This is a genomic window from Flavobacterium sp. FlaQc-30 (assembly GCF_044005885.1).
Lineage (GTDB): Bacteria > Bacteroidota > Bacteroidia > Flavobacteriales > Flavobacteriaceae > Flavobacterium.
The window spans coordinates 749,730-807,400 of the sequence record NZ_JBIPCO010000001.1 but is presented as its reverse complement, the minus strand read 5'-3'; the positions used below and the strand labels follow the sequence as shown (position 1 = coordinate 807,400).

53 protein-coding genes (1 of these 53 only partly in view) are annotated in these 57,671 nt (G+C 34.1%); 25 read left to right on the top strand and 28 right to left on the bottom strand.

Going from position 1 to position 57,671, the window contains the following annotated elements:
- Positions 1-4: 4 nt before the first annotated feature.
- The 7 genes from ACHRV0_RS03500 to ACHRV0_RS03470 form a co-directional block, all read right to left on the bottom strand.
- Positions 5-2,311: a penicillin-binding protein 1A gene (locus ACHRV0_RS03500; RefSeq protein ID WP_129022665.1), complete on the bottom strand. Its 2,307-nt coding sequence runs from the start codon at positions 2,309-2,311 to the stop codon at positions 5-7.
- Between the two features lie 9 nt (positions 2,312-2,320).
- Entirely contained in the window at positions 2,321-2,800 is a 480-nt protein-coding gene (locus tag ACHRV0_RS03495) for a gliding motility lipoprotein GldH (RefSeq protein WP_395439917.1), read from the bottom strand.
- On the bottom strand, positions 2,784-4,148 hold the full coding sequence (locus tag ACHRV0_RS03490) for a regulatory iron-sulfur-containing complex subunit RicT (protein ID WP_129022667.1): 1,365 nt from the start codon (positions 4,146-4,148) through the stop codon (positions 2,784-2,786). The genes ACHRV0_RS03495 and ACHRV0_RS03490 overlap by 17 nt, the downstream gene beginning before the upstream one ends.
- Before the next feature lie 177 nt (positions 4,149-4,325).
- A complete protein-coding gene (locus tag ACHRV0_RS03485; protein ID WP_129022668.1) occupies positions 4,326-4,556 on the bottom strand; it encodes a ferredoxin in 231 nt (76 codons plus the stop codon).
- Entirely contained in the window at positions 4,556-5,797 is a 1,242-nt protein-coding gene (locus ACHRV0_RS03480) for a peptidase U32 family protein (protein WP_395439916.1), read from the bottom strand. The genes ACHRV0_RS03485 and ACHRV0_RS03480 overlap by 1 nt, the downstream gene beginning before the upstream one ends.
- A gap of 700 nt (positions 5,798-6,497) precedes the next feature.
- Positions 6,498-6,929: an IS200/IS605 family transposase gene (gene tnpA, locus ACHRV0_RS03475; protein WP_395439915.1), complete on the bottom strand. Its 432-nt coding sequence runs from the start codon at positions 6,927-6,929 to the stop codon at positions 6,498-6,500.
- Positions 6,930-6,954: 25 nt separating this feature from the next.
- Positions 6,955-8,313 carry a rhodanese-related sulfurtransferase gene (locus tag ACHRV0_RS03470; protein ID WP_395439914.1) on the bottom strand — a complete coding sequence of 453 codons (1,359 nt, stop codon included), beginning with the start codon at positions 8,311-8,313 and terminating at the stop codon, positions 6,955-6,957.
- 319 nt (positions 8,314-8,632) lie between these two features.
- Between ACHRV0_RS03470 and ACHRV0_RS03465 the strand changes: the two genes are divergently transcribed.
- Genes ACHRV0_RS03465 through ACHRV0_RS03455 form a run of 3 tightly spaced genes read left to right on the top strand, consistent with a single transcriptional unit; the run spans position 8,633 to position 14,330 of the window.
- Positions 8,633-9,778 (top strand): efflux RND transporter periplasmic adaptor subunit, encoded by a 1,146-nt coding sequence (locus ACHRV0_RS03465; RefSeq protein WP_395439913.1) that lies wholly within the window; start codon positions 8,633-8,635, stop codon positions 9,776-9,778.
- Between the two features lie 18 nt (positions 9,779-9,796).
- Entirely contained in the window at positions 9,797-12,970 is a 3,174-nt protein-coding gene (locus tag ACHRV0_RS03460; protein WP_395439912.1) for an efflux RND transporter permease subunit, read from the top strand.
- Entirely contained in the window at positions 12,963-14,330 is a 1,368-nt protein-coding gene (locus tag ACHRV0_RS03455) for an efflux transporter outer membrane subunit (protein WP_395439911.1), read from the top strand. Before ACHRV0_RS03460 ends, ACHRV0_RS03455 begins: the two co-directional genes overlap by 8 nt.
- Before the next feature lie 133 nt (positions 14,331-14,463).
- Here the strand turns inward: ACHRV0_RS03455 and ACHRV0_RS03450 are convergent, their stop codons facing one another.
- The 7 genes from ACHRV0_RS03450 to ACHRV0_RS03420 all read right to left on the bottom strand — a co-directional run bounded on the left by ACHRV0_RS03450 (position 14,464) and on the right by ACHRV0_RS03420 (position 21,619).
- Positions 14,464-14,874 (bottom strand): BrxA/BrxB family bacilliredoxin, encoded by a 411-nt coding sequence (locus ACHRV0_RS03450; RefSeq protein WP_089053444.1) that lies wholly within the window; start codon positions 14,872-14,874, stop codon positions 14,464-14,466.
- A 204-nt stretch (positions 14,875-15,078) separates the two neighbouring features.
- Complete coding sequence (locus ACHRV0_RS03445) at positions 15,079-15,876, bottom strand: tetratricopeptide repeat protein (protein WP_395439910.1); 798 nt, start codon at positions 15,874-15,876, stop codon at positions 15,079-15,081.
- Positions 15,877-15,879: 3 nt separating this feature from the next.
- Entirely contained in the window at positions 15,880-17,064 is a 1,185-nt protein-coding gene (locus ACHRV0_RS03440; protein WP_395439909.1) for a lycopene cyclase family protein, read from the bottom strand.
- An 18-nt stretch (positions 17,065-17,082) separates the two neighbouring features.
- Positions 17,083-17,547: a thioredoxin family protein gene (locus tag ACHRV0_RS03435; RefSeq protein WP_395439908.1), complete on the bottom strand. Its 465-nt coding sequence runs from the start codon at positions 17,545-17,547 to the stop codon at positions 17,083-17,085.
- 214 nt (positions 17,548-17,761) lie between these two features.
- Entirely contained in the window at positions 17,762-20,023 is a 2,262-nt protein-coding gene (locus ACHRV0_RS03430) for a TonB-dependent receptor domain-containing protein (protein ID WP_395439907.1), read from the bottom strand.
- Between the two features lie 324 nt (positions 20,024-20,347).
- On the bottom strand, positions 20,348-21,253 hold the full coding sequence (locus ACHRV0_RS03425; RefSeq protein ID WP_395439906.1) for an NAD(P)/FAD-dependent oxidoreductase: 906 nt from the start codon (positions 21,251-21,253) through the stop codon (positions 20,348-20,350).
- 12 nt (positions 21,254-21,265) lie between these two features.
- On the bottom strand, positions 21,266-21,619 hold the full coding sequence (locus tag ACHRV0_RS03420) for a MerC domain-containing protein (protein ID WP_129022678.1): 354 nt from the start codon (positions 21,617-21,619) through the stop codon (positions 21,266-21,268).
- Between the two features lie 94 nt (positions 21,620-21,713).
- Between ACHRV0_RS03420 and ACHRV0_RS03415 the strand changes: the two genes are divergently transcribed.
- From ACHRV0_RS03415 to ACHRV0_RS03405, 3 genes are all read left to right on the top strand, one after another.
- The gene (locus tag ACHRV0_RS03415) at positions 21,714-22,106 is read left to right on the top strand and encodes a Fur family transcriptional regulator (RefSeq protein ID WP_395439905.1); all 393 of its coding nucleotides are present in this window, start codon (positions 21,714-21,716) and stop codon (positions 22,104-22,106) included.
- A 74-nt stretch (positions 22,107-22,180) separates the two neighbouring features.
- Positions 22,181-24,049 (top strand): Nramp family divalent metal transporter, encoded by a 1,869-nt coding sequence (locus tag ACHRV0_RS03410; RefSeq protein ID WP_129022680.1) that lies wholly within the window; start codon positions 22,181-22,183, stop codon positions 24,047-24,049.
- 100 nt (positions 24,050-24,149) lie between these two features.
- The gene (locus ACHRV0_RS03405; RefSeq protein ID WP_395410395.1) at positions 24,150-24,803 is read left to right on the top strand and encodes a metal-dependent transcriptional regulator; all 654 of its coding nucleotides are present in this window, start codon (positions 24,150-24,152) and stop codon (positions 24,801-24,803) included.
- A 12-nt stretch (positions 24,804-24,815) separates the two neighbouring features.
- Here ACHRV0_RS03405 and ACHRV0_RS03400 read toward each other — a convergent pair whose 3' ends face one another.
- From ACHRV0_RS03400 to ACHRV0_RS03370, 7 genes are all read right to left on the bottom strand, one after another.
- On the bottom strand, positions 24,816-25,277 hold the full coding sequence (locus tag ACHRV0_RS03400) for a hypothetical protein (protein WP_129022681.1): 462 nt from the start codon (positions 25,275-25,277) through the stop codon (positions 24,816-24,818).
- An 84-nt stretch (positions 25,278-25,361) separates the two neighbouring features.
- Positions 25,362-25,760 (bottom strand): hypothetical protein, encoded by a 399-nt coding sequence (locus ACHRV0_RS03395; protein WP_129022682.1) that lies wholly within the window; start codon positions 25,758-25,760, stop codon positions 25,362-25,364.
- Positions 25,761-25,890: 130 nt separating this feature from the next.
- A complete protein-coding gene (locus ACHRV0_RS03390) occupies positions 25,891-26,673 on the bottom strand; it encodes an enoyl-CoA hydratase/isomerase family protein (protein WP_395439904.1) in 783 nt (260 codons plus the stop codon).
- 10 nt (positions 26,674-26,683) lie between these two features.
- On the bottom strand, positions 26,684-28,099 hold the full coding sequence (locus ACHRV0_RS03385) for a PAS domain-containing sensor histidine kinase (RefSeq protein WP_089053456.1): 1,416 nt from the start codon (positions 28,097-28,099) through the stop codon (positions 26,684-26,686).
- 237 nt (positions 28,100-28,336) lie between these two features.
- Entirely contained in the window at positions 28,337-28,885 is a 549-nt protein-coding gene (locus ACHRV0_RS03380) for a CopD family protein (RefSeq protein ID WP_395439903.1), read from the bottom strand.
- Positions 28,886-28,918: 33 nt separating this feature from the next.
- Positions 28,919-29,932 carry a ferrochelatase gene (gene hemH / locus ACHRV0_RS03375; RefSeq protein ID WP_395439902.1) on the bottom strand — a complete coding sequence of 338 codons (1,014 nt, stop codon included), beginning with the start codon at positions 29,930-29,932 and terminating at the stop codon, positions 28,919-28,921.
- A gap of 212 nt (positions 29,933-30,144) precedes the next feature.
- On the bottom strand, positions 30,145-31,017 hold the full coding sequence (locus ACHRV0_RS03370) for an AraC family transcriptional regulator (RefSeq protein WP_089053460.1): 873 nt from the start codon (positions 31,015-31,017) through the stop codon (positions 30,145-30,147).
- A 227-nt stretch (positions 31,018-31,244) separates the two neighbouring features.
- Between ACHRV0_RS03370 and hemA the strand changes: the two genes are divergently transcribed.
- The 9 genes from hemA to ACHRV0_RS03325 all read left to right on the top strand — a co-directional run bounded on the left by hemA (position 31,245) and on the right by ACHRV0_RS03325 (position 39,276).
- Positions 31,245-32,495: a glutamyl-tRNA reductase gene (gene hemA, locus ACHRV0_RS03365; protein WP_395439901.1), complete on the top strand. Its 1,251-nt coding sequence runs from the start codon at positions 31,245-31,247 to the stop codon at positions 32,493-32,495.
- 104 nt (positions 32,496-32,599) lie between these two features.
- Positions 32,600-33,523 (top strand): hydroxymethylbilane synthase, encoded by a 924-nt coding sequence (hemC, locus tag ACHRV0_RS03360; RefSeq protein ID WP_395439900.1) that lies wholly within the window; start codon positions 32,600-32,602, stop codon positions 33,521-33,523.
- On the top strand, positions 33,523-34,188 hold the full coding sequence (locus tag ACHRV0_RS03355) for a uroporphyrinogen-III synthase (RefSeq protein ID WP_395439899.1): 666 nt from the start codon (positions 33,523-33,525) through the stop codon (positions 34,186-34,188). The genes hemC and ACHRV0_RS03355 overlap by 1 nt, the downstream gene beginning before the upstream one ends.
- Before the next feature lie 96 nt (positions 34,189-34,284).
- A complete protein-coding gene (gene hemE / locus ACHRV0_RS03350) occupies positions 34,285-35,310 on the top strand; it encodes a uroporphyrinogen decarboxylase (RefSeq protein ID WP_395439898.1) in 1,026 nt (341 codons plus the stop codon).
- Positions 35,311-35,388: 78 nt separating this feature from the next.
- Positions 35,389-35,766, top strand: a complete 378-nt coding sequence (locus ACHRV0_RS03345; protein ID WP_395439897.1) for a hypothetical protein — start codon at positions 35,389-35,391, stop codon at positions 35,764-35,766.
- 2 nt (positions 35,767-35,768) lie between these two features.
- Positions 35,769-36,320 carry a GNAT family N-acetyltransferase gene (locus ACHRV0_RS03340; protein WP_395439896.1) on the top strand — a complete coding sequence of 184 codons (552 nt, stop codon included), beginning with the start codon at positions 35,769-35,771 and terminating at the stop codon, positions 36,318-36,320.
- The gene (hemF, locus tag ACHRV0_RS03335; RefSeq protein ID WP_395439895.1) at positions 36,310-37,212 is read left to right on the top strand and encodes an oxygen-dependent coproporphyrinogen oxidase; all 903 of its coding nucleotides are present in this window, start codon (positions 36,310-36,312) and stop codon (positions 37,210-37,212) included. Before ACHRV0_RS03340 ends, hemF begins: the two co-directional genes overlap by 11 nt.
- Before the next feature lie 156 nt (positions 37,213-37,368).
- Positions 37,369-38,307, top strand: coding sequence for a DUF4421 family protein (locus ACHRV0_RS03330; protein ID WP_395439894.1), 939 nt, complete (start codon positions 37,369-37,371; stop codon positions 38,305-38,307).
- A gap of 81 nt (positions 38,308-38,388) precedes the next feature.
- Positions 38,389-39,276, top strand: a complete 888-nt coding sequence (locus ACHRV0_RS03325) for a fructose bisphosphate aldolase (RefSeq protein WP_395440132.1) — start codon at positions 38,389-38,391, stop codon at positions 39,274-39,276.
- A gap of 68 nt (positions 39,277-39,344) precedes the next feature.
- On the opposite strand, the gene ACHRV0_RS03320 is transcribed toward ACHRV0_RS03325, so the two are convergent.
- Complete coding sequence (locus tag ACHRV0_RS03320; RefSeq protein WP_395439893.1) at positions 39,345-41,165, bottom strand: hypothetical protein; 1,821 nt, start codon at positions 41,163-41,165, stop codon at positions 39,345-39,347.
- Positions 41,166-41,168: 3 nt separating this feature from the next.
- Positions 41,169-41,801 (bottom strand): hypothetical protein, encoded by a 633-nt coding sequence (locus tag ACHRV0_RS03315; protein WP_129022695.1) that lies wholly within the window; start codon positions 41,799-41,801, stop codon positions 41,169-41,171.
- Positions 41,802-42,083: 282 nt separating this feature from the next.
- On the opposite strand from ACHRV0_RS03315, the gene hemB reads away from it, so the two are divergent.
- The 3 genes from hemB (at position 42,084) to ACHRV0_RS03300 (ending at position 44,000) form a co-directional block, all read left to right on the top strand.
- Complete coding sequence (gene hemB / locus ACHRV0_RS03310; RefSeq protein WP_089053472.1) at positions 42,084-43,076, top strand: porphobilinogen synthase; 993 nt, start codon at positions 42,084-42,086, stop codon at positions 43,074-43,076.
- Between the two features lies 1 nt (position 43,077).
- Complete coding sequence (locus ACHRV0_RS03305; protein WP_089057016.1) at positions 43,078-43,479, top strand: c-type cytochrome; 402 nt, start codon at positions 43,078-43,080, stop codon at positions 43,477-43,479.
- A gap of 71 nt (positions 43,480-43,550) precedes the next feature.
- A complete protein-coding gene (locus tag ACHRV0_RS03300; RefSeq protein ID WP_395439892.1) occupies positions 43,551-44,000 on the top strand; it encodes a GyrI-like domain-containing protein in 450 nt (149 codons plus the stop codon).
- Between the two features lie 53 nt (positions 44,001-44,053).
- Here the strand turns inward: ACHRV0_RS03300 and ACHRV0_RS03295 are convergent, their stop codons facing one another.
- The gene (locus ACHRV0_RS03295) at positions 44,054-46,114 is read right to left on the bottom strand and encodes a M13 family metallopeptidase (protein ID WP_129022698.1); all 2,061 of its coding nucleotides are present in this window, start codon (positions 46,112-46,114) and stop codon (positions 44,054-44,056) included.
- 144 nt (positions 46,115-46,258) lie between these two features.
- Positions 46,259-48,319, bottom strand: a complete 2,061-nt coding sequence (locus tag ACHRV0_RS03290; RefSeq protein WP_395439891.1) for a M13 family metallopeptidase — start codon at positions 48,317-48,319, stop codon at positions 46,259-46,261.
- 329 nt (positions 48,320-48,648) lie between these two features.
- Between ACHRV0_RS03290 and ACHRV0_RS03285 the strand changes: the two genes are divergently transcribed.
- The 4 genes from ACHRV0_RS03285 (at position 48,649) to ACHRV0_RS03270 (ending at position 51,885) form a co-directional block, all read left to right on the top strand.
- On the top strand, positions 48,649-49,314 hold the full coding sequence (locus ACHRV0_RS03285) for an SCO family protein (protein ID WP_089053477.1): 666 nt from the start codon (positions 48,649-48,651) through the stop codon (positions 49,312-49,314).
- Between the two features lie 103 nt (positions 49,315-49,417).
- The gene (locus tag ACHRV0_RS03280; protein WP_071635705.1) at positions 49,418-49,657 is read left to right on the top strand and encodes a FeoA family protein; all 240 of its coding nucleotides are present in this window, start codon (positions 49,418-49,420) and stop codon (positions 49,655-49,657) included.
- On the top strand, positions 49,657-51,756 hold the full coding sequence (gene feoB, locus ACHRV0_RS03275; RefSeq protein WP_395439890.1) for a ferrous iron transport protein B: 2,100 nt from the start codon (positions 49,657-49,659) through the stop codon (positions 51,754-51,756). The genes ACHRV0_RS03280 and feoB overlap by 1 nt, the downstream gene beginning before the upstream one ends.
- 6 nt (positions 51,757-51,762) lie before the next feature.
- A complete protein-coding gene (locus ACHRV0_RS03270; protein ID WP_089053480.1) occupies positions 51,763-51,885 on the top strand; it encodes a FeoB-associated Cys-rich membrane protein in 123 nt (40 codons plus the stop codon).
- 153 nt (positions 51,886-52,038) lie between these two features.
- Here the strand turns inward: ACHRV0_RS03270 and ACHRV0_RS03265 are convergent, their stop codons facing one another.
- The 3 genes from ACHRV0_RS03265 to ACHRV0_RS03255 all read right to left on the bottom strand — a co-directional run bounded on the left by ACHRV0_RS03265 (position 52,039) and on the right by ACHRV0_RS03255 (position 54,651).
- Positions 52,039-52,692 (bottom strand): HD domain-containing protein, encoded by a 654-nt coding sequence (locus tag ACHRV0_RS03265; RefSeq protein ID WP_129022700.1) that lies wholly within the window; start codon positions 52,690-52,692, stop codon positions 52,039-52,041.
- Between the two features lie 176 nt (positions 52,693-52,868).
- Positions 52,869-53,861 (bottom strand): acyl-ACP desaturase, encoded by a 993-nt coding sequence (locus ACHRV0_RS03260; RefSeq protein WP_395439889.1) that lies wholly within the window; start codon positions 53,859-53,861, stop codon positions 52,869-52,871.
- Between the two features lie 43 nt (positions 53,862-53,904).
- A complete protein-coding gene (locus ACHRV0_RS03255; RefSeq protein ID WP_395439888.1) occupies positions 53,905-54,651 on the bottom strand; it encodes a lysophospholipid acyltransferase family protein in 747 nt (248 codons plus the stop codon).
- Positions 54,652-54,777: 126 nt separating this feature from the next.
- On the opposite strand from ACHRV0_RS03255, the gene rnpA reads away from it, so the two are divergent.
- The 3 genes from rnpA to ACHRV0_RS03240 form a co-directional block, all read left to right on the top strand.
- Positions 54,778-55,182, top strand: a complete 405-nt coding sequence (gene rnpA / locus ACHRV0_RS03250; protein ID WP_129022703.1) for a ribonuclease P protein component — start codon at positions 54,778-54,780, stop codon at positions 55,180-55,182.
- Positions 55,183-55,261: 79 nt separating this feature from the next.
- Complete coding sequence (locus tag ACHRV0_RS03245; RefSeq protein ID WP_395439887.1) at positions 55,262-56,092, top strand: DUF4349 domain-containing protein; 831 nt, start codon at positions 55,262-55,264, stop codon at positions 56,090-56,092.
- 2 nt (positions 56,093-56,094) lie between these two features.
- Positions 56,095-57,671, top strand: the 5' portion of a protein-coding gene (locus ACHRV0_RS03240; protein WP_395439886.1) for a S41 family peptidase. It continues 61 nt past the right edge of the window; only the first 1,577 of its 1,638 coding nucleotides appear in the window; the start codon lies at positions 56,095-56,097; its stop codon lies off the right edge, out of view.

The following is a 57,671-nucleotide window of genomic DNA, read 5'->3' as shown; positions in this document are numbered from 1 at the left end:
TAAATTACAACTCGAATTCGTCTGTATTTTGTTCTGTTTGTGTTGTGTCTTTTACAACAGCAGGTCTGCTATAACAATCTACTTTTATAGAAAGATTTGCTGGACGTTCAAATTCTGATTTAGAAATTTGAAGTCCTGGATCAGCATAACAAAGTTTCATGAAATACCCCCAAATTGGTAATGCTGCTGTAGCTCCTTGTCCGTAAGTTAAACTTTTAAAACGAGCCGAACGATCTTCGCAACCTACCCAAACTCCAGTTACTAAATTCGGAACCATTCCCATAAACCATCCATCTGACTGATTTTGTGTTGTTCCGGTTTTACCTGCAATTGGATTTTTGAACATATACGGATATCCTGTCCATCTATTATCACCACTTCCACCGCCTTGCGTACGCAAACGAGCACCAGAACCAGTTTCTGTAACCCCTTCTAACAATTTGATTACGGCAAAAGCAATATCTTTATTTAAAACGTCATGAGATTCTGGAATTGGTTCGTAAATAACCTCGCCGCTTTTATTTTCGATACGGCTTAAAAATTGCGGTTTTACATAAACTCCTTGATTGGCAAATGTACTGTAAGCAGCCACCATATCTTCAACCGTAATATCAACAGCTCCAAGAGCAATAGACGGCTGTGCAGGAATTTCGGTTTTTACCCCTAATTTATGTGTTAATTCAACAACTGCTTCTGGGCCAGTTCTGTCAATTAATTTTGCTGAAATCGTATTAATCGAATTAGCCAAACCTTGCTTTAAAGTAACCATTCCGCGGTATCTGTTGTCAGAGTTTCTCGGTTCCCAATCTGCTGTAACATTATGACGTCCTTTATGAATCATAAATGGTCCATCTAGAATTGAATCACAAGGAGACATATTTAATTGTTCAATAGCAGTTGCGTAAACAAATGGTTTAAAAGTAGAACCAACTTGTCTTGCTCCTTGCCCAACGTGATCGTATTGGAAATATTTATAATTAATTCCCCCAACCCATGCTTTAATATTTCCAGTTTGCGGCTCCATAGCCATCATACCTGATTGTAAAAAATGCTTGAAATAACGAATAGAATCTAATGGCGTCATTACAGTATCACGTTCTCCTTTCCAAGTAAAGATGCGCATTTTTGTTTTTACTTTGAATGAAGCAATAATATCATCTTCGCTTTTATCCATGTCTTTCATCTGAGCCCAGCGAACAGAGTTTTTCATTGCCTGCATCATAATACGATCAGTCTCTGCTTGCGTAATGTTTACGAAAGGCGCATTTTTATTGGTTTTCATTTCAATAAAAAATTGCTGCTGCAGATTTTTCATGTGCTCAGAAACTGCTTCTTCGGCATGTGCCTGCATTCTCGAATCGATGGTAGTATAGATTTTTAAACCGTCTTTATAAATATCATAATCTGAACCATCTGGTTTTTTATTTTCGGCAACCCATTTTTTCATGTAATCACGAAGGTATTCTCTAAAATAAGTAGCTGTTCCTTCACGGTGGCTTTCTAGTTTGAATTTTAACGCAATTGGCAAGGCCTGCAACCTCAACTTTTCAGCTTCAGTAATCATTTTTGCTTTTTCCATTTGAGAAAGCACTACGTTACGACGGTTTTTTACTCCTTCTGGATTACGAACTGGATTGTATAATCCCGAGTTTTTGAACATTCCGACTAAAATAGCCGATTCGTCCATGGTTAAATCTTTTGGATCTTTTGAGAAATAGGTTTGAGCAGCAGAACTAACTCCTACTGAATAATTTCCGAAATCGTAAACGTTGCAATACATTGCCAAAATTTCGTTTTTGGTGTATTGACGTTCCAGACGAATGGCAATAATCCATTCTTTTATTTTTTGTACAATTCTAAAAGGGAGAAATTTAGAACCTTCTCCATGAAATAATTGTTTTGCAAGCTGTTGTGTTAATGTACTTGCTCCTCCATTTGTTCCTAAACTAAATACCGCTCTTAAAGTTCCACGTCCGTCGATTCCTGAATGTTCGTAAAAACGAGCATCTTCAGTTGCAACCAAGGCTTCAACTAAACTTTTTGGTAAATCCGAATATTTAAGCTGAGATCTATTGGTTTTAAAATACTTACCAATTACAACTCCATCAGAAGAAATAATCTCGGTTGCCAAATTAGAATCTGGATTTTCCAAATCTTCAAATGAAGGCATCGAGCCAAAAAGTCCCCAAGAAGCAAATAAAAAGAAAGCCAGAATACCTAATAAGGAATAAGCAAAAACTCTCCAGAACTTCTTTTTATAATAATTAATATCCTTAACGCTATTTGTTTGATTGTTTTTCTTAGCAGCCATAACTATTTTCTAATCTTTTTGTTCTATTCTAAAACCTACATCTGTAATACCATCTAAAGCTTCAACTCCAGGTATTTTTCCTGATTCTCTAACCGCTTGTTTAATATGAACTTTGTAGGTTCCTTTAAACTTTACATCTTCTTTGTAAAAAAGTTTACTTTCTTTAATATCGCTAAAACCGTTTCCTAAAAGAGTTCCGTCAGGATTTGCCATTTGATATTCTAAAGTATCCACTTTTGTAAAACCGCTTGGTGTTTCTAAAGCTACAATTAAGAACAGATTATTAAACGGATAATTGTTGTTGTCTCTCAAATTTACAAACAAATTGTATTTTTTGGTAGAATCTAAAACTGGCAGATCAAAAGTTACAATACTGTCTTTGTGCCAAGCACTTCCAACAGATTTATACTCATCGAACACTCTTTTTTTATCGCACGAAAAAAGGAGTATCGCTGCCAAAAAAAGAATTCCGCTATTTTTTATTCTCATTTTTTGTAATAATTATAGGTTTTCTAGGTTCAGCCGTTTTATTTTCATTTGAATTTGGCTTATTCGAGTTATTTCCTTTATTCGTATTTTGCGGCTTATTCTGGTGATTTGGCTTATTCGGATTATTCCCTTTATTTGGTTTATTCGAATTTCCTCCACCAGGTTTATTATTAGCTTGCTGTGTTTTTTCAGGAGCAGCAACAATCGCATTTTCAGCATTTGGCTTACGCTTACGATTTGGTTTTTTCTTTCTTTTCGGCTGGTCAAAACGAGTTAAACTTTCTTGACCCATTGCGTTATTAAAGTCTTTTTCAGGCTCTGAAGTCACTTCAATTGCAAAATCTTCTAATGAAGAAACTTTGTTTTTTTGTTTATTCTCAGCTATAATTTCTTTTACCTGATCAATTTTTAAAACATGCCAATTTGCAAAATTATTGGTATAAGCAAACCACATTAATCCTTTAAAAATATCTTGTTTCTGACAGATTGCATCTCCTTTTTCTGTCACTAATTTAGTGTCGTAATCTGGAAAATCTTTCAATGCGTCCATGTAAGTATCTAACTCGTAGTTTAGACAGCATTTTAATTTACCGCATTGTCCTGCTAATTTCTGTGGATTCAATGAAAGCTGCTGGTAACGTGCTGCCGATGTGTTGACACTTCTAAAATCTGTTAACCAAGTTGAACAGCAAAGTTCTCTTCCGCAAGATCCAATTCCACCCAAACGAGCAGCTTCCTGACGGAAACCAACTTGTTTCATCTCAACTCTTGTACTAAATTCTTTTGCAAAATCTTTAATCAAAAGTCTAAAATCGACTCTGTCATTTGCGGTGTAATAAAAAGTAGCTTTTGATCCATCACCTTGAAATTCAATATCTGAAATCTTCATTTCCAGCTTATGCTGAATTGCCAATTCACGTGCACGAACTTTCATTGGTTCTTCACGATCACGTGCTACAGACCAAATATCAATATCTTTTTGAGATGCTTTTCTATAAATCTTTGGAACTTCGTTACTATCTGGATTTACTCCTTTTTTCTTCATTTGAATTTTTACCAATTCTCCTGTCAAAGTAACAATTCCTATATCATGTCCTGGTGATGCAACAGTTGCTACAATATCACCTATGCTTAACGTTAATTTTTCTGAATTTCTAAAAAACTCTTTACGTCCGTTCTTAAAACGAACCTCAACACAATCAAAAACCACCTCTCCATTAGACGGGCTCATGTTCGAAAGCCAATCAAAAACCGTCAATTTATTGCAGCTGTCGGTGCCGCAAGTCCCATTATTTTTACAACCCTTTGGTGCGCCGCCATCAGAGGTTGAACAACTTGTACATGCCATAATTATATATGTAGTGTTGCATAAAAGCAACTTAAGTTCATAAACGTTTGATCGGTAAAGATAGTATTTTTTTTATTTTGCTTTTTATCGTTTGAATTATAAGACGTGTAAAATAAAAAAACCTGTTCTGTTTAACACAAAATAGGTTTTTTTAAGCTTTTTTTAGGCTGAATATATCTATGTCTCTTTAACCGTAATAATTTTCACCGGACAAGCTTTTGCTGCTAATTCGCAGCTTTCAACAATACTATGATTTGGAGATTTTAATGTAAAAAAGCCTTTTGCATTCACTGAATGAATCAAAACTGATTTCCCATCCTTTTTTGACATTTGAAAATGCACTGGATCCATTTCGACGCAGTAATTACATCCAATACATTTATCTCTTTGTAAAGTTACGATAACCATTACGCTTCAACAATTTTATATAATTTGTCCGACATTCTGATTCTAAATGGAAGTTTAAAAGTACAATCGTCTCCTTTTGTAGCTTTTTCTGCTGCGAGATCATTTACAAACATCTCATCAATAATCATTTCCTGAGCGCCGGTGCTTGGTCCGGTTACGAGAATTTTATCCCCAATTTTTATATCGTAAGCTTCTATTTTGAATTGTCCTACATTGGCTTTTGGAAAATAATGTGTTCCTCTTCCAACATAAACCTTTTTCTGTGTTGCTGCAGATCCTGGAATAGCACTCCATTCTCCTAATTCTTGTCCCAAATAATATCCTGACCAGAAACCACGATTGTAGACAGTTTCTAAAGCCTGCATCCAAACTGTTACTTTTTCTTTGGAGAAAGTTCCATCATAATAAGCATCAATAGCTTCACGATAAGTTTTAATAACTGTTGCTACATATTCGGGCGCACGACCACGCCCTTCAATTTTTAAAACCTGAATTCCAGAATCTATAACTTGATCTAAGAAATCCAGCGTACATAAATCTTTTGGCGACATCATGTATTCATTATCAAGTTCGATTTCAAAACCAGTTTCCTGATCGATAACAGTATATTTTTTTCGGCAGTTTTGTTTGCAGGCGCCACGATTCGCAGATGAATTATGAGAGTGTAAACTCAAATAACATTTCCCTGAAACTGCCATACACAAAGCTCCGTGGCCAAAAATTTCGATTTCAACTAAATTTCCATTTGGACCTTTTATCTGTTCTTTTTCAATTTGAGCCGTAATATTCTTTACTTGACGCAAGCTTAATTCTCGACTCAAAACCATTGTATCTGCAAATAAGCTGTAGAATTTTATGGTTTCGATATTCGTTACATTCAACTGAGTTGAAATATGAACTTCCATTCCAATTGATCTTGCCATGGCAATTACGGCCTGATCAGAAGCAATTACCGCCGTTATATTAGCTTCCTTCGCCTTGTTCAATAATGTTTTTACGACAGATAAATCGTGATCGTAAATAATCGTGTTTAATGTAAGATAGCTTCTAACATTTTGGGCTTCACAACGCTTCGCAATTTCTTTTAAATCTTCAATTGTAAAGTTCACCGTCGAACGTGCGCGCATATTCAGCTGTTCAACTCCAAAATATACGGAATCACAACCATTATCTAAAGCAGCCTGAAGCGACTCAAAGTTCCCTGCGGGAGCCATGAGTTCAATTTTGTTGGTAAGTGTCATTTTGATTTATTATTCAAATGACAAAAATAATGCGGGTATAGATTAGATTCCTATGATTTATATCATAGTCTATATTTTAAAAATTATTCGTAGAAATATTAATAATCGTTGTCGATATCCGTTGTGTTCCTGCGGTTGAAACCGCAGGCTATGTTTTCTTTACGTATTGTTTGTCAATATAGCCCGTGGTTTTAACCACGAGAACGCATCGGATTCAATCCTACAAAATGCATGATCGTTGAGGAAATTCATTGAGTCCATGCGGTTGAAACCGCAAGTTATGTTTTTCTTTGCGCATGTTTTTTCAAATATAGCCCGTGGTTTTAACCACGGGAAACGTATCGGATTCAATCCTACAAAATGGATAATCGTTGAGGAAATTCGTTGTGTCCATGCGGTTGAAACCGCAGGCTATGTTTTTCTTTACGTATTGTTTGTCAATATAGCCCGTGGTTGAAACCACGGGGAACGCATCAGATTCGATCCTACAAAATGCATGATCGTTGAGGAAATTCATTGAGTCCATGAGGTTGAAACCGCAAGTTATGTTTTTCTTTGCGCATGTTTTTTCAAATATAGCCTGTGGTTTTAACCACGGGAACGCATTAGATTCAATCCTACAAAATGCATAATCGTTGAGGAAATTCGGCCCGTGGTTGAAACCACGGGAAACGCATCGCTAATTAAGCCAAGCAATCATTTATTCCCCCAGTCCATGCAGTTTTACAAACTCATCAAATTCATCTTTCCCATTTTTCTTAAGATGATGTTGCTTTTGATTTTTAATGTAATTGTAAACAACATCTAACTGTGATTCACTTACAGAAAAGGCTGCAAAGCCAGTCTGCCAAGCAAATTTTTCAAGGATAAATTCTCCTCTATTTATAAAATGAGAAGAACTTCCTTTTATTTGCTTTACAATGTCTGAGATTGTTTTTTGTGGATTTTGTAAAAATAAAACATGTATATGATCTGGCATTCCGTTAATGATTCTAACTGGGCATCCAAGTTCAGTTAACTCTAGCCAAATGAAATCGTACAGTTGTTTCTCAATTGAATAATCAATTAATTCCTGACGATTTTTGGTTGCCCAAATGACATGAACCCATAATTTGGTAAACGATTGCGACATAAATAAATTAGCATAAAAATTTATGCTAATTTACAATTTTATACAATTTATCTGACAATCTAATTCTAAAAGGAACTTCAAAAGTAACTTTATCACCAATTTTAGCTGTTGCAGTTTCTGCCCCATCAACAATCAGCTTTTCTAAAATCATTTCCTGATTACCTGTTGTTGGCCCCGAAATTAAGATTTTATCTCCGCTGTTTAACTCTTGGTTTTCAATAGTAAATTGTCCTACTTGTGCTTTAACATAATAATGTTCTGCTTTTCCAAGAAGTACTTTTTTTACTTTTACTTTCTGGCGAATATCAACTGGTTTTTCTGCGGCACCCAAAGCTGAGTTTGGCAGTTCACCTGAATGTTTGAATTTTAGATTTTCTGATTTTCCTTTTCTAAACACTTTGTTTCCAACTTGTTTTCCAGTTCTTAAACGAACTTGGTCTACTAAAGGCATATGAATAATCTCTAAACATTCTGTAGAACAACAGTTTTCCATTGCGGCTTTACAATCGTCACATTGAATAAACAATAAATGACAGCCGTCATTTTCGCAGTTTGTGTGATTATCGCAAGGTTTTCCGCATTGGTGGCATTGTGAGATAATATCATCTGTAATTCTTTCTCCAAGACGATTATCAAATACAAAGTTTTTTCCAATGAATTTGCTTTCTAAACCTTCAGCTTCAATTTGTTTAGCATAATTGATAATTCCGCCTTCTAATTGAAATACATTTTTAAAACCTTGGTGTTTAAAATAAGCACTTGCTTTTTCGCAACGAATTCCTCCGGTACAATACATTACCAGATTTTTATCTTCTTTATGGTTCTGAAGTTGATCGTTGATTATTGGCAGACTTTCTCTAAAAGTTTCAACGTCTGGAGTAATGGCGTTTTTAAAATGTCCTACTTCACTTTCGTAGTGATTTCTAAAATCAACAACAATTGTGTTTGGATCATCTAAAATCTCGTTGAATTCTTTGGCTTTCAAGTGAACGCCTATATTGGTAACATCAAAAGTATCATCATTTAAACCGTCGGCAACGATTTTATGACGAACTTTAATGGTTAATTTTAAAAAGGAATGGTCATCATGTTCTACAGCTTCATTTAAACGAATGCCTTTCATGAAATCATAAACTTCAAGAGTTGCTCTAAAAGCTTCCAAATTTTCTTCAGGAATACTCATTTGAGCATTAATTCCTTCATTAGCAACATAAATTCGACCTAAAGCATCGAGTGCGTTCCAGGCTAGAAATAAATCATCGCGAAATTTTTTGGGATCTTCAATTTTTGCATACGCATAGAAAGACAACGTAAGACGTTGTTTACCTGCATCATCGATCATGATGGCTCTTTCTTCTGCGCTCAAAGTGTTGTACAGTTGCATGCTATAAACAGTTTTAAGTTAAGAATATATGTGATTTTTAAAATCTGCTGCAAAAATAAGGTTTATTTTCAGATTAAAAATTCTATTAACATTTTATCTGTTTTTTTTGATTAAAGAATTGGTTCAATTCGTACATTTTATCTTTACCATTCATCAAAACCACCGTAATTACTGATTATCAAATAAATACAGTCTTTACAAAGTGAGATAAAATGAAATATACTTTTTTCATTTTTTTATTAAAAAAATGTTAACTTAGCTATGGACTTAATTGGTTTTTAGTTAGTTGAATATTAATGCATCTTAATATAAATTAAAAATGAACAAAATTTACCTCTCGGCAATTCTACCCCTTTTCTTTCTTTCAGCCTGCAAAAAAGAAACTCCGCCAGCGCCAAAACCATTAGAAATCTCAATCCTTACAGTTTTGAATCAGGATGTAAAAGTTGAATCTGAATACACTGGACAAACTTACGGGCAATCAGATATTCAAATAAATCCGCGAGTCGATGGCATTATTACAAGCTTAAATTTTAAAGAAGGAGGTTTTGTAACCAAAGGTCAGTTATTGTACAGCATTGATCCGTTACCATATAAAGCAAAAGTTGCCGAAGCCGAAGGAACATTGGCAGAATCGCAAGCACGTTTGGCAAAAACCAAGGCCGACTTAGATATGATTGCTCCTTTAGCTAAAATAAATGCTGTTAGTCAGAGAGAATTAATTTCGGCAAAATCTGCCAATAGTGCTTCTCAAGCTCAAATTAAAGCATCACAAGCTTCTTTAGAAAATTCAAAAATTGAATTGGGTTACTGCCAAATTCTAGCTCCAATTTCAGGTTTAATTGGAATATCTAAAGTAAGAGTGGGCGATTATGTGAGACCTGGTGCGGCATCTGTTTTAAATACAATTTCTGATCTAGGTGATGTTAGAGTCCGATTTACAATGAGCGAACAGGAATTTCTGCGTCTTTTTAGAGAATTTAGTAAACCCGATTCTCCCTTAAAAGGATCTGGCGCAGTAGTTTCTCTAAAATTATCAGACGGATCAACGTACCCTGAAACAGGTCGAGTTAGTTTTGCCGACAGACAAATTGATCCTTCTACTGGTGCCATAACATTTGAAGCTTCATTTGCAAACCCTGATAAATTACTGCGTCCGGGACAATATGTAAAAATTGGTTTACTTACAGATGTTCGCAAAAATGCAATCGTGATTCCGCAGCGAGCAGTAATAGAAGTACAAGGGATTTATCAAGTGTATGTTCTTGGAAAAGACAATAAAGTCAATATGCAGATTGTAAAACCGGGTCCATCAGTAAAAGATGGTTATGTTATTGAAGATGGTTTAAAACCTGGAGATAAGATTGCCATGGGAGGCACTTCATTATTAAAAAATGGAAGTGTTATTACACCAAAAATAGTGCAATGGGAATTAGGTCAGACTGGGGCTGGAGCAGCTAAATAATTTATACAACACAGTATTATGGGAGAATTTTTCGTTCGCAGACCAATTGTTGCTATTGTAATAAGTATTATTATTGTAATACTTGGATTACTGGCACTACAAAAAACGCCTATTTCACAATACCCTGACATCAATCCGCCTGTTGTAAAAATTACTACAAGTTTTACAGGAGCTAATGCATTGAATGTTGAACAAGCTGTTGCTACACCAATTGAACAAAAGGTAAATGGTGTAGAAAATATGTTATACATGAAATCTACCAATACTTCTGATGGAGCTTGTACCATTGAGGTAACTTTTGATGTAGGAACCAATTTGGACAATGCCAATATGCTTACGCAAAACAGGCAGAATCAATCTTCGCCTTTTATGCCTTCAAGTGTAAAACAACAAGGTGTTGTGGTAAAAAAGTCACTTTCATTCCCAATGATGTTGTTTACAGTAACATCAAACAATCCAAAATATGATGCTAAATTTTTAAATAATTATGCCAGTATCAATATTGTAGATCAATTGGCACGTATAAAGGGTGTTGGAGAAGTTTCACTCTTTGGAGGAAGTGATTATTCAATGCGTATTTGGCTAAAAGCAGATGTAATGAGCAAACTAGGCGTTACTGTTGATGATGTCAAAAATGCATTGAATGCTCAAAACATGATTAGCCCGGGAGGAAAATTTGGAGCTGAGCCTGCACCGCCCGGAACCGAGTTTACTTATGGTGTTACATTGCAGGATCGTTTAGTTACTGAAAAACAATTTGGAGAAATTGTTGTTCGAAGTAAAAAAGATGGTGCTCAGGTTTTACTAAGTGACATCTCAAGAATTGAATTAGGAACTGAAAATTATAGTTCTTCTGCTCGTCGTAACAGCTCTCCAAGTGCGGTAATGGCAGTTTATCAAATGCCGGGCAGTAATGCTCTCGAAGTGGCTAAACTAGCCAAAAGCACCATGAAAGACTTGTCTGAAAAATTCCCAAAAGACATAGAATATCAAGAATCATTAGATACTACTCTTGCCATTACAGCGGGAGTTGATGACATTGTTCATACCCTTTTTGAAGCGATTATACTGGTAATTTTGGTCGTTTTTATTTTCCTTCAAAACTGGCGTGCAACATTAATTCCATTAATCACGGTTCCAGTTTCTTTAATAGGCACAATTGCCGTTTTCCCATTATTAGGATTCTCTATAAATACACTTTCGCTTTTAGGATTAGTATTAGCTATTGGTATCGTAGTCGATGATGCCATTGTTGTTGTAGAAGCCGTAATTCATCATATCGAAAAAGGAAAAAGTCCGCGAGAAGCAACAATCCAAGCAATGCGTGAAGTATCTGGCCCTGTAATTGCAATTGCCTTAATTTTGATTGCTGTATTTGTACCTGTTGCAATGACTCCAGGAATTACAGGTCGTTTTTATCAGCAGTTTGCCATAACCATTGCCGTCTCTGTAGCATTCTCTGCATTTAGTGCCTTATCTTTAAGTCCCGCTTTATGTGCCATGCTGTTGAAACCAACTAAACCAATCGAAGAACAAACAGGCTGGTTAGCTAAGTTTTTTACTGGATTTAATAGAATTTTCGAAAAAGTAACGGGCAGATACATAAAAGGAGCCACTTTTTTTGCCAAAAAATCAATGCGAATTGTTGTATTACTGGCAGTTATTCTAACTGCGGTTGTATTACTAGGCAAAAAAATTCCGTTGGGATTCATTCCTGAAGAAGATCAAGGTTATGTATTGGTCAATATGTCTTTACCGCCCGCATCTTCATTGCAACGCACTGATGAAGTATCAAGAAAAGTGGATAGTTTTTTAAAAGAAGAAAAATCAATACTGTCCTATACTACCATAAACGGGTTTAGTATGCTTACGAATTCTTACCAGCCTAATAGTGCATTTGTTTTCATTTCATTAAAACCTTGGGAAGAAAGAGAAGAAACCTCTAAACAATTTGTTGACAGAATAAACAAAAAATTTGCAACTCAAATAACGACTGCTTCTGTATTCGGATTTGGTCCTCCGGCAATTCAAGGTCTTGGCGCGTCTGCCGGTTTTAGTTTAATGCTGCAGGATAAAGGTGGTAACACGCCACAATATTTAGCCGAGCAAACTCAGGCTTTTATAGCGGCAGCTCAGCAGCGCCCTGAAATAAAACGTATTTACACCACCTTTAATGCTGGTTCTCCGCAAATTAAACTTGATATTGATAATGACAAAGCCATGAAACTAGGCGTACCCGTCTCGAAAGTTACAGAAGCTTTAGGAGCATTTTTAGGAGGAAGTTATGTAAATGACTTTAATCGTTTTGGGCGTCAATATAAGGTTTTCATACAAGGTGAAGCTGTAAATAGAGTAAAACCAGAAGATTTGAATTTAATTTATATCAAGAATAATGATGGCGATATGCTGCCAATATCTACATTAGTTACAGCAACAAAAGTTATGGGGCCCGATTTCACCAATCGTCTAAATCTATTTAGATCTGCCGAAATTGGAGGAAGCCCTAATGACGGTTACAGTAGTGCCCAAGCCTTACAAGCTTTAGAGGAAGTTGCCAAACAAACTCTGCCTTCAGACATGGGCTACGATTACATCAACCTTTCCTATCAAGAAAAACATTCTCCCGGCGGAAGTTCCGTATTTATAATGGCATTAGTTTTTGTATTTCTAATTCTAGCCGCACAGTACGAAAGCTGGAAACTGCCTTTTAGTGTTTTACTTGGTGCTCCTTTTGCCGTTTTTGGTGCATTTTTAGGGCTGCTTTTAGCAAGAATTGGAAGTGATGCATATGTCAACAACGTTTTTGCTCAAATTGGACTAGTACTGTTAATTGGATTAGTCGCCAAAAATGCCATTCTTATTGTCGAGTTTGCCAAAGAAGAATATGAAAAAGGAAAACCGCTTTATGAATCAGCAATGGTAGCAGCAAAACTTCGTTTTCGACCAATTTTAATGACCGCCTTTGCTTTTATTCTTGGAGTTGTTCCGCTGTTAACCGCAACAGGAGCAGGTTCTCAGGCTCGAATTGTAATGGGAATGGCAGTATTCAGCGGTATGTTAATCGCTACCGTTTTAGGTGTGTTAATTGTACCCGGCTTATTTGTAATGATTGAAAACATCGGTAAAAAGAAAGATGATGAGATCGTAACATCTGAAAATAATATGGACTCAAAAACTACAGACCATGATTAAGAAATACAAAATAATCGTAGTTATATTTATACTTTCACTACTACCGGTGGGCTGTATGGTGGGACCAAAATATACTAAACCAGAACAGCTAAAGTCAGATTCTTATAAAAACGAGAGAAATTTAGATACACTGGCTTCTGTAACCAACTTAAAATGGTTTGATCTATTTAATGATGATGTTTTAAAAGATTTGATTACAAAAGGACTTCAAAATAATTATGATTTAAAAATTGCAGTCGCCAGAATTGATCAGCTTAGAGCAGAATTAGGTTATTCTAAAACAAATTTATTGCCTTCATTTCAATATGGAGCAACCATAAACAGCAATGAGAAAAACTTAACACCATCGAATGTCGGCGCCAGTATGTCATGGGAAATTGATTTTTGGGGAAGATACCGCCATGAAAATAATGCTGTACAAAATGAACTTCTTGCGACAGAAGAAGCTCGAAAAGTTGTTTTGTCTGATATTGTAAGCAGTATTGCCACAGCTTATTTTCAGATGCGAAACTTTGACGATCAATTGGAAATTGCAAAACATACTCTTTCTACTAGAGAAAAGTACTATGAGATTATAAGCAAAAGATTTGAAAGCGGTTATATCTCTGAGGTTGATAAAGTTCAAATTGAACAGCAGGTTGCCATAGCGCAAGCCGCTATTCCTAATATCAAAAGGCAGATTACCTATCAAGAAAATGTTATTTCTCTTCTTACAGGTCAGCTTCCATCTGAAATTCCGCGAGGAAAATCTAACACTGAACTGCGAGTTGTAAATGAAATACCATTATCAATTCCTTCTTCTTTATTAGAAAACAGACCTGATGTAAAAGCTGCAGAATTAAAGTACAAAGCTTCAAATGAAAGAATTGGAACGGCTCAGGCCATGCGTTTTCCTTCTCTAAACCTTGCCGCAATTGCAGGATTTGCAAGTGCCGATTTAAGCAATTTATTTTTAGGAAGTTCCTACGTTCAGAATGCATCAGCTGGAATTGCCGGACCAATATTTGCTTTTGGAAGAAACAAACGAAGAGTTGAGATATATAGACAACAGGCCGAAGAGCTCAAATTTTCCTATCAAAAAACCTATATTTCTGCCGTTACCGAAGTAGAACAATCTATTCAAAACATCAAAACCTACAAAGAAGAATGGGAAGCCCGCAACAGACAGGTTAAAGCGGCTTTAATAAACTTTAATCTTTCTCGAGAAAGATACGACAGCGGCTACGTTTCTTACCTAGAAGTTTTAGATGTAGAAACTAATTTGTTTAATGCTCAATTAAGCTTAGCACAATTATCTGAAAGACAATTAAGCTCGATGGTGGAGTTGTATAAAGCACTTGGCGGGGGATGGAGCTTATAAAGGCGCAAAGGTTCAGAGTGACAAAGGTTCAAAGATTTCTTAACATACTCTAAAAAACAAAAAAGCACTATTTTCATAGTGCTTTTTTTTAATCTTTGTCCCTCTGTGCCTTTGCTACTTTGAACCTAACGAATTAACAAAACTCATTAAATGCATCTTGCAAATTCTCAGCGATCATTTCAGCTGGACGACCTTCAATGTGGTGACGCTCTAACATGTGAACCAATTCTCCGTTTTTGAACAAAGCCATAGATGGCGATGATGGAGGAAATGGGAACATATGTTGTCTTGCAGCATCAACAGCTTCTTTGTCTACACCAGCAAAAACTGTAATAAGATGATCTGGTTTTTTAGCACCTTCTAAACTCATTTTTGCTCCCGGACGTGCATTTCTTGCAGCACAACCACAAACAGAGTTTACAACAACTAAAGTGGTACCTTCAGCTTTGATAGCATTATCTACAGCCTCAGCACTATGTAAATCTTGAAAACCTGCAGCAGTTAATTCAGCTTGCATTGGTTTTACCATTTCTTCTGGATACATATTTTTTATTTTTAAATTTTACTTTTGAATTGCAAAGTTACAAAGTTTACTCGCAACTACTTAATTTGAAGTATAAAGTTTTGTTATAGTTCGATCGATTTAGTCAAAAATTGTAAAGTCTTAAATCAAAAGTCAAAACCAAATTGAAAAATAACCTCTTTTTAAAATAAAACGCATAATTAACTTGATTACAATGGCATAATCTTATTTAGTGAATTTCTTTTGGTACGGATAAGTTTCATAAATAGTATTGTCTTCATTAATCGAAAATCCTTTCGCCGCATCCTCTCTAGCAATTCCTACCAAAGCCACAACTTCTTCTCTTGGTTTACCTTGTTTCAGCGAGCAAATTGCTTTGTAATATTTAGCATCTGAGAATTCAGGATAGATTTTTAGAGCTTTGTCAAAAATAGCAATTGCTTCATCCCATTTTTTAAGTTCATACTTTGCAATTCCCTGATAAAAATAAGCCGTAGCATGTTCTAGTTGTTGTCTGTTTTTATAAATATCATTTACATAATCATCAAAAAGCTTTTCTGCCTTTTCGTATTCGTTCAACTGAAGATAACAAAGCCCTTTATAAAAATTAAACGAATGATCCATAACATAGCTGTTTCCGTATAATTTTATTGCTTCATCAAAATCAATAATAGCTTCTTTATATTCACGCGAAAAAATGCATTTCATAAAAGCACGATAAGACAGCCAGCGATCTTTATTATAATAAACAGCTTTATTTAAATATTGCATTCCAACTTCATATTTTTTACACTTAAAATACGGCATTGCTTTTTGCTGCCAGAGATAGGCAACAGTACTGTCTTTTTTTAATCCCTGATCAAGGCAGTCCTGCCATTCAGCCATTTCGAAAACATAATTGTGTTTTTCGGCGCAATTGGTTAAAAACTCCTCCACAATAGCATCATGCGCTTTATTTGTAGAAACTTGTCCGAATGATAAAAGGGTAAAAAAGAAAGAAATTCCTAAAGTAATATTTTTCAAAGGTTATTGGTTTTGGTTAATTTTATTTGAGAGAAAAATCACCCTAAATAACGCTTTAATAAATGGGATTTTTGGACACTTTAAAATAACTTTAACATCTTCCCAAAAACTCGTTTCTTCGTCTAAGAACTTAAAAATCAATTGAGGATTTCCTTTTCTAAATAAAGAAGAAAAAATAGAACTTCCTAATTCATTATGACGATACAAAATATCCAATAACAGTAAATCATAAAACCAAAATCGGCTTCTCTTGTAAAAATCTTTCATTTCGAAATTCTCATTTTGAAGAAAATCAACTAATTCCGAAGATTTTTTATCCGAATTTTTAAAGGTATAGCCTGTACTTGCTTTTGTCCATCCGCCGGCAGTTCCAATGTTTAAAACCCTTTTTGTGTTTTTCTTCCAAAAAGGATAACAAGTCATCGGGATACTTCCCTGCTCTTTTTCTTTAATTTCATATTTCTGAATTCCGAGTTTTTCCAAATAAACTTGAATTTCACTTTCGTATTCTTCTGTAGAAAGCCTTTTTTCTGAAAACAAAGTATATTCAACCAAAGCTTCAGTTGTAGAAGTCGGCAAAACATACATAAATCGAGTATTCCCTTTTTGTTCAACCGAAAAATCCATAAAAGTGACTTTTTCGGAATTAAAAATTTCAGTTTCAGTTTTCACAAACCAACCCACAAAATGCTGTTGTAAAACTGGGTATTTGTTTTGACTTTCAGCGAAAGCCTTAGTGTAAATACTGTTGAACAAATGATTACAGGTATATCGATTTTCTTCTGTACCCACAAAAACATGAGTTTCGAGTTCGTTTATATCCGTAACTTTCTCGTTCGAAAAAGTAACATTTGGCTGATTTGAAATAATTTCAAAAACGAAATTATAAAAATCTAATCCATTGATTTTATTATATGTATAAGGGCTAAGATCTAAATCACGTTTAAAATCTTGATTGGCAAACAAAGCCAAATCCCATTTTTTTGAAATAACGGGATTCCAAATTGAATCTTCCTTTTCCCAAAAACACCAAGTTCTGTCGTTTCTTTTCTTTGAATCTTGATCTAACAGCAAAATAGATTTATCTAAAAATTTTTCAGCTAAAATCATTTTGTAAACTGTCATTAAAGCAGCCAGCCCAGTTCCCGTAAAAATGTAATCGAAGTGTTTGATTTGCGAAGAATTCATTCTCAAAAATAAGAAATTTTATTCTTCCAATTTTTCTAAAAGAAGTTTAAAATCTTTTGGACTTAAATAGTTGTTGTACTGAAGAATGATTTCATAATTCTCATTCAAAACGCATAAAACCGGATATACAATTTGGTTGTTAATTGTTCCAAGCTGCAAAGCCAGTTCATGAACGCCAACATTATTTCCTGAAGGTTTGTATTTAAATATCTGATTGTTAAAAGCAATATTACGTTTCTCTTCGGCATTAAAATCAATGAAATAGAAATTTGAATTCAATGTTTCAATGATTTCTTTATTCTTGAAAGTTGTCGCTTTCATTCTTTGGCAAAACTGACACCAATCGGTATGAATGAAAACGATGATTTTCCGTTTTTGAATTTGCTGTAAACTATCCACTTCTTCAAAAGTTTGGCTTTTCAATTGGCTAAATCCTGATGAAGAAATTCCGAAGAAGATTATTAATAGCAATAGCTTTTTCATATTATTTTGATTTTTATTACTAAACTGGACTGAAGTCCAGCCCTACAATAGGAATCGAGCCCATGGCTCTTTAAGTTCCAATGGAACGAAATATTTTGTAGAGCTGGACTTCAGTCCAGTTCAATTATGAATTGGCATTATTTTAATTTATAAACGTGTATAATTTATTCCCTGAAGAATCTATTTAACCTGCAAAATCCTATGGCTTATAAAATTATCTCAAAATATATCGTAATCCTATAAAACCACGAATAGTTTGGTTTTGCCCGTAAACATAAGTGGTATCAAAAGTTAAACCGTATGGATTATCAGGCGTAACCAATACTTTTCCAGCCGAATCATATTGTACATTTTTATCGAAAGGATCGTTTGCTCTCGAAATCAAAAACGGATTATTCCGCATTGGAGTAAAATTAAGCAGATTTTTTACGCCGCCATAAAGTTCAAAATTTTTCCATCCTGTATACGTAAACTGAATATTTTGAATACTGTACCAAGGCGAGTTTGGATTTCTTGGATCATATTCGTTCAGCAAAGGCAGTTTCATTGGGCTGTAAACATTTCCTGTATAATCTAATAACAAATTCCAAGGTTCAATTTTATACGAAATACTCCAAGTTCCCGTAAAGTTTTCTGTTAAAAAAGGGCGTGAAGCAATTCCATCTTCAACATTTTTATTATCCAAAAAAGTCGCGCCGAGAATAAATTTCAATCCATTGGTAAAATTCACATCAACATTAGTGCTGATTCCTTGACTTAAAGCATATCCATCAATATTATCATAAATAATTTTGTTTGGATCAGTCTCGTAATCTGAAATTATTTTATTGCTGAATCGTGTATAAAAAGCAGTCGTTTCAATACCCATAAATGTTCCATTTCCGAAATTAATTTTCTGAATATAATTCAAATTAACATTTACAGATTTTTCTGGTTTCAAATCATTCTGAATTACAACATCTCGAGAACCTGTAAGTGCTGCGTGATCTTCGGTAAATAAATTCACAACTCTAAATCCTGTTCCAGCATTCAATCTAAAAATAGTATTTTCATTTGCTTTTAGGCGATAAGCAAATCTTGGCGTAAAAATCGAACCATGAATGGAGTTATAATCATAGCGCGCTCCTAACAAAATTTGGCTTTTGGGAGAAATTGTAATTTCATCCTGAACAAAAATTCCAGGCAGCCAAGTACTTTCAGCTTCTTTTGTTGCCGTAGTGTTATCATCATAATAAGAATATCGAGTGGCAATTCCGGCAAGGAAATCATTTCTTCCTATTTTTTTATCCCAAGTCAATTGCAGAAAACCAATTTTTTGATTTGCTATATACGAAGTTGTTCCGTAACGACTGTCCTGATAATGCACGTTTCCAGAGAAAGAAAGCATTAATTTCTCTTCAAACGGTAATTGATAACTTCCTATCAACTCTCCTCTTTTTGTATAAATACTTTCGCCATAAATTTCGTCGCCGCCTCGATATTTTTTCTCCCATCTTACATCTCCACCCCAGCGATCTTCATACATTCCGCGTGCTGCAATGGTAAACAAACGATTATTATTTCGACGAAAACTCCATTTATTAAAAACTGAAATACGATCAGAAAGCGTGACATCTGTAAAATTATCCTTGTCTTTATCGATAACCTGATCATAATTGAAGTAATTAATTCCTAAAAGTGAAGTTGCTTTTTTTCCAACATTAAATTTCATTCCCAAATCAAGATTATTCTCAAAATAAGTTGTTGTAAAATAATCTGCAGAAAACATTGGTGCATTTGTTGGATTTTTAGTGATAATATTAATTAATCCGCCAACCGCCTCACTTCCGTAAAGAGAAGAAGCGGGACCTTTTACAATTTCAATTCTCTCGACCAGCGAATTTGGTATTCCTGACAAACCATAAACTGTCGAAAGACTGCTTACAATTGGCATTCCATCAATCAAAACCAAAGTATAAGGCCCTTCCAAACCGTTTATATGAATATCACCCGTGTTGCAAACGCCGCAATTGAGCTGAGGACGAACGCCATTTACATTTTGAAGTGCATCGTAAATACTTGGTGTTGGGTTTTTCTTGAAGAAAACGGGCGAATAAACCTCAACTGGAACAGCACTTTCTAATCGCTTTACGGCTTTTAAAGTCCCAGAAACTACTACTTCATTAAGCTGATTCTCGTTATCGGTCAATTCAAAATCATAAGATTGAATAGAATCTTTAGTTACTTCTATTTTCTTTTTCAGGGTCTGAAATCCCATTTGAGAAACCTGAATGGTGTAATTCCCAAAAGCAACATTATCAAAAGCATAAAACCCTAAACTGTCCGTAACCGTTTTTTGCTTTGAACCAAATAAATGAACATTTGCGGCTTGTATTTTCCTTCCTTCTCCAGATATAAAACCCGATACTTTTGTAGTTTCTTGTGCAAAAGAAAAGTGTAAATTAAATAATATCAATATCCAAATTGAATTTTTCATCGTGGTAAAATTAAATTTAGACAAAACTAAAAATTAAATTTGACAAATATTGTTTCTGTTTAAAATAATTTTAAACGGATTGAATTCAATGTGTTAGATTTTTATTTTTTTTAAAGATCTAAAACAAAATAAACTCAATAAAGTCAAGCTTTATCTGGATCTTTCATGAATGATACAAACAAAGACTTTAAACATAATTAAAATTTGGCTAAAGCCCTTTTGAATACAAATCGTATTCCCCTAGCTGAAACTAGTGGCTATGAAAAAATCTAAACGCTCCATTTTACAAAGCCGACAGCTTTTAAAAACCTATCTAATTTAACATCAAAAATCCTCATCAATAAGTTCTTTATTAATCACAGCTGCGGCAAACGATCCTGTAGAAACTGCTATTGAGACAGATCGCATTTGAGTCGTGCAATCTCCACTTGCATAAATACCGGCAATATTTGTTTTTTGCATTGCATCTACTTTTAGCAAACCTTGCTCGTTTAAATCACAACCTAATGTTACGGGCAATGAACAATGTTGTTCTAAAGGCGGTTTCGCATACACAGCCTTTACAGCCGTTTTTTTACCATTTTTGAAGACAATATATTCCACATATCCATTTGTATGCTCAAAAGCTTCAATTTCATCCTCAAATAGGATAATTCCGTGTTTTTTTAAAGCATCAATTTGATCTAAAGTCAAAGTTGATTTTCCGTTCGTACATAATCTAAGATCTTTTGTCCAATTTGAAATCAGCTTTGCATATTCAAAAGCCATTTCACCATTAGCAATAATTGCTGTTTTTTCGTTCTTAACTTCATAACCATGACAATACGGACAATGCAAAACTGAAATTCCCCAGCAATCTGCAAAACCTTTAATTTCAGGAAGTAAATCTTTAACGCCAGTTGCAAACAAGACTTTTCTAGCGCTGAAAACTTCACTAGATTCTGTTGAAATTTCAAATCCGTTTTCTCTCTTAACCGCTCCTACCGCAAGTCCATTATAAAAATGAATCGTTTTATAAAGATCAACCTGCAATTTGGCTTTCGCCGAAATAACAGCCGGTTTTTCACCGTCCTGCGTAATAAAATTATGAGAATAAGGTGTCTGCCTGTTACAAGGCAAACCATTATCGATAACCAAAACCTGACGCAGAGCGCGCCCCAAACTCATTGCCGCTGACAAACCGCTATAACTGCCGCCAACGATAATTACATCAAAATTTTTCTGTTTCATAACAATGCTTTTTTAATGATTTTGTTTTTTGTGTAATTTGTAATTGATCAAATGCCCGATAATCATTCCGATGCCTCCCAAATAAATTAAATCTGAATGTATGTCTAACACCAGCTCGCTTAAAATGCTTATCCAGATCAACATCATTGAAACAACTAGAATTGTTGAGACTAAAAGAGCAGATTTTTTAATAATTTTGAAGATGGCAAATAAACCTATTGAAGCAAATAATAAATCGATAATTGGATTGTGACTTAAGCCTAAAGGCAAAATGGTTAAGAGTGGAAAAATTAAACAATGAACCAGGCAAATAGTTGCACTCGAAATTCCTAAAATATCGTAAAAGGATGTTGTTGTTTTCTTCATTTCTTGTATTTTTGCTTAATGCAATTTTGTTGCAAATATACACATTAAAATCAATTGCAACATTGTTGCGTTAATTTTTTAATTTATAAACAGAATGAAAACCACACGCAATACTACAGCAAAGACGGCCGTTTTAGAGATTTTTGAGAAATCTAAAACAGCTCTGTCTCATACCGAAATTCAAAAACAATTGAACGAGATATGCGATCGTGTCACTACTTATAGAATTTTAGACCGTCTGGTTAACGATGATGTTATTCATAAAATTTCAAATCTAGACGGCACAGTAAAATATGCAAAATGCAATCATTCGCATCAACGTGTGCATATACATAATCATGCCCATTTTAGCTGTGAAAACTGTCATGAGATTACCTGCCTCGAAAATGTAAAGCCAAGTTATATTATGCCGCATAATTATAAAGTAAACGAGATAAATTTTACATTATCAGGATTATGTCCAAATTGTTTAAATTCTAACAACTAATATTTAGACTCGCCTAAAAATATTGTTATACGAATATAATTTATCCCTATATTTGTTAAAACAATACTTTTAAAATGACCAAATCTTTAGAAGAGGTAAACCAATCGGTTGCTACAGAGCATAAAAAAACAGGATTCAGAAAAATATTAGCCTTTCTAGGCCCCGCATATCTAGTAAGTGTTGGATATATGGATCCAGGAAACTGGGCAACGGATATCGCCGGCGGAAGTCAATTTGGTTACACTTTAGTCTGGGTTTTATTAATGAGTAACTTAATGGCTTTGCTGCTTCAAAGCTTAAGTGCGCGTTTAGGAATTGTAACGCAGCGCGATCTTGCGCAGGCTTCAAGAGAAACCTATTCAAAATTCATTAATTACATTTTATATTTTCTGGCAGAAATTGCCATTGCCGCCTGCGATCTTGCAGAAGTTCTAGGAATGGCGATTGGAATTAATTTATTGTTTGGAATTCCACTTTTCGAAGGTGTTTTAATAACGGTATTAGATACTTTTCTTCTCTTATTCTTAATAAATAAAGGAATTCGAAAAATGGAGGCCTTTATAATTGTTTTGGTCGCAATTATTGGTCTTTCTTTCATTTTTGAAATGATTTTTGCACAACCTGAAGTTCCTAAAATCCTTGCGGGCCTTATTCCATCAATTCCAAATTCGGCAGCTTTATACATCGCGATCGGAATTATTGGAGCGACTGTAATGCCGCACAATTTATATCTGCATTCTTCTTTAGTACAAACTAGAAAATTTGACCGAAGTCCAGCAGGTATAAAACAAGCTTTAAAATACAATTTAATCGATTCTACGATTGCCTTAAATTTAGCTTTCTTCGTAAACGCCGCAATTTTAATTCTTGCAGCTGCAACTTTTCATAAAAACGGAATGTTTGAGGTTGCTGAAATACAAGACGCGCATCAATTTCTAGAACCACTATTAGGAACAAAATGGGCTCCAATTTTATTTGCTGTTGCCCTTATTGCTGCAGGACAAAGTTCTACTGTAACGGGAACTCTTGCCGGACAAATTGTAATGGAAGGTTATTTGCATTTGCGTATTCAGCCTTGGGTTCGTCGTATTCTAACTCGTTTAATTGCAATTGTTCCCGCGTTAATTGTTATATCAATTTATGGCGAAAGTGTTACGGGAAAATTGTTAATCTTGAGTCAGGTAATTTTAAGTCTTCAGCTTGGCTTTGCTATTATTCCTTTAATTCATTTTGTGAGTGATAAATCTAAAATGAATGGTTTTCATATCTCTAAAACTACTCAAGCCGTTTCTTGGATCATTGCTGCGATCATTGTTTCATTAAATGCTAAATTGGTTTATGACGAAATAACTACTTGGCTTGCAACTTCAGAGCATCCCGCAATAATATGGTTTACGGTTGTTCCGCTTGCTTTTGGTTTTCTAGCTTTGTTACTTTATATCATTGTAAAACCATTTATTGCCAGAGCAAAATCAAACATTGAGAATCACTCTCCACACCATCTTAAATTACAATATGTTCAAAAAGAAATCTACAACAAGAAAAACATAGCAATTTCTGTTGATTTTTCTAAGGCTGATGAAGCGGCGCTTAACAATGCGTTTGAACTGGGCGGAATTAATGCTCAGTACACTTTAATTCATATTGTTGAAACGGTAGGAGCGCTAATGTACGGAGGAAATATTGCCGACCATGAAACTACTATAGACGGAAAATTATTGCTGGAATATAAAGATATGCTTTCGCAGAAAGGGTTTAAAATCGAAACTGAACTTGGTTTTGGAAAACCTAACACTGTGATTCCAAATATTGTTAATCAAGGAAATTTTGATGTTTTAGTTATGGGAACTCACGGCCACACCGGATTAAAAGATATTCTTTTTGGCACTACAGTAGACAAACTCAGACATAAAATTTCGATACCTTTGTTGATTGTTAAATAAAGGTACTGAGATACTGAGGCTCTAAGATTCTAAGGTTTTATAAAAGCCACAAAAGAAAACTTAGAACCTTAGCCTCTTAGAACCTTAGAACCTCAAAAAAATGACTTTTTCAGAAGAAAACTACCTTAAATCTATATATCACCTTACAGCTTCTCTTGAAACTGAGGTGAGCACGAATGCTATTGCCGAAATGATGGAAACTAAAGCTTCATCTGTTACCGATATGCTTAAAAAGTTAGCCGAGAAAGATTTGGTTAACTATAAAAAATATCAAGGTGTTTCGTTAACTGAAAATGGAAAACTGGCGGCAAAAATGATTGTTAGAAAGCATCGCTTATGGGAGGTTTTTCTTGTTGAAAAACTAAATTTCAGCTGGGATGAGGTTCATGATATTGCAGAACAATTAGAACACATAAAATCTGAGCAGCTAATAAATCGTTTGGATGATTTTCTTGGAAATCCGACTGAAGATCCACACGGAGATCCCATTCCAGATGCAAATGGCCGAATTATTAAAATAGAGAAACAACTGCTTTCTGAATTATCCGAAAATCAAACAGGCATTTGCGTTGGGGTAAAAGATACTTCATCAGAATTCTTGAAGTATCTGGACAAGCAAGGAATTGCTCTAGGTTCTAAAATAGAATTTCTTTCTAAAGAATCTTTTGATTTATCGGTTAAAATAAAGGTTGACAACAAGGAATTGTCTATTTCGAACAAAATTGCTTCTAACTTATTTGTGAAATTAGTGTAGATTATCTATCAATTAGAAATCTAAATTTGTAAATCGCACTTCTAAACTGCGTATCAAATTATTTGTTCTTTCTAAACTAACAAGATTTATCGCAATCTGTTTTTTCTCGTTTGAATTTGTGACTATGTAAAGCATTGAATTATTAATTTTATAGCCTTTTATCTCACCGTATGCCAGTTTTCGGGTACTAAATATGTTTCTTGAAATAATAGAATCATTTGTAAAAATGACTCTTCTGACAAAGACATTAATTAATAAAATTAGGGCTAAGGCAATAATCACAATTGCTAACAACACCACTAGAGCATTTAAATAAATGGAAGAACAACAGAAACTGTACAATTCCAAAATACGGGAATCTGGCGGTAATGTAACAAAAGGAACTAGCAATAAGCTGCCAAAAATCAATATTAATACTATTGAAAAAAAGAAAATAAAAGCTTTCAATCGACCTGATACTCTATATACATTCATCTGCAATTATCTTTAATCTGAAAATCACTGCTAAAATAAAGTATTTTTCTTACGAATTAGAAAAAGACACTAACTTTAACTATATTAAATAATTCCCTTCTCAATCATCTCCAGCATTACTGGTGAAGCATTTTTAAATGTCGGCTGTTGTTCGATAATACTTCCAGCATTCTTTTTGTTTACTTTAAAAGTAACGTCATTGTCTGTTGTAAATAACAAAGCGGTTAAAAACGGATTTTTAATATAGGTGCCTAACACTAATAAGGCTTCGTCTAAAGTATGAATACTTTCAACTTCTTCTGTTTTATAACGTGTGGTTAATGAAATCGAAAAAGTATTATCTTCATTTAAAACCAAACGAAAGTAGATGTTTTTAATCTCTGTATCTCCCATTGTTTTGGCCAAAGTAAGTTTCGCAAAAGTTCCATTTTGAATACTTTCTCTAACACGCTCGCAAAAAAGGGCAAATATTGGTTCGTACATTTTTTTTAAGGTTCTAAGGTTGTAAGAGACTAAGGTTCTAAGTTTTTAAAACCTTTGTCTGTTATTGTTTAACCGCAAAGTTCGTAATTTTGATAACTATCTGGATTATGAGCTTTGCGGTTAAGAAAAATTATTTTCCTGTAAATTCGGCTTTACGCTTTTCTAAAAACGCTGTTGTACCTTCTTTAAAATCTTGGGTTCCAAAACATTTTCCAAACGATTTTATTTCAGTATCAAACCCATTCTTTCCATCGGTAAAGTTTGCATTGATTGCTTTAATCGCTTTACTTATTGCAAATGGAGCATTTTTAATTATTTTTTGCGCGATACCGTTTGTAAACGATAAAAGTTCTTCTTGAGACACAACATGATTTACCAAACCGTATTGTTTTGCTTCTTCAGCAGAAATCATTGCTGCGGTCATAATCATTTCTATTGCGCGTCCTTTTCCAACTAATTGAGGCAAACGCTGTGTTCCTCCATAACCTGGAATTAATCCTAAAGTAACCTCTGGCAATCCCATTTTAGCATTATCTGATGCTACTCTAAAATGACATGCCATTGCTAATTCTAATCCGCCTCCTAATGCAAAACCATTTACAGCTGCAATAACTGGTTTTTTAAGGTTTTCGATAAAATCAAATAGTGATTCCTGACCTTCAGCTGCTAATTGTGCACCTTCTATAATAGTGTAGTTTGCAAATTCTGAAATATCGGCTCCAGCCACAAACGCTTTTTCTCCGCTTCCTGTTAAAATAATAACACGAACATCGTCGTTTTTTCCCAATAATTTAATCGCTTTACTAAGATCACTGATGGTTGCTTTGTTTAAAGCATTCAGTTTTGCAGGTCTGTTAATCGTAACAGTCGCGATTTTTTCCTCAATCGAAATTAAAATATTTTCGTAGTTCATGACCTTGAATTTATGAGTTTGTTATTGGTAAAGAAACTCTAAAAGTGGTTCCCTTCCCGTATGTTGATTCAAAGGTAATTGTTCCTTTGTAATTTTCGATAATGTTTTTTATAATTCCTAATCCAAGACCCATTCCGCTGGTTTTAGTGGTGAATTTTGGCTCAAATATTCGGCTTATATCTTGTTTTTGAATTCCAATTCCGTTGTCCTTTACGGCGATTTCAACATTATTATTTCGTCTTTTCACCTTGACAACAATCGATTTATGAATCTGACTTTCTGGAATTGCTTGTGTTGCATTTTTAACCAAATTGGTAATTACACGTATTAATTGCGTACGATCCATCTTTGAAATGATCTCTTCTTCATCACTTTCAAAAGAAATATAATCTTCATTAAAAATATCCAATGCCAATTCTACAACCTCAACTACATTTAATGTCTCATTTTGCTGTGCCGGCATCGAGGCGAAATTCGAGAATGCCGAAGCAACGGCTGTCATGGTATCGATTTGCTGAATTAAAGTTTCTGAATAATCGTTCATCTTCTGCTTTACATCAGGATCGTTTGGATCGAATTTTCGTTGAAAACTCTGAACAGTTAAACGCATTGGGGTAAGCGGATTTTTTATTTCATGCGCCACTTGTTTCGCCATTTCGCGCCAAGCTTCTTCACGCTCGCTTTGAGCCAATTTTATAGCACTGGTTTCAAGTTTATCCACCATTCCATTGTATGCCTTGATCAAGAAGTTTACCTCCTTACTCGTGGCTTCTATTACGATTTTCTCGTTTTTCTGATCTAAATTGGTTTCTTCTAATTTATCAGAAATTGTTTTTAATGATTTTGTAATATAAGTCGAAAGAAAATACGCCAACGCAAAAGCAACAAGCAACATAAAAGAATATACTTGACTTAAACGGATTAAAAACGTATTCAGCTCATTATCATAATAACCGTCGTCTTCTAAATAGGGAAGATTTAAAATCCCTAGAGGTTTGAATTTTTCGTCTTTAATTAAACTGTACGACGATCTATTTTTAACGCCGTCGATGGTTTTAATATCCACAAAACGTTTTTCGATTGATGAACGAACTAATTTCAGAATATATTCAGGAATTGGCGGTGATATTTTATCGACTGCAAAGGATTCTTTTGAAGATTTTAGCAGCTTCCCGTCGAGGCTGTAAATATTGATTTCAATTTTATGAATCTGAGCAAGTTCGTGAATTTTATCTTTGAAAATTAAATCTAGATTTTGGGTTTTCAAAGGATAAGTGGTTGTAGAAAGCACATAATTAATATGCTCTTTTACGGCGTTTTCTTTACGTTCGAGCCGCTCTTGATGGTATTCTTTTGCTTCGGTTTTGAACTGTATAATCGAAATCGAAGCCAATAAAAAAGATGCTACAACAATCAATACAATCATCGACAGGAAAATCCTGGTACGAAGCGAAAGCATTGACATTTTGAAGTTGTTAAACATAGTTTTTGTTTTTTCGCCGCGAATTACACTAATTTACACTAATTATTATTTTTCTGCCACAGATTAAAGTGATTATTAGGATTTTAAATTGCGTAAAAAAAATCATTTAAATCCTTTTAATCTGTGGCAAAAAACACAAAAATAAATTCGTGCTAATTTGTGTAATTCGTGGCAACCTTTTTATTTTTTCTCTCTAATTCTTTTATAAAATTTAAAGCCCAGCATAAGTAAAACTGAGAATAAAATGATCCCGACCACACCAAAAATCCAATTGAAAGCACTCTTTAAAACTACTAAAAAAACAATAGCAAATAATATAATCGTCGCACCTTCATTCCATAAACGCATATAGTTACTTGAATATTTTACCTCATCTTTTTGTAATTGTTTAAAAATCTGGTGACACTTTAAATGATAAAGATACAACAGGAATACGAAGCCTAATTTAATATGCATCCAAGGCATTTTAAGCCATGCATTTCCTAAATCAGTAAAAAACAACATCCAAAAAGCAAAAATACTGGCTAAAATTGCCGACGGCCATGTAATAATATACCACAATCGATAGCTCATAATTTTAAATTGCGCCTGTAAAATTTCTTTTTCAGGAGATGGCTTATCATTAGCTTCAATTTGATAAACAAACAAACGCACAATATTAAACAAACCTACAAACCAGGTTAATACGAAAATAATATGTAGTGATTTTAGATAATTGTAATATTCCATAAAGTCTTTTTTCTTTACTCTTGCTTCTATTCTCTATTTAGCCCAATCGTTTATCCAATTCCCAACAGTCTGACACCATTCATCATCGTCATTCAAACATGGAATTGCCAAAAACTCTTCTCCTCCATTTGCTTCAAAATCTTCTTTGGCGCGCATTGCGATTTCCTCCAAAGTTTCTAAACAATCTGAAACGAAAGCTGGTGTTACAACTGCTAATTTTTTGATTCCTTTTGCCGGCATGTTATCAATTTCAACATCTGTATAAGGTTCTAACCATTTGTCTCCCGCTAAACGCGATTGAAATGTCAAACTATATTTATCTTCAGGAAGTCCTAATAGCTTAATAACTTGTCTTGTCGTTTCATAACATTGGTGACGGTAACAAAAATCGTGTGCAGGAGATGGCGTATTACAACAAGAACCATCAATTTTACAATGTGATTTGGTTACATCTGTTTTGCGAATGTGACGCTCTGGGATTCCGTGGTATGAAAACAATAGATGATCATAATCAAACCCAACTAAATGCTTCTGAATCGAATCAGCCAAATTCTTGATATAATCTGGTTTGTTGTAAAATGCCGGAACATCAGTAAATGTTATATGTGGAAATTTCTTCTTGCGAATTTCTTCCGCTTTAACCAAAATTGTCAAAGTTGAAGCCATTGCATATTGAGGATAAAGCGGAAAAAGTAAAACTTCTGTAACACCTTTATCACTCAATTCCTGAAGACCTTTTTCGATTGTCATGCTTCCGTAACGCATTGCTAAAGAAACCGGAACATTTACCAAAGGCTGTACTTTTTTCTGCATTCTTTCAGAAAGAACTACTAAAGGAGAGCCTTCTTCCCACCAAATTTTTGCATAAGCATGTGCTGATTCTTCTGGTCTTTTTCTTAAAATAATACCGCGAACTAATAATGCTCTCAACAAATACGGAACGTCAATCACGTATTTATCCATTAAAAATTCGTCTAAATAAGGTTTTACATCTTTTGTTGTTGGACTGTCTGGAGACCCTAGATTTACTAATAATACGCCTTTCATTATTTTTTTACTTTAGGCTTTAAGCATTAGGCTTTAAGCTTTTTATTTGTTTTTAAAATTTCGTCAAAAGTAGAACTTGCTGCTTTTTAGAAATATGATATTTATTACTTTTTAATTATTGTGGAATACCCAAAATCAATATTGCAGCAATTTTTCACGCAGATTTCGCAGATCTTGCAGATTTTTAATTTGTGAAATTAGCGGCAAAAAATCTAAACATTCGCATTAATTGACATTAAATACTTTTTTGGAGTTGTCGCAAATTTTTTCTTGAACGCCGCTATAAAATGACTTCCGGTGCTGTATCCAATTTTAAGTCCAACTTCATTTACGTTATAAGATCCGCTGTCAAGAAGCTTTCGAGCGAAATCCATTTTATAATCAAATAGAAAGCCATAAACGGTGTCACCGTAAATTTGTTTGAAACCCATTTTGAGTTTCTTCAAATTCAAACCAATTTCATCTGCTAATTCTTGTAATCCCGGCGGTTCAGCCATATTAGCAATGATAATTTCTTTGGCTCTGCGAATTTTAAGCACGTTATCTTCATCTATCAAAAACGGACATTGTTCTGCGTTTGGGTCTTCTGTTCGATTGAAATATAAACTCAATAATTCGTATCCTTTTCCTTTATAATAAAGGTTTTTTATAGATGGATGAAGATTATAATGAAACAACTGACTTAAAACAATTGCCATTGACGGACTGATATTTCCTTCGTTATAATACTTTTTATCCTTATTATCAGGGCTTAAAAAAGTAATATAATCAGCTTCGGCAGAAAATAATGCGTGAAATTTTTTAATAGAGACAATTACAGAAATCACCCAAGAGTTTGGAGCTAATTCTAAATTCAGCGGTAATTCTTTTTGCGGATTGTACAAAAGCAGCGATTTTTCTTCTTTCAATTCCAAAGCATAATTACCTTGATTGAACAAAAATTTGGCGTTGCCTTTTATTCCGAAGTGAAACTGTATCAGCCCACTACCTACTTCATGCTGCCCAAAAAAGGGTTCTGAACTATCGTTTTGAAAACGGATCAGCGTAAAGTCGTCTTCAATTTTTATAATTTCTTGAGAACTCATAGCGATGTTTTTTAGAAAAGAAAATCAAAGCAAATCCAGAATGTTATTTAGAACGACTCTAAACAAATCATTTCAAACGACTTGATTTTGCTACAAAAGTACTTCTTTTTGCATAAAAACAGTCGTTTACAATCAAAAAAACACATAGCGATACAAAAAGTACTTTAAGCGTTACTTTTATAAACACTATAGTAATAATTTTGTTGCACTTTTATGAAAGTGAATTTATGGAAAACAATAACGTACCGAAACACCTTTATTTTTACTCAGTTGGTCTGAGTTATAAAAAAGCTGATGCTGAGGTCAGAGGTCAATTTAGTTTGGATGCTGTTGCAAAAACTCGTTTGCTGGAACAAGCTAAAAATGATGGAATAGAAAGTTTAATTGTTACTTCAACCTGCAACAGAACCGAAATCTATGGTTTTGCAGAACATCCTTTTCAATTAATCAAACTTATTTGCGACAACAGCAACGGTTCTGTTGATGCTTTTCAAAAAGTTGGTTTTGTTTACAAAAACCAAGAAGCAATTAATCATATGTTTCGCGTAGGAACTGGTTTAGATAGTCAGATTCTAGGCGATTTTGAAATTATATCTCAAATTAAAACCAGTTTTGCCCATTCAAAATCAATGGGATTAGCCAATGCTTTTTTAGAAAGATTGGTTAATGCGGTTATTCAGGCTAGTAAAAGAATCAAAAACGAAACAGAAATAAGTTCTGGTGCAACTTCGGTTTCTTTTGCTTCGGTACAATACATTCTTAAAAATGTAGAAGACATCAGCAATAAAAATATTTTGCTTTTTGGAACTGGAAAAATTGGTAGAAATACTTGCGAGAATTTAGTAAAACACACTAAAAATGAACACATTACTTTAATCAACCGAACTAAAGACAAAGCTGAAAAATTAGCTGGAAAACTTAATTTGATTGTTAAAGATTATTCTGAACTTCATTTAGAACTTCAAAAAGCAGATGTTGTGGTTGTTGCAACAGGCGCCCAAAACCCAACGGTTGATAAAGCAATTTTAAATCTTAAAAAACCTTTGTTGATTCTGGATTTGTCTATTCCGAAAAACGTGAATGAAAACGTAGAGGAATTAGACGGTGTAACTTTGATTCACATGGATTATTTGTCGCAATTGACAGATGAAACTTTAGAAAATAGAAAATTACACATTCCGGCTGCGGAAGCGATCATTGAAGAAATCAAAGAAGAATTTGTAATTTGGATGAAAGGCCGCAAATTTGCTCCAACAATTAACGCCTTAAAAGAGAAATTAAATGCAATCAAAGCTTCGGAATTAGATTTTCAAAGCAAAAAAATTGCTGATTTTAATGAAAAACAAGCTGAAATCATCAGTAATAGAATCATCCAAAAAATCACTACTCATTTTGCCAATCATTTAAAAGACGACGATACCATGGTCGATGAAAGCATCGAATGGATCGAAAAAGTCTTCAAAATAAAAGCATCTTAAATAAAATTTAAACCATATAAGTTATATAAGTTCATTTAAAAACTGTGTTTTACCCAAACTGCTTAAATTTACTTATATAACTTATATGGTTCAAAAAATAAAACATGGCTGAAAAAACAATCAGAATTGGAACACGAGACAGCGAATTGGCTCTTTGGCAGGCACATACTGTCGAGAAAAAACTAAATGATTTAGGTTATAAAACCTCAATTGTTGCTGTAAAATCTCAAGGTGATATTATTCTGGACAAACCTCTTTACGAATTAGGAATTACAGGAATTTTTACAAAAACGCTGGATATTGCCATGATTAATGGTGATATAGATATTGCGGTTCATTCTATGAAAGATGTTCCAACGGCTTTACCAAAAGGAATTGTTCAGGCAGCTGTTCTCGAAAGGGCCAATGTTTTAGATATTTTAGTCCATAAAGGAAATCCTGATTTTGTTAATCCAAGTACAATTGCAACCGGCAGTTTACGTCGTCAGGCACAATGGTTCAATAAATATCCAAATCATACTGTAGTTGATTTACGCGGAAATGTAAATACGCGTATGCAAAAACTACAGGACAATGATTGGGATGGAGCTGTTTTTGCTGCTGCAGGTTTGGAACGAATTAACTTAAAACCTGAAAATTTCATCAATTTAGATTGGATGATTCCCGCGCCGGCACAAGGAGCAATGCTTGTTGTGGCAATGGAAAACGATAATTATACTTTAGATGCGCTATCGCAGTTAAATCATATCGAAACTGAAATTTGCACATATATCGAACGTCAATTTTTGAGAACACTTGAAGGCGGATGTACGGCACCAATTGGAGCTTTGGTAAACTATAACGAAGACGAAGATACGCTTCATTTTCAAGGTGTTTTACTTTCTATTGACGGAAAACAGAAATTAGAAATCAACAAAACGGTTGATATTTCAGAATGGAAAAAATTAGGTTTTCATTCCGCTCAGGAGATTTTAAACAATGGCGGAGCAGAATTAATGCAGAAGATTAAAGAATCCCTGAAAAAATAATGGCAAAATCAATTCAGATATTATCCACAAAAATATTATCTCCTGTTCAAAAACAAGAGTTGACAAAAGCTGGCATAGAAGTAATCGAAGCTGATTTTATCAAAACCCAAAACAAACCTTTTGAACTTAAAAATCTCAACGAAAGTTTGATTTTTACCAGTCAAAATGCCGTTCGAAGTGTTTTATCGAATCCAAAATCAGAAGATCTTAAAAGTAAAAATGTGTATTGCGTTGGCTTAAAAACAAAGATCCTTTTATCTGAAAACGGGTTCAATGTTGTAGCATATACAGGTTATGCCGCTGATTTAGCAGAAATTATCACTTTAATTTACCGCAATGAAAGTTATACTTTCTTCAGTGGAAATCTTAGACGAGATACTTTACCAACGGCTTTAAAAGAAGCTGAAATAAAACTGAACGAAATTCAGGTTTACGAAACTTCATTACAGCCTCAAAAAATAAAAACTGCCGTTGATGCAATTTTATTTTACAGTCCGTCTGGAGTTGAAAGTTATTTAAAAGAAAATACGATTAAGAAAGAAATCTGTTTTTGCATTGGAGAAACTACTGCAGAAACTTTACATAAAATTACCAAAAACATCATTATTGCAGATCAGCCCACAGTTGAAGACGTAATTGAAGATGTAATTAACGAATACAAGTAGCACTAGGCTTTAGGCTGTAAGCCGTAAGCCGTAAGCTAAAAAATAAAAATAAATATCGCTTAAAGCCTAAAGCTTAAAGCCTAAAGCAAGAAAAAAATGTTAAAAAACGACCTATTTTTAAGAGCATTAAAAGGAGAAACAGTTCAACGTCCGCCAGTATGGATGATGCGTCAGGCAGGAAGATATTTACCTGAATTTAGAGAACTTCGTGACAAATACGACTTTTTTACACGTTGTGAAACTCCTGAATTAGCTGCTGAAATTACCGTACAGCCAATTCGCAGAATTGCTCCAGATGCTGCAATTTTATTCTCGGATATTTTGGTAGTGCCTCGTGCAATGGGAATTCATGTAGAATTGAAAGACAATTTGGGACCAATCATTCCAAATCCAATTCGTTCTTTGGCCGATGTTCACAAAGTTTTTGTTCCAGATGTAAATGAAACTTTAGGTTACGTTTTTGATGCTGTGAAATTGACCAAGGAAATGTTGAACGACGAAGTACCATTAATTGGTTTCGCAGGTTCTCCTTGGACAATTTTCTGCTATGCTGTTGAAGGAAAAGGTTCTAAAAGTTTTGATATTGCAAAAGGGTTCTGTTTTTCAAATCCAGCAGCAGCGCATACTTTATTACAAAAAATCACAGATACGACTATTTTATACTTAAAAGAAAAAGTAAAATCGGGTGTAAATGCGGTTCAGATTTTTGATTCTTGGGGAGGAATGCTTTCTCCTGTTGATTATCAAGAGTTTTCATGGAAATACATCAACCAGATTGTTGATGCTTTAGCTGATATTACACCGGTTATTGTTTTCGGAAAAGGATGTTGGTTTGCTCTTGGCGAAATGGGAAAAAGTAAAGCTTCTGCATTAGGAGTTGACTGGACTTGTTCGGCTAGAAATGCTCGTTATTTGTCTGGTGGAAACATTACTTTACAAGGAAATTTTGATCCGTCAAGGTTACTTTCTCCAATTCCGACTATCAAGAAAATGGTTCACGAAATGATCGACGAATTCGGAAAAGATAAATATATTGTAAATTTAGGTCACGGAATTTTACCACATATCCCTGTAGATCAAGCAAAAGCGTTTATTGACGCGGTGAAGGAATACGGGCAATAATCGTTGATAGTTTTTGGTTGATGGTTGTTGAAAATGTAACGATCAACCAAAAACTATCAACCATCAACTTAAAGAAACATGCTGAACAAAGGACTTAGAGACGAAGAATCTATTAGAATAGAAAATACTCTGCGAACTTTGCATGCCTTAATTTTTGTTCCAAAATTTTGGAATGCTGAAGATACAAGTTTAATTGATGAGCAGTTAAAAAGTTTTGGCTTAAGCCTGCAGAGAACAATTGAAATTCCAGAAGAGGAATTAATTACTCTATTGCAACAATCTCATTTAGACTGGAATCAGCAAGAACAATTTGCCGATATTTTGATGGGACTTTCTGCAGAGAAACAATTTGATTTTCTAGAAAAAGCTCTTGTCATTTACCAATATATCCAACAAGAAAGCAAAGTTTTTTCTTTTGGGATTAACTCTAAAATTGCTTCGGCCAAAAACAAATAGAGATGAGTTTTACAGACTGGAAAACAGAGCGAATTGAAAGCATTCTTCCCGAAGATTTTTACGCGCTTATTGAAAAGAATGCAAAACACATCGAAAAAACTTTTCCAGTAACTTTGTCTCACTGCTTAGATTTAGAAAAAACCAAAAATTTCATTGCTTATAATCAAGATAAAGAGAACCATAAAGAAGGATACTATTTTTATCCCAGAGACATAAAAACCAATGCATTAATTGGTTATTTATGTATCAAAAGCATTGATAATCGTATTTCTAAATGTGAATTGGGTTATTTTGTTGATGAAGATTATCAAGGAAAAGGAATTACCTCAAAACTGGTTTCAGAAACATTAGATTTTTGTTTCAATACTTTAAAAATGAATAAGGTTTTTATCTGTACTTCAAAAATCAATAAAGCAAGTCAGCAAATTGCATTAAAACATCATTTTAAACAAGAAGGAATATTAAGAGACGAATTTAAAGGCGGCGACGGAACATTTGAAGATGTCGTTTATTTTGGATTACTCAAATCAGAATATAAGCAACATGAAAGATAAATTTTACGCATACATACAACAATTACAAGACCAAATCTGCGCTGGATTAGAGACTGTTGACGGAACAACAAAATTCAAAGAAGATTTGTGGAAACGTCCTGAAGGCGGCGGCGGAAGAACACGTGTTATTGAAAACGGAAATGTTTTTGAAAAAGGCGGAGTAAACATTTCAGCCGTTCACGGAAAACTTCCTGAAACGATGCAAAAAATGTTCGGTGTTGGCGAAGCTGATTTCTTTGCTTGCGGATTGAGTTTGGTTTTGCATCCAAAAAACCCAATGGTTCCTACGGTTCATGCGAATTGGCGCTACTTTGAAATGTACGATGAATCTGAAAAAGTGATCGAACAATGGTTTGGCGGCGGACAGGATTTAACGCCTTATTATTTATTTGAGGAAGATGCAAAACACTTTCACCAAACTTGCAAAACGGCTTGCGATAAGCATAATCCAGAATTTTATCCAAAATATAAAAAGCAATGCGATTCGTATTTTTGGAATGCGCACAGAAATGAAGCCCGCGGAATTGGCGGTTTATTCTTTGATTATTGCAAAGCAAATGAGCAAATGTCGATGGAAAACTGGTACAATTTTGTAACCGAAGTTGGTAATAGTTTCCTTGAGGCATATGTTCCGATTGTGGAAAGAAGAAAAAATTTAGAATATAACCCAGAAAACAGAACATGGCAGGAAATTCGCCGCGGCCGCTATGTTGAGTTTAATCTCGTTCATGACAAAGGAACTTTATTTGGCTTAAAAACAAATGGAAGAATTGAGAGTATTTTGATGAGTTTACCTCCGCATGTTCAATGGGTTTACGATCATCATCCAGAAACGGGAAGTGATGAGGAAAAATTGGTTAATGTGTTAGAAAATCCGCGTGAATGGGTTTAATCATATAATCTAAAAAAAATTTATTGAACACATAGAAACATAGATCTAAAGGTTTATCTTAGAGGTGATTTTAGAAAATCATGATTTTTTCACATTGCGCTATGTGGCTCATTTTGAGTAAAACGTCTTTTCAAATGATCTAAAAACTATGTCCCTATGTGTTTAAAATTAATTTGTACAGTATTTTTCACCAGTATTCTCGGGTGTTTTGCCCAAAACGATACTTTACAAAACCCATACTTTAAATCATACAATGATAAAATTACCGTCAGTACTTATTATTTAGACACTTCCAACAGTTTTCAGATTGCTTCAGGCAGTCAAGATTCGCAAACATTTGTTAATCTTATTCCGAATCGGAAAGAACAAATTGGTTTTAATTTGAATTATAAAATCATCGATGTTACGATTGGTTTTGCACCTAAATTTCTTGGCGGTAACAAAGGCGATTCTCATTCCAAGCATTTCAATTTCAATACCCGTTTTTATTATAAAAAATGGATGCAGTCATTCACTTTCATCAATCAAAAGGGATTTTATATCAGTGATGATAATATAACTGCTCAATTGCCAAGAATGAGAACCACTAAAATTGGCGGATCGACAGCTTATGTTTTTAATGATAAATTCTCTTTTAAAACGCTGGTAAGCCAAAATGAATGGCAGACAAAAAGTTCTGGAAGTTTTATTCCGACTTTTTCATTTTATTACACCAATATAGATTTAAACACTCAAGATTCGTCTCCCGGCGATATTTATGTATTTACTTTAGCGCCTTCTTACTTTTACAATTTCGTAATCAGCGATCGTGTTTTAATTGGAGCTGGAATTGCCTTAGGATTTGGAATTAATGATGTTGACGGAGATACGTCAGCTTTATATCAGGCCGATTTCAATTTAAAACTGGCCTATAATAAAGACCGTTTCTTTGCTTTTGCGAGTTTAAATTCGGTAAGCTTTGTTCAAGATGAAAAAGTTGATCCTAGGCTGAATGATAATGTTTCAACATTAAAATTTTCGGTAGGTTATCGATTTGATCCTCCAAAAAAAGTAAAGGAAGTTTACGATAAAGTCAATAAAAAAATTGGGCTGTAAAAAACGCTCTTTCAATAAGTTCTAAAAAATGCTTAAATTAACGGGAATTTATTCCACCTAAAATTCAGTATTATGGCAAATATGAACAATGAACAATTAAATCGCATGCATTCTGGGAAAGGTTTTATTGCTGCTTTAGATCAAAGCGGCGGAAGTACTCCAAAAGCATTGGCACAATATGGAATACAGGAAAGCAGTTTCTCAAATGATGAAGAAATGTACACTTTAGTACACGAAATGAGAACGAGAATTATAAAAAGCCCTGCGTTTGACAGCGAGTATATTTTAGGTGCTATTTTGTTTGAAAACACAATGGATCGTAAAATTGACGGTCTGTGGACTGCTGACTATTTATGGGAGAAAAAACAGATTGTACCGTTTTTAAAAGTTGACAAAGGTCTTGCTGATCTAGCAAATGGCGTACAGTTGATGAAACCTATTTCTAATTTGGATGAATTATTGACGCGAGCTGTTGAACGAAACGTTTTTGGAACTAAAATGCGTTCTGTTATTAAAGAGGCAAATGCGGCAGGTATTCGCGAAGTTGTGGAACAGCAATTTGCTGTAGGTCTTCAAATCTTTAAAAAAGGACTAATTCCTATTATTGAGCCTGAAGTTGATATTTATAGTGCTGATAAAACAAAATCAGAAGAAATTCTAAAAGAAGAAATCATAAAACAACTACGCGCATTAGACAAAGATGTAAAAGTGATGCTAAAATTATCGATTCCAACGGTTAATGATTTTTACAGCGAATTAATGTCGAACCCGAATGTTGTTAGAGTTGTGGCTCTTTCCGGTGGATATTCTAGAGAAGATGCCAATGACAGGCTTTCACAAAACCACGGATTGATTGCGAGTTTCTCAAGAGCATTATCTGAAGGACTTAGTGCTGACCAATCTGATAATGATTTTAATAATACACTAAAACATACGATAAAAGCCATTTATGACGCTTCTGTCACCTAGTAAATTATCATTTAAAGCTTAAAAAAAATCCCCGAAAATTAATTTTTCGGGGATTTGTATTTTATAGCTTATTTAGAAGTCATCTCGTCAGCTAAATCTAATGTCTGTAAAATGATGTTTTTATCAGATTTTAAAGTGTTCAATTTAACTGCAAAAATCAATTTGTTATTGATTAGTTTTTTAGGAGACTCAAAAGTAATATCTGAAAATTGCTTCGAAATTCTATTGAATTTCTCAAAATCAGATGCATTAGTGCTCTCCGATTTACCGAAAACATTCATCGTCTGACCAATATTCAACTTTCCGAACATATAATTTTTCTTTAAATCTTTCTTGGCTTCAGCCACAAATGATCCTTTTTCTTTGCTAAAATAATCAAGCGTGTTTGCTACGACAACAACATCTTTGTCTTTGATAATAAACAAATCGCCATATTCTTTTGTTCCTTCTATCAAGAAAGTATTTCCGTTTTGAGTCAAAAATTGCTTACGAACGCCTAACTGTAAAAGCTTATCTCCAAATGTTGGATGTGTAGAGGTAAAAATCACAGAAAAAAGCGGCACTGTTTTCTTAATTTTTTCTTCTTTTTCTATCGGCTCAAAATTTTCATCGTAGTCGTACGATTTAGAAACTACCTCAACTTTCTTGCTGTTGTATAAAAACAGGCTCAAATCACCGTCAAAAAGCTTTGCTGTGGCTTCTTCATCAACAATTGTAGAAATTAAATCTGTAACCACGGTCAAATCATCTCTCTTTAACGCAGGGCTATTAAACAAATCGGTCATTAAAGACGGAATGTTTTCAAGCGCTGCTTGGGTATTGATGTGATAAGACATATAACCCAAAGGCTTATTCAACGGGAAGTAATTAAATATGTTTTTGTTGATTTTTCTATTGCTGATTTTCCCCACAACTTCTGCAATCTGCTCTGAATATTCGATAACTTCTTCTATTCGCGCATTGTTGTTGTCGAAATAAAAATCGAGATTTATCCCTTTTACAAAATTGCCCAAATTTTTCTGGTTTGGTAAAAATTTATCATAACCTCCAAAAACTGCCATTGGATAGGAGTAAGAAGAATATAAGCCAGTCATAATTGCGCCATAATTTACCCACGATGAAATATCTGCCAGTGCATTTATTTTATCAGATACAGGTGCCGTAAAACCATTCTCAAACAATGCTTTTATCATCAAATTTTGCTGTTCGGCCAATTTTTGATTAAAGTCATCTTCTTCTTTAGTGTATTCAGCATAAGATTCATTACTATATGGAGATTCTTCTGCAGGAGATTCTTCTACATCTGTTGAATTATCAGTAACTCCCGGCTCCTCAATAGACAATTCTTTATAAGGTTCATCTATTGTAATTGAATCTTGCAGTGTAACTGCTGCTGGAATATCATATCGGTTTGAGTGAAATTTCTTTGTTAATTTTAGTATTACCAAATAATTATCATTCAACGCAAATGATTCTTTTTCATTTTTTGTGGTAAGAATACTGAAATTTCCAAAATCCTGAACATTTGGAGCTATAACTGAATCCGTGTTTTTGTTAACGCTGTATTCTTGGATTAAAAACTGTCTTGCAGCTTCTTTATTCTTTATCGGAATCGTGATTTGACAATACGGAATACTGTCTGTAAAATTTCCGTGAACGGTTAATTGTTTGTCTAAATAAAAAAGAGATGTGTACTTGCTTATGTCAAAACCTGAGTTTCCCTCTTTGTACTTATTCAATACAGGATGATTTAGTACCTCATCGATATTTACTTTTTTCGAAAGTTGATTTCCATTAAATTGTACAAAATAGTCGTATTTATTTTGATTGTTTTGACCAAAGGTCAGATAGGTGGCGAATACTAAAAATAAAGTGCAAAACTGCTTCATAAATCAGGGCGTTAATTGGATTGTATTATTCATTAATGTCGATTTTTTAAGTACGCTGTACATACTCTGTTTCAAAAAAACCGTTTTTTTGTTTTTGGATATTTTACTATTGGTATTTTCAACTGATGCAATATCTTTGTCGAAAGTATAAATCGCTGTTATACTGGCTTCTTCAAGATCTTTCTTTTTCTTTGGGTCTTTAATTACTTTCTCAGGAACTGGATAAGAAGCAATTCGTTCAAAATTTTTAGCATTACTGCTAAAATGAATTTGATCACGCTGATTGTTAATCGTATTTACGACAGCGTTTAAGGCTTTTATATTGGCATAATTAAGTTTGATAATGAAAACATAATTGTCAAAATCTGTTTTGGTCGTTACGTTTGAAATACCCCCAATTTTTGAAGCTTTCACTTTAAAGTCTTCTAATTTCTGCGAGATTTCCTGTTCGTTTGGGATTTTAACTCCATCGACTTCTTCTAAAAAAATAGCTGATTTGGTTTTAAACCATGATTTCGAAAAATCGATCATCAATGTATATTCACCACTTTGGTCGTCGTGATGTTTGATTCTTTCTGTTATCTCAAAACAACTCGTCATGAGCAAACAGCAGCAGAAAGCAAGAATTTTCTTCATTTAGCAAATTTATGCGAAATATTTTAAAAACCTACCGCAAAGGTTTCTTAAAATTCAGCTTATAAAAGCATCAATTTTTAGATAATATTAACGGATTCTACGCAGGTCTAAACTCCTTATTCTGTTGATTTTTGATTAACTTTGCGCTACTTGTTAAAAAAGTAAAATAATCTTCAAAAAAATAAAAAAACAACTTCACTTTTAGAAATTAAGATTTATTAATCTGTTTTCAAAGAAACCAGGTTTCAAAGTCTGAAATCTAAAATCTAAAATCTAAATTATATGTTCCCATTACAAAGAAACCGTCGTTTGAGAACCAATGAATCAATTCGTTCTTTAGTACGTGAAACCAGTTTAAGCCCACAAGATTTTATGCTTCCAATGTTTGTTGCTGAAGGAAAAGATGTAAAAGCAGCTATTCCGTCAATGCCGGGAATTTACCGTCATTCCTTAGACAACACAATAAAAGAGGTAAAAGAAGCATGGGATTTAGGTATAAAAGCGGTAAATATCTATGTAAAAGTCAGCGATAATTTAAAAGACAACAAAGGAACTGAAGCTTGGAATAAAGACGGCTTAATGCAGCAAACTATTCGTGCGATAAAAGACGCTGTTCCAGAAATGATCGTTATGCCTGACGTAGCTTTAGATCCGTATTCAATCTATGGTCATGACGGAATTATTGAAAACGGTCAATTAATCAATGATGCAACTGTTGATGCTTTAACTCGAATGAGTTTAAGTCATGCAGAAGCTGGAGCTGATTTTGTTGCTCCAAGTGATATGATGGATGGAAGAGTTTTGGCAATTAGAAAGGCTTTAGAAGAAAACGGACATCATAATGTTGGAATTATGAGTTACAGTGCTAAATATGCTTCGGCATTTTATGGTCCTTTTCGTGATGCTTTGGATTCTGCTCCGGTAGATTCCCAAAATATTCCAAAAGACAAGAAAACATATCAAATGGATTATGCTAACCGAATTGAAGGAATTCGTGAAGCTTTGTTAGATGTTGAAGAAGGTGCAGATATTGTTATGGTAAAACCAGGAATGGCTTATTTAGACATTGTTCGTGAGGTAAAAAACGCAGTTCATGTTCCTGTTGCTGTTTACCAAGTTTCTGGTGAGTACGCTATGGTAAAGGCCGCAGCCGAAAGAGGATGGTTGGATCACGATAAAATTATGATAGAGCAACTTTATTGCATTAAGCGTGCAGGCGCTAGTATTATCTCTACTTACTTTGCAAAAGAAGCTGCCGTAATTTTAAATAAATAATATGAAAAAAGTATTATTCTTATCTGCCGTTTTAGCATTTGCTTCATGCAAAAAAGAAGCGGCTGAAAACCCAGATCATAATCCAACTGAAACGTATACTGAAGGAGAATCTGCAGAAGCCAAAACACCAGAAGCTTTAGGAAAAGAAATTTTTGAAGGAAGAGGAAACTGTACTTCTTGCCATCAAGTTGATCAAAAAGTAATTGGACCAAGTATTAAAGAAATCGCACAGATTTACAAAGATAAAAATGCTGATATCGTTACGTTCTTAAAAGGAAAAGCGGAACCAATTGTTGACCCAAGTCAATTTGCGGTTATGAAAACTAATATTCCGATAACGCAGGCAATGTCTGATGAAGAATTAAAGGCTATTGAAACGTATATCTATAGTCAATTAAAATAGTTCTATTTCCTGTTGACATACAGTTGTCACTACCTCATTTTAAATTTACAATTCAACAAAAATGAAGTAAAATGAAAATTCAGAAATTCGATATTATTGGTATTTCGGTAAGAACTACAAACGAAAATGGTCAATCAGCTCAGGATATTCCTGCTCTTTGGAACAAATTTATGACAGAAGGAATTCAACAAAAAATTCCAGCTAAAATTTCAGAAGAGATTTTTTGCATTTATACCGATTATGAAAAAGATCACACCAAACCTTACACTACTATTCTAGGCTGTAAAGTTGAAAGTTTAGATTTTGTACCTGAAAACATGGTTAGTAAAACAATTGAATCTGCTGAATATGAAAAAATAATTGCCAAAGGAGATTTGACTGAAGGTATTGTTTATAATAAATGGCTGGAGATTTGGAATTCAGATCTAAATCGAATTTTTACAGCAGATTTTGAAGTTTATGGAGAAAAAGTCCAAGACCCAAAAAATGCAGAAGTTGATATTTACATCGCAATTCGATAAGACATAAAAACAAAAACGGCGCTGAATCAGCGCCGTTTTTTTATATTTTACTCTTACCAGATTTTAACTCTCTTAGCAGGATCAATATACATTTTATCTCCTTTTTTAATATCAAAAGCTTGGTAAAAAGCATCTACGTTCTGAATTGGCACAACTGCTCTGTACATTCCAGGAGAATGCGGATCAGTTTTAACCTGACTCTTAATTGCCTCGTCTCTAGATTTTGTTCTCCAAACCGTAGCCCAAGAAATAAAGAAACGCTGCTCTGGCGTAAAACCGTCAATTAAACCAGGATTTCCGTTTGCTTTTAAATACAATTGTAACCCGTCGTAAGCAGCATTAATTCCGCCTAAATCTCCAATGTTTTCCCCTAAAGTAAATTTACCATCTACATGAATTCCAGGCAAAGGCTCTAAAGCGCTGTATTGATCTGCCAAAGCAGTTCCAAGAGTTGTAAACTGTTTTAAGTCTTCTGGTGTCCACCAGTCAACAAGATTTCCATCAGCATTGTAACGTGCTCCAGAATCATCAAAACCATGAGAAATTTCGTGACCAATAACAGCACCAATTCCACCGTAATTAACTGCTTCATCAGCTTGGTAATTGTAGAAAGGCGGTTGTAAAATTGCCGCTGGGAATACAATTTCGTTATACGACGGATTGAAATAAGCATTAACTGTTTGAGGTGACATTCCCCACTCTGTTTTATCAACTGGTTTACCCAATTTCGCTAAACTTTCGGCATAAGACCATTTTGATATGTTTTTCATATTATCAAAATAAGTTCCGCCTTCGTTAACATTTTTAAGTTCTAGCTTAGAATAATCTTTCCATTTATCAGGATATCCAATTTTAATGGTAAGTCTCTTTAGTTTTTCAATTGCTTTTGCTTTTGTTGGTGCAGACATCCAAGGCAATGCATTGATTCTATTTTCGTAAGCTAACATTACATTAGCAATCATGCTCTTTGCTTTGTCTTTTGCCTCAGCAGGAAATAATTTTTCTACATACAATTTCCCCAAAGCTTCTCCGGTAGCACCGTTAATTACCTGCAATGCCATTTCTTCACGAGGACGTTGTTTTAACGCTCCAGTAAGGGTTTTTCCGTAGAAATCAAAATTTGCTTCTTCAATAGCAGTAGTCAACGTTGAAGCATTTCTATTCAATAAAGACCATTTCAAATATTCTTTCCATGCTTCTACTTTCTTTTCAGAAAGTGTTTTTTCTAAAGCAATCATATAACGTGGCTGCGATACATTTACTGAATCCAATTTTGTCATTCCGATTCCAGTGAAATATTTCTCCCATTGAATAGAAGGTGTATTTTTCTTTAAATCAGCAATCGCAGTTGGATTGTATTGTTTTCTGCGGTCTCTTCTTTCAACACGGTCTAATCTTGGAGCAGAAAGTTCAATTTCTAAAGCTAAAATTTGTTTTGCGCTTTCTTTTGCTTTTGCAGGAGATTCTCCAATATACTGTAACATTCTCGCAACGTGTACTTCGTATTTTTCACGTTTTTCTTTTGAATCTTTATCATCTGAATTGTAGTAATCCTTATCAGATAATCCTAAACCTCCCGGCCCTAAGTTAACGGTATTTTTGTTACTGTTTTTAGCATCAGCCCCAACATATACTCCAAAAAAACCAATACCTCCTTGTGGCTGCATTTCAATAAAGAAATTCTGAAGATCGGTAACGTTTTTAATAGCATCGATTTTCTTCAAAACAGGCTGAAGTGGTGTAATTCCGTTTTTATTACGACCAACAGTATCCATAATCGTGTTAAACAAAGCAATTGCTTTACCTTGATCTGTATTTGATTTGTATTTAGGATCTTTTGATGCTTCTTTTAGAATAGCAAGAGCATCATTATCAGTCTTCTGACGTAATTCGTTAAAACTTCCCCATGAATTTCTATCGCTTGGAATCTCTGTTTTGTCCAGCCAAGCTCCATTTACGTAACGAAAAAAATCATTTTTCGGGCTCACTTTCGTGTCCATATTAGAAAGATTGATACCCGGTTCTTTCTTTTTTGCGTCTTGTGCCTGAGCTGCAGTAATTGTAATCATTGCAGAAACAACACAAAACAGCGGCTTTCTAAACTGTTTAATCATTTTTATTTATAGTTTTTAGTATATACACAAACATATTGCAATTATTCTAAACTATGTGTTAAATACAATAAATAATTAATTTGATACTTTATAGAAACAAAAACGGCGCTGAATCAGCGCCGTTTTTTATGGTTTGATATTATCTTACCAAATTTTTACTCTTTTATCTGGACTTACAAACATTTTATCACCGCTTTTAATTCCAAAAGTAGTGTAAAAAACGTCCATGTTTTGAATTGGAACATAAGCTCTGTACATTCCCGGAGAGTGTGGGTCTGTTTTTACTTGGTTTTTTATCGCTTCGTCTCTTGATTTTGTTCTCCAAACTGTTGCCCAAGAAATAAAGAATCTTTGATCTGGTGTAAAACCGTCAATTAAACCAGGATTTCCATGTTTCTTTAAATACAACTGCAGTCCATCATAAGCTGCATTTATTCCTCCTAAATCTCCAATGTTTTCACCCAATGTAAATTTACCATCAACATGAATTCCAGGCAAAGGCTCTAAGGCGCTGTATTGATCTGCTAATTTATCGCCAAGTGCTGTAAATTGTTTTAAATCCTCAGGAGTCCACCAGTCTACAAGATTTCCTTCGGCATTATAGCGTGCTCCAGAATCATCAAAACCATGTGAAATTTCATGCCCGATTACAGCTCCGATACCGCCATAATTTACAGCTTCGTCAGCTTGATAATTGTAAAACGGCGGTTGTAAAATCGCTGCTGGGAAAACAATTTCGTTGTAAGATGGATTGTAATACGCATTTACAGTTTGAGGAGACATTCCCCATTCTGTTTTATCAACTGGTTTGTTTAATTTTTCAATTCCTTTTTTGAAATTCCATTTTGCTATATTTCGTGAATTATTAAAATAACTTCCGCCTTCTGCAATACTTTTAATTTCAAGCGCTGAGTAATCTTTCCATTTATCAGGATAACCTACTTTAATGGTGATTTTGTTTAATTTTTCAATTGCTTTTACTTTTGTTTCTGCAGACATCCAAGTTAAGTTGTTGATACGATTTTGGTATGCAGTGATTACATTTTGAATCATATCTAACGCTTTGGTTTTAGCTTCAGCTGGAAAAACTTTCTCAACGTACAATTTACCAAGTGCTTCACCAACATCGTTATTTACAATTTGCAATGCTTTTTCTTCACGCGGTAATTGTTTTATTGCTCCTCTTAAAGTTTTGCTGTAGAAATCGAAATTAGCCGTTTCAAGATTTGTTGATAATTTCGTTGCATAGGTATGAACTAAATCCCATTTCAAATACTCTTTCCATTGTCCAACTTTGTTAGCTGTAAAAACAGTTTGAAGTGCTTTCATGTATTTAGGCTCCATAACTATAACTGTATCAAGCTTTGCTAAACCTATTCCAGTAAAATAAGCTTCCCATTTTATAGCTGGTGTTAACTTTTGAAGTTCAGCAATTGTCATTGGATTATATTGTAAACGGCTGTCTCTGCTTTCAACACGATTTAATCTTGGTTTTGACAATTCAGTTTCTAAAGCTAAAATAGCCGAAGCACTTTGCTTTGATTTCTCTGGAGATTCACCAATAAACTGCATCATCTTTGCAACATGCAATAGGTATTTTGCACGTTTTTCTTTAGAATCTTTATCTTCTGAAATATAATAATCTTTATCTGGCAATCCCAATTGGTTTACTCCAAGATATACCGAATTTTTAGAACTGTTTTTTTCATCAGCACCTACATAAGTTCCAAAAAAACCAGCAGCTCCTTCTTGTTCTACTTCAGTTAGATATTTTTGAAGATCGGCAACGCTTTTTATAGCATCAATTTTTTTCAAATAGGATTGTAAAGGTGCAATTCCTTGTTTGTTTCTGCCTACTGTATCAAGAACGGTTGCAAATAAATTTATTGCTTTTCCTTGATCAGTATCTGATTTGTACTTTGGATTTTTTGATGCTTCTTTTAGAATAGACATTGCATCTTTATCTGTTCTCTTTATCAATTCATTGAAACTTCCCCAAGTTGTACGATCACTTGGAATTTCGGTGTTGCTTAACCAAGTTCCATTTACATATTGAAAAAAGTCCTGACCTGGACTAACTTTGGTATTCATGTAGGAAACATTAATACCGGGCTCTTTTGGAGCTGTGTTTTGTGCTTTAACTGCAGTCAATGAAAACATTACAGAAAAGACACAAAATAAGGGTTTTGTAAATTGTTTGTTCATTTTCGAGTGTGATTTTTGTGTTAATACAAAAATATTGTTAATATTTGGAATTTTGTGTTAAAATCAAAGCAATAATTAGCGGCAGTATTTTAGTAAGAAGTATAACCTCCGCCATTTCTGCTTTTTAAGATTTAAACCACATACAATTTCTAGAAAGTAAGTTTCAGCAGTGTGTGCATTTAATTAAAGATCTGCTTAAATCTGTAAAATCTACGTGAAACAAAAAGCACTGCACATTTTATAAGATTAAAAAAATCAAAGCTGTTAAAAAGCATTATAGTTGTGCCTTTTAAAATGCTCTTTTCGTATTTTTGCGCCAAATTGTTTTTATGAAATCGCTTCTATACAAATACCGCAAATTCTTTATTGTATTAATTGTCTTTTCGGTTGTCACTATATCTTTATTTTATTCGGCTTTAAAACCGCAAAAAACACTGCCTATTTTTAATCCTGCTGATGTTAATCCAGAATTAGTCGACAGCACTGTTCAATACAAGAGTAAATACCATACAATTGCTGATTTTTCGTTTGTAAATCAAAATGGAGACACGATTACTCAAAAAAACTACGAAGGAAAAATTTATGTTGCTGATTTTTTCTTTACAACCTGCGGTTCTATTTGTCCAAAAATGACAACGAATCTTGAGGAGGTTCAAAAAGCCGTTTTAAACAATCCAAAAGTTATGCTGCTTTCGCACACTGTTTTTCCAGAAGTGGACAGCATTCCTGTTTTGAAAGCTTACGCTGTAAAACATGGCGTTGTAGACAGTAAATGGAATTTGGTTACGGGCGACAAAAAAGAAATCTATACGATGGCGAGAAAATCGTATTTGGCGGTAAAATTAGGTCGACCTGATCAATTGTACGATATGGTTCATACCGAAAATTTTGTTTTAGTTGATCAAAAAAGACGTGTTCGCGGTTTTTATGACGGAACGAACAAAGAAGAAATTAAACGTCTGTTGGAAGACATCGATTTCTTGTGTAAGGAGTAAAATCCTCAATTTTTAGAAAGATTTAGCATTTTCAGGTGTGTTAAATGCCTTGAAATAAAGAATTATTGCCTATTTTTGCAATCTAAACTCAATCTAAATAAGCTTGCAAAATACAATCCATACCCTGAAAAAAGGCGATAAAGCCATTATCAAAGATTTTGATATCGATTTGATTCCTTTAAAATTATTAGAGATGGGTTGTTTGCCGGGCAGCTTAGTCGAATTGCTTCAAATTGCTCCTTTTGGAGATCCTTTATATTTAGATATAAATGGTTCGCACGTAGCGATACGTGTTGAAACTGCTCGTGAAATTGAAGTTGAACTTATCAAAAACAATTTGTAATGAGCATTCAAAATATCAATGTTGCCCTTATTGGGAATCCAAATACTGGAAAGACTTCTGTTTTTAATCAACTTACGGGTTTAAATCAACAAGTGGGGAATTATCCTGGAATTACGGTTGAGAAAAAAATAGGTTTCTGTAAATTACCGCATAACATCAAAGCTAACATTCTGGATTTGCCGGGAACGTACAGTTTGAATGCAAGTTCGATGGACGAAAGTGTTGTTATTGAGCTTTTATTGAACAAAAACGATAAATTGTATCCAGATGTTGCTGTAGTAGTTACTGATGTTGAAAACCTGAAACGAAATTTACTGATTTACACTCAGATAAAGGATCTTGAAATTCCGACGATTCTAGTTATTAATATGTCTGATCGTATGGAAAGCAAGGGAATTAGTTTAGACATTCCGTATTTAGAAGAAAAACTAAAAACTAAAATTGCTTTAGTAAGTTCGCGCAAAGGTTTAGGAATTGAGCAATTAAAAGAATTAATTGTTTCCTATAAAACAATTCCGCACGAACCTTGTTTAAATGCTTCTGTAATTGATCCTGAATATTTTGAAAATTTACAAAAAGCATTTCCAAATCAATTAATGTACAAATTGTGGCTGGTAATTACGCAGGATGTTAATTTCTCTAATTTAGATCGAAATGAAATCCGAAGCACTTTTACCAAATCGCATTCAGAATTAAAACGTCTGCAGCAAAAAGAAACCATTAAAAGGTATCAGTTTATAAATGATGTTTTAAAGGAAGGTTTAAAAGTCGATGCCTCGATAGCAAAAGATTTTAGAGCAAAACTAGATCGTGTTTTAACTCATAAATTTTGGGGTTATGCCATCTTTCTAGGCATTTTGTTTATCATTTTCCAGTCTATTTTCAGCTGGTCGACGATACCTATGGATTTTATTGACAGCTCTTTTGCATCTTTAAGCAGCTGGGTTGCTGACGAACTGCCAAGCGGTATTTTGACTGATTTACTTTCGCAGGGAATTATTCCGGGAATTGGCGGAGTTATTATTTTTATTCCTCAAATTGCCTTCTTGTTTTTATTTATTTCGATTCTGGAAGAGAGTGGTTATATGAGCCGTGTTGTTTTTTTAATGGATAAAATAATGCGCAAATTCGGGCTTTCAGGAAAAAGTGTTGTGCCCTTAATTTCAGGAACTGCTTGTGCCATTCCGGCAATTATGGCGACACGAAATATCGAAAACTGGAAAGAACGTTTAATTACTATTTTGGTAACGCCGTTTACAACTTGTTCTGCGAGATTACCTGTTTATGCGATCATGATTTCGTTAGTGATTCCTAATAAACGCGTTTTAGGAATTTTCAATCTGCAGGGATTGTCTTTGATGTTCTTGTATTTACTAGGATTTGTTGCGGCTATACTTTCGGCATATGTTTTAAATAAGGTTTTAAAACTAAACTCAAAATCCTATTTTGTTGTTGAAATGCCAAGTTACAAATTACCGCTTTTGAAGAATGTTGGAATTAACGTTGTCGAAAAAACGAAAGCTTTTGTTCTTGGTGCTGGTAAAATTATCTTAGCAATATCTGTTATTTTATGGTTTTTAGCTTCTTTTGGACCTGGAAAAGATTTTAATGACGCGGAAAACATTGTAAAGGAAAGATTCGCAAATACGACTTTAAATGAAGTTCAATTTGAAAATGAAGTGGCTTCTCAAAAAATAGAGAATTCTTATATCGGGATTATGGGTAAAGCTATTGAACCTGTAATTTCTCCTTTGGGTTATGATTGGAAAATTGGAATAGCGATTATCAGTTCTTTTGCCGCTCGTGAAGTGTTGGTGGGAACTTTAGCAACAATTTATAGTGTTGGAGACAGTGATAATGAATCGACAATTAAGAGCAAAATGCAAAAGGAAGTAAATCCTGAAACAGGCGAAAAGATATTCAATTTTGCCAGCGGTATTTCATTGCTACTGTTTTATGCTTTTGCGATGCAGTGTGCCAGTACATTAGCGATTACAAAAAAAGAGACAAATTCATGGAAATGGCCTGTTGCACAGCTTTTCTTAATGACTGGACTGGCTTATTTTACGGCTCTTTTAGCTTATCAATTTTTAAAATAAATCACCATGATACAAGAAATAATTGCTTTTGGAATCCTTTTTATCGCGGTCGCTTTTTTGATCAAAAAGTTTTTTTGGAAATCTAAAAAGAAAAAAGACTGTGGCGATGGTAATTGTGGATGTTCTTAGTTTTTGAGGGACTAAGGAACTGAGGTTCTAAGGTTCTGAGACTAAAAAACAAATTCGCAGAGATACTCAAAGTAAAGACACAAAGCCTCGCAGAGAATTAAAAATCTTTGCGAGGCTTTGTGTTTATTTGGTGAATATCTGCGAAACAAAAACTTACTTCACTCCTTCCCACTCTGCATAAAACTGGGCTAGAAATGTTTCCATAAAACGATGTCTTTCTGCCGCAATTTGCTTTCCTTTTTCAGTATTCATTTTATCTTTTAGGAGCAAAAGCTTTTCGTAAAAGTGGTTTATTGTTGGCGCACTATTTTTCTTGTACTCTTCTTTTGTCATATTTGTCACCGGCGCAATTTCGGGATTGTGCAAGGCTCTATTTTTGAATCCTCCGTAATTAAATGCTCTTGCAACTCCAATTGCTCCAATAGCATCTAAGCGATCAGCATCCTGAACAATATCTAATTCTATGGAAGAGAACTTTTTTTCAAAATTTCCGCCTTTATAAGAGATATTTTCAATGATATTGACAACGTGCTGTATAATTTCTTCTGAAACATTTTCTGACTCTAAAAACAACCGTGCTGTTTTGGGGCCAATTGTCTCGTCTCCGTTATGAAACTTACTATCGGCAATATCATGAAGTAAAGCTCCTAATTGAACAACAGTAAGGTCACAATTGGTATCATTTGCAATTAAAAGTGCATTCTTGTAAACACGTTCGATATGAAACCAGTCGTGCCCGCCTTCGGCATCATTTAATTTCTCTTTTACAAAAGTGATTGTTTTAGTTATAAGTTCAGAATTATTCATAAGTGGTATTAGTTTGTAATAAAAGCATTCTGATTAAACAGATTTATATTCGCTTTTATATTTAAAATAAAAAAGTTGATTGTTAAAGCTTCAAGACTTTAACAATCAACAATGTTTTCAATATCAATTGCAAAAATCAATTTTAAATCTAAAATCAGTACTCTGCAATCTAAAATCTATAATCTCGCTGGTTCAACCCATTTAAAGATATGTCCTTCAGCAGGAATTACTAATCTTTCAGAAATTCTAGCCATACGAGCTGGAAGTTTCATTAAGTAATCACGTGCTTTTTCTGCTTCATCAGTCAAATTAGAAACTTTGTCGATTTCCCATTTGTTGATTAATTTCTGCATAATATCAACATAATCATTAGCGGTGTAAACACCAATACGTTGTGCTGAATCTGAGAATTGCTCAAAAGCGGTACTTATTTTTTGACCTGATTCTCTTAAAAAGTGAGCCGGCATAACAATTTTCTGCTTCATCATGTATTGAAAAGCTAACATCATTTCGCTTGGATCAACTTGGAAAATTCTGGTAACAAATTCACTGTAAGCATGATGATGACGCATTTCGTCCCCTGCAATCATTTTACACATTTTAGACAACTTGTTATCACCAAATTTCTTAGCGATCTGCGCTACTCTATTGTGCGAAACATAAGTTGCTAATTCTTGAAAACTGGTGTATACAAAGTTTTTGTACGGATCAGTTCCTGTTCCAATATCAAAACCGTCGTTAATTAAATGCTGCGTTGTCATTTCGATTTCACGCATATTTACACGACCAGACAAATACAAGTATTTATTTAAAAGATCACCGTGACGGTTCTCTTCTCCTGTCCATTGTCTAATCCATTTAGACCAGCCATTTCCGCCATTTTCTACTTGGTTTACACCTTCTACATCCATTAACCAAGACTCATATGTTGGCAAAGCTTCTTCGGTAATTGTATCACCTACAAGCGTTACCCAGAAATCGTATGGCAGTTCTTTGGCAATTTCACGCAATTCTTTTACCTCTTCAAAAAAGTTTTCACCTTCAGAATTAGGCAAAAAATCAGACGGCTGCCAAATTTTTTCCACAGGAATTAAATACTGTTCAACGAAGCTGTCAACGTTTTTTTCCAAAAACTGCATCACTTCTAATCTAATGTTTTTTATAGACATTACTTATTTTAAATTTGGATTTAAGTTTAGCTTTTTACTAAAATTAAATCTGTTTATACTCGTTTACTCCTTCTACAACTGCCTTTTCTGTCAAAGCCATTAGTTCTACAAAATCATACTCTTTTACAGCCATTGCTTTATGCACTGTAAAGGTAAGGCGATTTCCTAAACCAACAGGAAACATTCCATAACGCACCATTTTCCATGAATTGTTAATACTTACTGGCACAACATACGCTGAAGGCGCATATTTACATAGAATTTTTAAACCGCTTTGGGCAAATTCTTTTGGTTTTCCAGTTTTGCTGCGGGTTCCTTCTGGAAAAATCACAGCAGATCTAGTGTTTTTTTCGATATATTCAGACAAGCCTTTGATTACTGGAATCGCTTGTTTAGGGTCTTTACGGTCAATTAGCACAGATCCTCCGTGACGTAAATTAAAAGATACGCTCGGGATTCCGCTTCCTAACTCCTTCTTACTTACAAATTTACAATGAAAACGTCTAAAGTACCAAATCATTGTCACGATATCGTACATACTTTGATGATTTGAAACAAAAATAAGCGGTACTCCTTTAGGAATTGTGTCTACGCCTTCAATTTTATAGGTTGTTCCAACTAGATTTGTACATTTTAAAAGGCAAAAGTTTAAGTAATCAACGCTTTTTTTATGCGCCTGATAACCAAAAAGGTTTAAACAAACCCATTGTATCGGATGAAAAACCGCTAAGCATAATCCAAAACATAAATAATAAATTACTGATATAGGATACGAAATTACCTTTTGCATGCTTCTAAAAATTAAAGGCCAAAAGTAATAAATATATTTTTAGCGGTATAAAAATTAAAAACAATAACCATTTTTATGCTTTAATTGTACCTTTGTATCAAAATTTGCAAATTTTTTCTGAATTAAATGAACTTTACTTACCCTAAAAATGAACGCTTAAAGAGCAAAACGACAATTGGTTTACTGTTTTCTGAAGGAAAATCGGTTTCAAAATACCCGCTTCGTTTGGTTTATTGTCCAGTAGGAGAAAATTCAGAAGAAAAAACAAAAATTGGAGTTTCGGTATCTAAAAAATATTTTAAAAAAGCGGTTGATCGAAATTATTTCAAAAGGGTTCTAAGGGAAACCTATCGTTTAAACAAACATTTACTTTTAGATCATCTGGATCAGCCATATTCTTTCATGTTTTTTTATCAAACAAAAGACAGATTATCTTACGAAGAAATCAATACAAAAACGATTCAATTGTTTGAAAAATTCATACTTCAAATTAAGAAAACTCAGGAATCTGAAAATAAAACGGAGTTGTAGACCTCAAAACTCATTTTGTATGTTAATTTAGACAAAAAATTATAAAAAAATTGTAGTTTTAGCTCTAAATTGAAACTTTATGCGATATATTTTCTTTTTAACATGTTGTTTTTTAGTTCTTTCTGGCTGCAATAAAGCTGATGCAAAGCATGAAGATCTTGCCGTAAGTAATATAGAAATGCCTCCGCCACCGCCCGCAGGTGCAAGTGAATCTAATAGAAAAGATCAAGATAAAAATTTAGCTTCTCCAGAAATTCCGCAGAAAATTATCAAACAAGCTTCGCTTCGATTTGAAACTAATGATTTAGAAAAAACTTTCGATCAAATCAAAACTGCTATTACGGCTAATAAAGGAAGTATTCTAAGTGATTCTGAAGGAAAAGATTATAATACTATTTATAGAAATCTAACGGTAAAAGTTCCAAGTCAGAATTTTGACCCTTTTTTGAGTTCTGTCTCAAAAGGTGTTTCGTATTTTGAACGCAAAGATATTTCGGCAGAAGATGTTACAGAACAATACATTGATCTGAATTCACGATTAAAAACGAAACAAAAACTGGAAGAGCGTTATCTGCAAATTCTGCAAAAAGCAACTAAAATTAGTGAGATTTTAGAAATTGAAAAGCAAATTTCGGCGATTCGTGAAGAAATTGAAGCGAAACAAGGTCAACTAAAATATTTGGAAAGCCGAGTTTCTGAAAGCACTGTTACTATTGAGTTTTACAAAACAATTGCAGAACAGGAAGGGGTTAAAACATCTTATGGTGCTAAAATCTGGACGGCATTTAAATCTGGATTTTTTGGCTTGTCTAGTTTTTTCATTTGGCTGTTAAGTGTTTGGCCATTTGTATTGATGGTTTGTGCGACGGTTTATTTTATTAGAAAAAGATTTAAAAGAAAAAAACAATAATCATGTATCCTTATTTCAAAAAGAAATTTATTATACCAGCTGTTGCAGCAGGGTTTTTATTTGTTGGAACCAGTTTTAAAGATGATTTCTTTGAAATTGCCAAGCAAATAGAAATTTTTACAACTCTATTTAAAGCGGTTAACACTAATTATGTAGATGAAACGAATCCGGGCGATTTGATGGATAAAGCCATTAAAAGTATGCTTGCAAGTTTAGATCCTTACACGGTTTACTTTAACGAACAGGATGTTGTTAATTTTAAAATTAATAATACTGGGGAATACACTGGAATTGGTGCTATGATTGCCCGTAAAAAAGATCGTCTTGTTGTTCGTGAGCCTTATAAAAATTATCCTGCTGATAAAGCGGGATTGAAAGCGGGTGACGAAATTATACAAATTGGTGATGTTTTAATTGCTGATTTTAAAGATGATGCTTCGCAGCTTTTAAAAGGGGCAAAAAACACCAAAATCGCTGTAAAATACCTTCGTCAGGGAAAAATGTATACTACAGAATTAGTTCTAGACGAAGTTGATATTAAATCGGTTCCTTTTTATGGCAAGATTGACAACAAAACGGGTTATATAGTGCTGTCTCACTTTAGCCGAAAAGCTTCTGCTGAAGTCAAAGAGGCGCTGGAGAAGTTAAAAGCTGACGGGGCAACACAAATTGTTCTTGATTTAAGAGGAAATCCTGGAGGTCTGTTGAATGAAGCTATTGATATTTGTAATTTGTTTGTTCCTAAAAATGAAGTTATTGTAACTACTAAATCGAGAATTGAAAAACATAATAATACTTATAAAACGACCAAAGAACCTGTTGATACTGAAATTCCTTTAGCAATTTTGGTAAACGGACGCAGTGCTTCGGCTTCTGAAATTGTTTCTGGGGCTTTGCAGGATTTAGATCGTGCGGTTATTTTAGGAAGCCGCAGTTTTGGTAAGGGTTTAGTGCAACGCTCTGTAGATCTTACTTATGGAACGCAGTTAAAGGTGACTATTTCTAGATATTACACTCCGTCTGGAAGATGTATTCAGGCTTTGGATTATGCTCATAAGGACAAAAATGGTGTAGCACAAAAAACAGATGCTAAAAACTTTAATGCTTTTAAAACGAGAAAAGGAAGAACGGTTTATGACGGCGGCGGAGTTTTACCGGATATTGAATTAGACGAGACAAAAATGAGTCCGATTACGACTGCTCTTTTAAAAAATGATGGAATTTTTGATTATGCAACGTCGTACTATTACAAGAATCCAAATTTAGGAGACAAAATTCCTGTGATTACTGATGCTGATTACGGCAGTTTTAAACAATATTTAAAATCGAACAAAATTAGTTTTGATACTGAAACTGAAATTGCTCTAAAGAATACTTTGGCTGCTGCTAAAAACGAAAAGATTGACGAAACTATTGCTCCTGAATACCAACAATTAATAGCGGCTTTGGAGAAAAGCGAAAATACTTTATTGGATAAAAATCAAAAAGAAATTAAAAATCTAATTCAGGAAGAGCTTATAAAAAGATACCAATATCAGGAAGGTTTGTATCAATTTTACATCAAAAATAATTCGGAAAT

What these genes read in the sequence shown, in the direction of transcription:
- ACHRV0_RS03500 (WP_129022665.1), bottom strand. Translation starts at nt 2,311, where the DNA reads ATGGCTGCTAAGAAAAACAATCAAACAAATAGCGTTAAGGATATTAAT.
- ACHRV0_RS03495 (WP_395439917.1), bottom strand. Translation starts at nt 2,800, where the DNA reads ATGAGAATAAAAAATAGCGGAATTCTTTTTTTGGCAGCGATACTCCTT.
- ACHRV0_RS03490 (WP_129022667.1), bottom strand. Translation starts at nt 4,148, where the DNA reads ATGGCATGTACAAGTTGTTCAACCTCTGATGGCGGCGCACCAAAGGGT.
- ACHRV0_RS03485 (WP_129022668.1), bottom strand. Translation starts at nt 4,556, where the DNA reads ATGGTTATCGTAACTTTACAAAGAGATAAATGTATTGGATGTAATTAC.
- ACHRV0_RS03480 (WP_395439916.1), bottom strand. Translation starts at nt 5,797, where the DNA reads ATGACACTTACCAACAAAATTGAACTCATGGCTCCCGCAGGGAACTTT.
- tnpA (WP_395439915.1), bottom strand. Translation starts at nt 6,929, where the DNA reads ATGTCGCAATCGTTTACCAAATTATGGGTTCATGTCATTTGGGCAACC.
- ACHRV0_RS03470 (WP_395439914.1), bottom strand. Translation starts at nt 8,313, where the DNA reads ATGCAACTGTACAACACTTTGAGCGCAGAAGAAAGAGCCATCATGATC.
- ACHRV0_RS03465 (WP_395439913.1), top strand. Translation starts at nt 8,633, where the DNA reads ATGAACAAAATTTACCTCTCGGCAATTCTACCCCTTTTCTTTCTTTCA.
- ACHRV0_RS03460 (WP_395439912.1), top strand. Translation starts at nt 9,797, where the DNA reads ATGGGAGAATTTTTCGTTCGCAGACCAATTGTTGCTATTGTAATAAGT.
- ACHRV0_RS03455 (WP_395439911.1), top strand. Translation starts at nt 12,963, where the DNA reads ATGATTAAGAAATACAAAATAATCGTAGTTATATTTATACTTTCACTA.
- ACHRV0_RS03450 (WP_089053444.1), bottom strand. Translation starts at nt 14,874, where the DNA reads ATGTATCCAGAAGAAATGGTAAAACCAATGCAAGCTGAATTAACTGCT.
- ACHRV0_RS03440 (WP_395439909.1), bottom strand. Translation starts at nt 17,064, where the DNA reads ATGAATTCTTCGCAAATCAAACACTTCGATTACATTTTTACGGGAACT.
- ACHRV0_RS03435 (WP_395439908.1), bottom strand. Translation starts at nt 17,547, where the DNA reads ATGAAAAAGCTATTGCTATTAATAATCTTCTTCGGAATTTCTTCATCA.
- ACHRV0_RS03430 (WP_395439907.1), bottom strand. Translation starts at nt 20,023, where the DNA reads ATGAAAAATTCAATTTGGATATTGATATTATTTAATTTACACTTTTCT.
- ACHRV0_RS03425 (WP_395439906.1), bottom strand. Translation starts at nt 21,253, where the DNA reads ATGAAACAGAAAAATTTTGATGTAATTATCGTTGGCGGCAGTTATAGC.
- ACHRV0_RS03420 (WP_129022678.1), bottom strand. Translation starts at nt 21,619, where the DNA reads ATGAAGAAAACAACAACATCCTTTTACGATATTTTAGGAATTTCGAGT.
- ACHRV0_RS03415 (WP_395439905.1), top strand. Translation starts at nt 21,714, where the DNA reads ATGAAAACCACACGCAATACTACAGCAAAGACGGCCGTTTTAGAGATT.
- ACHRV0_RS03410 (WP_129022680.1), top strand. Translation starts at nt 22,181, where the DNA reads ATGACCAAATCTTTAGAAGAGGTAAACCAATCGGTTGCTACAGAGCAT.
- ACHRV0_RS03405 (WP_395410395.1), top strand. Translation starts at nt 24,150, where the DNA reads ATGACTTTTTCAGAAGAAAACTACCTTAAATCTATATATCACCTTACA.
- ACHRV0_RS03400 (WP_129022681.1), bottom strand. Translation starts at nt 25,277, where the DNA reads ATGAATGTATATAGAGTATCAGGTCGATTGAAAGCTTTTATTTTCTTT.
- ACHRV0_RS03395 (WP_129022682.1), bottom strand. Translation starts at nt 25,760, where the DNA reads ATGTACGAACCAATATTTGCCCTTTTTTGCGAGCGTGTTAGAGAAAGT.
- ACHRV0_RS03390 (WP_395439904.1), bottom strand. Translation starts at nt 26,673, where the DNA reads ATGAACTACGAAAATATTTTAATTTCGATTGAGGAAAAAATCGCGACT.
- ACHRV0_RS03385 (WP_089053456.1), bottom strand. Translation starts at nt 28,099, where the DNA reads ATGATTGTATTGATTGTTGTAGCATCTTTTTTATTGGCTTCGATTTCG.
- ACHRV0_RS03380 (WP_395439903.1), bottom strand. Translation starts at nt 28,885, where the DNA reads ATGGAATATTACAATTATCTAAAATCACTACATATTATTTTCGTATTA.
- hemH (WP_395439902.1), bottom strand. Translation starts at nt 29,932, where the DNA reads ATGAAAGGCGTATTATTAGTAAATCTAGGGTCTCCAGACAGTCCAACA.
- ACHRV0_RS03370 (WP_089053460.1), bottom strand. Translation starts at nt 31,017, where the DNA reads ATGAGTTCTCAAGAAATTATAAAAATTGAAGACGACTTTACGCTGATC.
- hemA (WP_395439901.1), top strand. Translation starts at nt 31,245, where the DNA reads ATGGAAAACAATAACGTACCGAAACACCTTTATTTTTACTCAGTTGGT.
- hemC (WP_395439900.1), top strand. Translation starts at nt 32,600, where the DNA reads ATGGCTGAAAAAACAATCAGAATTGGAACACGAGACAGCGAATTGGCT.
- ACHRV0_RS03355 (WP_395439899.1), top strand. Translation starts at nt 33,523, where the DNA reads ATGGCAAAATCAATTCAGATATTATCCACAAAAATATTATCTCCTGTT.
- hemE (WP_395439898.1), top strand. Translation starts at nt 34,285, where the DNA reads ATGTTAAAAAACGACCTATTTTTAAGAGCATTAAAAGGAGAAACAGTT.
- ACHRV0_RS03345 (WP_395439897.1), top strand. Translation starts at nt 35,389, where the DNA reads ATGCTGAACAAAGGACTTAGAGACGAAGAATCTATTAGAATAGAAAAT.
- ACHRV0_RS03340 (WP_395439896.1), top strand. Translation starts at nt 35,769, where the DNA reads ATGAGTTTTACAGACTGGAAAACAGAGCGAATTGAAAGCATTCTTCCC.
- hemF (WP_395439895.1), top strand. Translation starts at nt 36,310, where the DNA reads ATGAAAGATAAATTTTACGCATACATACAACAATTACAAGACCAAATC.
- ACHRV0_RS03330 (WP_395439894.1), top strand. Translation starts at nt 37,369, where the DNA reads ATGTGTTTAAAATTAATTTGTACAGTATTTTTCACCAGTATTCTCGGG.
- ACHRV0_RS03325 (WP_395440132.1), top strand. Translation starts at nt 38,389, where the DNA reads ATGAACAATGAACAATTAAATCGCATGCATTCTGGGAAAGGTTTTATT.
- ACHRV0_RS03320 (WP_395439893.1), bottom strand. Translation starts at nt 41,165, where the DNA reads ATGAAGCAGTTTTGCACTTTATTTTTAGTATTCGCCACCTATCTGACC.
- ACHRV0_RS03315 (WP_129022695.1), bottom strand. Translation starts at nt 41,801, where the DNA reads ATGAAGAAAATTCTTGCTTTCTGCTGCTGTTTGCTCATGACGAGTTGT.
- hemB (WP_089053472.1), top strand. Translation starts at nt 42,084, where the DNA reads ATGTTCCCATTACAAAGAAACCGTCGTTTGAGAACCAATGAATCAATT.
- ACHRV0_RS03305 (WP_089057016.1), top strand. Translation starts at nt 43,078, where the DNA reads ATGAAAAAAGTATTATTCTTATCTGCCGTTTTAGCATTTGCTTCATGC.
- ACHRV0_RS03300 (WP_395439892.1), top strand. Translation starts at nt 43,551, where the DNA reads ATGAAAATTCAGAAATTCGATATTATTGGTATTTCGGTAAGAACTACA.
- ACHRV0_RS03295 (WP_129022698.1), bottom strand. Translation starts at nt 46,114, where the DNA reads ATGATTAAACAGTTTAGAAAGCCGCTGTTTTGTGTTGTTTCTGCAATG.
- ACHRV0_RS03290 (WP_395439891.1), bottom strand. Translation starts at nt 48,319, where the DNA reads ATGAACAAACAATTTACAAAACCCTTATTTTGTGTCTTTTCTGTAATG.
- ACHRV0_RS03285 (WP_089053477.1), top strand. Translation starts at nt 48,649, where the DNA reads ATGAAATCGCTTCTATACAAATACCGCAAATTCTTTATTGTATTAATT.
- feoB (WP_395439890.1), top strand. Translation starts at nt 49,657, where the DNA reads ATGAGCATTCAAAATATCAATGTTGCCCTTATTGGGAATCCAAATACT.
- ACHRV0_RS03270 (WP_089053480.1), top strand. Translation starts at nt 51,763, where the DNA reads ATGATACAAGAAATAATTGCTTTTGGAATCCTTTTTATCGCGGTCGCT.
- ACHRV0_RS03265 (WP_129022700.1), bottom strand. Translation starts at nt 52,692, where the DNA reads ATGAATAATTCTGAACTTATAACTAAAACAATCACTTTTGTAAAAGAG.
- ACHRV0_RS03260 (WP_395439889.1), bottom strand. Translation starts at nt 53,861, where the DNA reads ATGTCTATAAAAAACATTAGATTAGAAGTGATGCAGTTTTTGGAAAAA.
- ACHRV0_RS03255 (WP_395439888.1), bottom strand. Translation starts at nt 54,651, where the DNA reads ATGCAAAAGGTAATTTCGTATCCTATATCAGTAATTTATTATTTATGT.
- rnpA (WP_129022703.1), top strand. Translation starts at nt 54,778, where the DNA reads ATGAACTTTACTTACCCTAAAAATGAACGCTTAAAGAGCAAAACGACA.
- ACHRV0_RS03245 (WP_395439887.1), top strand. Translation starts at nt 55,262, where the DNA reads ATGCGATATATTTTCTTTTTAACATGTTGTTTTTTAGTTCTTTCTGGC.